General features: G+C 36.2%; 52 protein-coding genes, 1 pseudogene and 1 riboswitch (2 of these 54 running past the window's edge). Of the genes and pseudogenes, 15 read left to right on the forward strand and 38 right to left on the reverse strand.

Annotated elements, in window-relative coordinates; genetic code table 11:
• The 8 genes from JFT89_RS16990 to secA form a co-directional block, all read right to left on the reverse strand.
• On the reverse strand, positions 1 to 1,685 hold the 5' portion of the coding sequence (locus tag JFT89_RS16990; RefSeq protein ID WP_002068306.1) for an ABC transporter ATP-binding protein. 31 nt of this gene lie to the left of the window's left edge; 1,685 of the gene's 1,716 nt are visible here — the first part of the coding sequence; it begins with the start codon at positions 1,683 to 1,685; its stop codon lies off the left edge, out of view.
• 128 nt (positions 1,686 to 1,813) lie between these two features.
• Positions 1,814 to 2,998 (reverse strand): PDZ domain-containing protein, encoded by a 1,185-nt coding sequence (locus JFT89_RS16995; RefSeq protein WP_195743305.1) that lies wholly within the window; start codon positions 2,996 to 2,998, stop codon positions 1,814 to 1,816.
• A gap of 95 nt (positions 2,999 to 3,093) precedes the next feature.
• Positions 3,094 to 4,530, reverse strand: a complete 1,437-nt coding sequence (locus tag JFT89_RS17000; protein ID WP_012261984.1) for a S41 family peptidase — start codon at positions 4,528 to 4,530, stop codon at positions 3,094 to 3,096.
• 118 nt (positions 4,531 to 4,648) lie between these two features.
• Positions 4,649 to 5,542, reverse strand: coding sequence for a permease-like cell division protein FtsX (gene ftsX, locus JFT89_RS17005; protein WP_002089596.1), 894 nt, complete (start codon positions 5,540 to 5,542; stop codon positions 4,649 to 4,651).
• Positions 5,532 to 6,218 (reverse strand): cell division ATP-binding protein FtsE, encoded by a 687-nt coding sequence (ftsE, locus tag JFT89_RS17010; protein ID WP_002016128.1) that lies wholly within the window; start codon positions 6,216 to 6,218, stop codon positions 5,532 to 5,534. Before ftsE ends, ftsX begins: the two co-directional genes overlap by 11 nt.
• A 323-nt stretch (positions 6,219 to 6,541) precedes the next feature.
• The gene (gene cccB / locus JFT89_RS17015) at positions 6,542 to 6,865 is read right to left on the reverse strand and encodes a cytochrome c551 (RefSeq protein ID WP_002016129.1); all 324 of its coding nucleotides are present in this window, start codon (positions 6,863 to 6,865) and stop codon (positions 6,542 to 6,544) included.
• Between the two features lie 457 nt (positions 6,866 to 7,322).
• A protein-coding gene (gene prfB, locus JFT89_RS17020) for a peptide chain release factor 2 (protein WP_100248371.1) occupies positions 7,323 to 8,421 on the reverse strand; the annotation gives its coding sequence in 2 pieces (ribosomal slippage) (positions 7,323 to 8,348 and positions 8,350 to 8,421; 1,098 coding nt in all).
• A gap of 143 nt (positions 8,422 to 8,564) precedes the next feature.
• Positions 8,565 to 11,072 carry a preprotein translocase subunit SecA gene (secA, locus tag JFT89_RS17025; protein WP_016096542.1) on the reverse strand — a complete coding sequence of 836 codons (2,508 nt, stop codon included), beginning with the start codon at positions 11,070 to 11,072 and terminating at the stop codon, positions 8,565 to 8,567.
• Positions 11,073 to 11,440: 368 nt separating this feature from the next.
• On the opposite strand from secA, the pseudogene JFT89_RS30795 reads away from it, so the two are divergent.
• Positions 11,441 to 11,668: pseudogene (locus tag JFT89_RS30795) on the forward strand (hypothetical protein); the annotation flags it as partial.
• Positions 11,669 to 11,686: 18 nt separating this feature from the next.
• Here the strand turns inward: JFT89_RS30795 and JFT89_RS17030 are convergent.
• The 14 genes from JFT89_RS17030 to JFT89_RS17095 all read right to left on the reverse strand — a co-directional run bounded on the left by JFT89_RS17030 (position 11,687) and on the right by JFT89_RS17095 (position 22,981).
• Positions 11,687 to 12,214 carry a hypothetical protein gene (locus tag JFT89_RS17030; protein ID WP_201040452.1) on the reverse strand — a complete coding sequence of 176 codons (528 nt, stop codon included), beginning with the start codon at positions 12,212 to 12,214 and terminating at the stop codon, positions 11,687 to 11,689.
• 41 nt (positions 12,215 to 12,255) lie between these two features.
• A complete protein-coding gene (locus JFT89_RS17035; protein WP_201040383.1) occupies positions 12,256 to 12,894 on the reverse strand; it encodes an ATP-binding cassette domain-containing protein in 639 nt (212 codons plus the stop codon).
• Between the two features lie 3 nt (positions 12,895 to 12,897).
• The gene (locus JFT89_RS17040; RefSeq protein ID WP_201040453.1) at positions 12,898 to 13,662 is read right to left on the reverse strand and encodes a hypothetical protein; all 765 of its coding nucleotides are present in this window, start codon (positions 13,660 to 13,662) and stop codon (positions 12,898 to 12,900) included.
• A gap of 71 nt (positions 13,663 to 13,733) precedes the next feature.
• On the reverse strand, positions 13,734 to 14,429 hold the full coding sequence (locus JFT89_RS17045) for a hypothetical protein (protein WP_016096537.1): 696 nt from the start codon (positions 14,427 to 14,429) through the stop codon (positions 13,734 to 13,736).
• A complete protein-coding gene (locus JFT89_RS17050; RefSeq protein WP_016121052.1) occupies positions 14,416 to 15,204 on the reverse strand; it encodes a hypothetical protein in 789 nt (262 codons plus the stop codon). The genes JFT89_RS17045 and JFT89_RS17050 overlap by 14 nt, the downstream gene beginning before the upstream one ends.
• A gap of 31 nt (positions 15,205 to 15,235) precedes the next feature.
• Positions 15,236 to 15,820 carry a hypothetical protein gene (locus JFT89_RS17055; protein ID WP_201040384.1) on the reverse strand — a complete coding sequence of 195 codons (585 nt, stop codon included), beginning with the start codon at positions 15,818 to 15,820 and terminating at the stop codon, positions 15,236 to 15,238.
• A gap of 118 nt (positions 15,821 to 15,938) precedes the next feature.
• Complete coding sequence (locus JFT89_RS17060) at positions 15,939 to 16,433, reverse strand: hypothetical protein (protein ID WP_002184661.1); 495 nt, start codon at positions 16,431 to 16,433, stop codon at positions 15,939 to 15,941.
• Positions 16,434 to 16,724: 291 nt separating this feature from the next.
• The gene (gene hpf, locus JFT89_RS17065) at positions 16,725 to 17,267 is read right to left on the reverse strand and encodes a ribosome hibernation-promoting factor, HPF/YfiA family (RefSeq protein WP_002016135.1); all 543 of its coding nucleotides are present in this window, start codon (positions 17,265 to 17,267) and stop codon (positions 16,725 to 16,727) included.
• 321 nt (positions 17,268 to 17,588) lie between these two features.
• Positions 17,589 to 17,786, reverse strand: a complete 198-nt coding sequence (gene cspC / locus JFT89_RS17070; RefSeq protein WP_033718063.1) for a cold shock protein CspC — start codon at positions 17,784 to 17,786, stop codon at positions 17,589 to 17,591.
• Between the two features lie 126 nt (positions 17,787 to 17,912).
• Positions 17,913 to 18,617, reverse strand: a complete 705-nt coding sequence (locus tag JFT89_RS17075) for a ComFC family protein (protein ID WP_201040385.1) — start codon at positions 18,615 to 18,617, stop codon at positions 17,913 to 17,915.
• Entirely contained in the window at positions 18,617 to 19,966 is a 1,350-nt protein-coding gene (gene comFA, locus JFT89_RS17080) for an ATP-dependent helicase ComFA (protein ID WP_201040454.1), read from the reverse strand. Before comFA ends, JFT89_RS17075 begins: the two co-directional genes overlap by 1 nt.
• Positions 19,967 to 20,096: 130 nt before the next feature.
• The gene (locus tag JFT89_RS17085; RefSeq protein WP_201040386.1) at positions 20,097 to 21,428 is read right to left on the reverse strand and encodes a C40 family peptidase; all 1,332 of its coding nucleotides are present in this window, start codon (positions 21,426 to 21,428) and stop codon (positions 20,097 to 20,099) included.
• Between the two features lie 233 nt (positions 21,429 to 21,661).
• Positions 21,662 to 21,976, reverse strand: a complete 315-nt coding sequence (locus JFT89_RS17090) for a winged helix-turn-helix transcriptional regulator (RefSeq protein ID WP_002089608.1) — start codon at positions 21,974 to 21,976, stop codon at positions 21,662 to 21,664.
• A gap of 162 nt (positions 21,977 to 22,138) precedes the next feature.
• The gene (locus tag JFT89_RS17095; RefSeq protein WP_002016143.1) at positions 22,139 to 22,981 is read right to left on the reverse strand and encodes a DegV family protein; all 843 of its coding nucleotides are present in this window, start codon (positions 22,979 to 22,981) and stop codon (positions 22,139 to 22,141) included.
• A gap of 392 nt (positions 22,982 to 23,373) precedes the next feature.
• Here JFT89_RS17095 and JFT89_RS17100 point away from each other — a divergent pair, with 392 nt between their 5' ends.
• On the forward strand, positions 23,374 to 24,009 hold the full coding sequence (locus JFT89_RS17100) for a YigZ family protein (RefSeq protein WP_002034752.1): 636 nt from the start codon (positions 23,374 to 23,376) through the stop codon (positions 24,007 to 24,009).
• A gap of 74 nt (positions 24,010 to 24,083) precedes the next feature.
• Complete coding sequence (locus JFT89_RS17105; RefSeq protein ID WP_002068383.1) at positions 24,084 to 25,205, forward strand: LCP family protein; 1,122 nt, start codon at positions 24,084 to 24,086, stop codon at positions 25,203 to 25,205.
• Positions 25,206 to 25,307: 102 nt separating this feature from the next.
• Here JFT89_RS17105 and wecB read toward each other — a convergent pair whose 3' ends face one another.
• Together wecB and JFT89_RS17115 are read right to left on the reverse strand one after the other, a co-directional pair.
• Entirely contained in the window at positions 25,308 to 26,423 is a 1,116-nt protein-coding gene (gene wecB, locus JFT89_RS17110) for a non-hydrolyzing UDP-N-acetylglucosamine 2-epimerase (RefSeq protein WP_002068382.1), read from the reverse strand.
• Between the two features lie 75 nt (positions 26,424 to 26,498).
• Positions 26,499 to 27,869: a UDP-glucose dehydrogenase family protein gene (locus tag JFT89_RS17115; RefSeq protein ID WP_016096534.1), complete on the reverse strand. Its 1,371-nt coding sequence runs from the start codon at positions 27,867 to 27,869 to the stop codon at positions 26,499 to 26,501.
• A gap of 451 nt (positions 27,870 to 28,320) precedes the next feature.
• Here JFT89_RS17115 and JFT89_RS17120 point away from each other — a divergent pair, with 451 nt between their 5' ends.
• From JFT89_RS17120 to JFT89_RS17130, 3 genes are all read left to right on the forward strand, one after another.
• Entirely contained in the window at positions 28,321 to 29,394 is a 1,074-nt protein-coding gene (locus JFT89_RS17120) for a glycosyltransferase family 4 protein (protein ID WP_002068377.1), read from the forward strand.
• A gap of 208 nt (positions 29,395 to 29,602) precedes the next feature.
• Positions 29,603 to 30,340 (forward strand): polysaccharide deacetylase family protein, encoded by a 738-nt coding sequence (locus tag JFT89_RS17125; RefSeq protein WP_016096533.1) that lies wholly within the window; start codon positions 29,603 to 29,605, stop codon positions 30,338 to 30,340.
• Positions 30,341 to 30,444: 104 nt separating this feature from the next.
• Positions 30,445 to 33,123, forward strand: coding sequence for a sigma-54-dependent transcriptional regulator (locus JFT89_RS17130; protein WP_002034748.1), 2,679 nt, complete (start codon positions 30,445 to 30,447; stop codon positions 33,121 to 33,123).
• Positions 33,124 to 33,310: 187 nt separating this feature from the next.
• Here the strand turns inward: JFT89_RS17130 and exsM are convergent, their stop codons facing one another.
• Positions 33,311 to 33,724, reverse strand: coding sequence for an exosporium regulatory protein ExsM (gene exsM / locus JFT89_RS17135; protein ID WP_002068370.1), 414 nt, complete (start codon positions 33,722 to 33,724; stop codon positions 33,311 to 33,313).
• A 189-nt stretch (positions 33,725 to 33,913) separates the two neighbouring features.
• Here exsM and JFT89_RS17140 point away from each other — a divergent pair, with 189 nt between their 5' ends.
• Entirely contained in the window at positions 33,914 to 35,095 is a 1,182-nt protein-coding gene (locus JFT89_RS17140) for a chromate transporter (RefSeq protein WP_016096532.1), read from the forward strand.
• A gap of 41 nt (positions 35,096 to 35,136) precedes the next feature.
• Here the strand turns inward: JFT89_RS17140 and chbG are convergent, their stop codons facing one another.
• From chbG to JFT89_RS17180, 8 genes are all read right to left on the reverse strand, one after another.
• Positions 35,137 to 35,841, reverse strand: coding sequence for a chitin disaccharide deacetylase (gene chbG / locus JFT89_RS17145; protein ID WP_016096531.1), 705 nt, complete (start codon positions 35,839 to 35,841; stop codon positions 35,137 to 35,139).
• A 51-nt stretch (positions 35,842 to 35,892) separates the two neighbouring features.
• The gene (gene celF / locus JFT89_RS17150) at positions 35,893 to 37,218 is read right to left on the reverse strand and encodes a 6-phospho-beta-glucosidase (protein WP_201040387.1); all 1,326 of its coding nucleotides are present in this window, start codon (positions 37,216 to 37,218) and stop codon (positions 35,893 to 35,895) included.
• A gap of 3 nt (positions 37,219 to 37,221) precedes the next feature.
• Complete coding sequence (locus JFT89_RS17155; RefSeq protein WP_000989054.1) at positions 37,222 to 37,545, reverse strand: PTS lactose/cellobiose transporter subunit IIA; 324 nt, start codon at positions 37,543 to 37,545, stop codon at positions 37,222 to 37,224.
• A gap of 183 nt (positions 37,546 to 37,728) precedes the next feature.
• Positions 37,729 to 39,036, reverse strand: a complete 1,308-nt coding sequence (gene celB / locus JFT89_RS17160; protein WP_002159857.1) for a PTS cellobiose transporter subunit IIC — start codon at positions 39,034 to 39,036, stop codon at positions 37,729 to 37,731.
• A 16-nt stretch (positions 39,037 to 39,052) separates the two neighbouring features.
• Positions 39,053 to 39,355, reverse strand: a complete 303-nt coding sequence (locus JFT89_RS17165; RefSeq protein ID WP_001023565.1) for a PTS sugar transporter subunit IIB — start codon at positions 39,353 to 39,355, stop codon at positions 39,053 to 39,055.
• A gap of 350 nt (positions 39,356 to 39,705) precedes the next feature.
• Positions 39,706 to 40,023, reverse strand: a complete 318-nt coding sequence (locus JFT89_RS17170) for a PTS sugar transporter subunit IIA (protein ID WP_002068354.1) — start codon at positions 40,021 to 40,023, stop codon at positions 39,706 to 39,708.
• Positions 40,024 to 40,032: 9 nt separating this feature from the next.
• Positions 40,033 to 41,334 (reverse strand): PTS cellobiose transporter subunit IIC, encoded by a 1,302-nt coding sequence (gene celB / locus JFT89_RS17175; protein WP_201040388.1) that lies wholly within the window; start codon positions 41,332 to 41,334, stop codon positions 40,033 to 40,035.
• Between the two features lie 14 nt (positions 41,335 to 41,348).
• The gene (locus JFT89_RS17180; protein ID WP_033707682.1) at positions 41,349 to 41,651 is read right to left on the reverse strand and encodes a PTS sugar transporter subunit IIB; all 303 of its coding nucleotides are present in this window, start codon (positions 41,649 to 41,651) and stop codon (positions 41,349 to 41,351) included.
• Positions 41,652 to 41,874: 223 nt separating this feature from the next.
• Here JFT89_RS17180 and JFT89_RS17185 point away from each other — a divergent pair, with 223 nt between their 5' ends.
• From JFT89_RS17185 to JFT89_RS17195, 3 genes are all read left to right on the forward strand, one after another.
• Positions 41,875 to 43,092: a dicarboxylate/amino acid:cation symporter gene (locus JFT89_RS17185; protein WP_002068351.1), complete on the forward strand. Its 1,218-nt coding sequence runs from the start codon at positions 41,875 to 41,877 to the stop codon at positions 43,090 to 43,092.
• A 147-nt stretch (positions 43,093 to 43,239) separates the two neighbouring features.
• The gene (locus JFT89_RS17190) at positions 43,240 to 44,397 is read left to right on the forward strand and encodes an acyltransferase (protein ID WP_033707681.1); all 1,158 of its coding nucleotides are present in this window, start codon (positions 43,240 to 43,242) and stop codon (positions 44,395 to 44,397) included.
• Positions 44,398 to 44,439: 42 nt separating this feature from the next.
• The gene (locus JFT89_RS17195) at positions 44,440 to 44,820 is read left to right on the forward strand and encodes a VOC family protein (RefSeq protein WP_201040389.1); all 381 of its coding nucleotides are present in this window, start codon (positions 44,440 to 44,442) and stop codon (positions 44,818 to 44,820) included.
• Between the two features lie 53 nt (positions 44,821 to 44,873).
• On the opposite strand, the gene JFT89_RS17200 is transcribed toward JFT89_RS17195, so the two are convergent.
• Positions 44,874 to 46,874 (reverse strand): YhgE/Pip family protein, encoded by a 2,001-nt coding sequence (locus tag JFT89_RS17200; RefSeq protein WP_201040390.1) that lies wholly within the window; start codon positions 46,872 to 46,874, stop codon positions 44,874 to 44,876.
• A gap of 135 nt (positions 46,875 to 47,009) precedes the next feature.
• Here JFT89_RS17200 and JFT89_RS17205 point away from each other — a divergent pair, with 135 nt between their 5' ends.
• On the forward strand, positions 47,010 to 47,894 hold the full coding sequence (locus JFT89_RS17205; RefSeq protein WP_201040391.1) for a LysR family transcriptional regulator: 885 nt from the start codon (positions 47,010 to 47,012) through the stop codon (positions 47,892 to 47,894).
• Between the two features lie 67 nt (positions 47,895 to 47,961).
• On the opposite strand, the gene JFT89_RS17210 is transcribed toward JFT89_RS17205, so the two are convergent.
• On the reverse strand, positions 47,962 to 49,047 hold the full coding sequence (locus tag JFT89_RS17210; protein ID WP_033707293.1) for a hypothetical protein: 1,086 nt from the start codon (positions 49,045 to 49,047) through the stop codon (positions 47,962 to 47,964).
• 89 nt (positions 49,048 to 49,136) lie between these two features.
• Complete coding sequence (locus JFT89_RS17215; RefSeq protein ID WP_002016173.1) at positions 49,137 to 49,286, reverse strand: hypothetical protein; 150 nt, start codon at positions 49,284 to 49,286, stop codon at positions 49,137 to 49,139.
• 252 nt (positions 49,287 to 49,538) lie between these two features.
• On the opposite strand from JFT89_RS17215, the gene cydA reads away from it, so the two are divergent.
• The 3 genes from cydA to JFT89_RS17230 all read left to right on the forward strand — a co-directional run bounded on the left by cydA (position 49,539) and on the right by JFT89_RS17230 (position 53,490).
• A complete protein-coding gene (gene cydA, locus JFT89_RS17220; RefSeq protein WP_002068341.1) occupies positions 49,539 to 50,894 on the forward strand; it encodes a cytochrome ubiquinol oxidase subunit I in 1,356 nt (451 codons plus the stop codon).
• Positions 50,887 to 51,912 (forward strand): cytochrome d ubiquinol oxidase subunit II, encoded by a 1,026-nt coding sequence (locus JFT89_RS17225; RefSeq protein WP_002089640.1) that lies wholly within the window; start codon positions 50,887 to 50,889, stop codon positions 51,910 to 51,912. The genes cydA and JFT89_RS17225 overlap by 8 nt, the downstream gene beginning before the upstream one ends.
• 219 nt (positions 51,913 to 52,131) lie before the next feature.
• Positions 52,132 to 53,490, forward strand: coding sequence for an arsenic transporter (locus JFT89_RS17230; protein ID WP_002068340.1), 1,359 nt, complete (start codon positions 52,132 to 52,134; stop codon positions 53,488 to 53,490).
• Positions 53,491 to 53,588: 98 nt separating this feature from the next.
• On the opposite strand, the gene thiC is transcribed toward JFT89_RS17230, so the two are convergent.
• Both thiC and lldP read right to left on the reverse strand, forming a co-directional pair.
• Entirely contained in the window at positions 53,589 to 55,349 is a 1,761-nt protein-coding gene (thiC, locus tag JFT89_RS17235; RefSeq protein ID WP_002068339.1) for a phosphomethylpyrimidine synthase ThiC, read from the reverse strand.
• 113 nt (positions 55,350 to 55,462) lie between these two features.
• A riboswitch (TPP riboswitch) is annotated at positions 55,463 to 55,578 on the reverse strand.
• A 71-nt stretch (positions 55,579 to 55,649) separates the two neighbouring features.
• Positions 55,650 to 57,311, reverse strand: a complete 1,662-nt coding sequence (lldP, locus tag JFT89_RS17240) for an L-lactate permease (protein ID WP_002068338.1) — start codon at positions 57,309 to 57,311, stop codon at positions 55,650 to 55,652.
• 287 nt (positions 57,312 to 57,598) lie between these two features.
• Here lldP and JFT89_RS17245 point away from each other — a divergent pair, with 287 nt between their 5' ends.
• Positions 57,599 to 57,671, forward strand: partial view of a magnetosome magnetite crystal formation protein family gene (locus tag JFT89_RS17245; protein ID WP_002016181.1) — the beginning only. It continues 245 nt past the right edge of the window; only the first 73 of its 318 coding nucleotides appear in the window; it begins with the start codon at positions 57,599 to 57,601; its stop codon lies off the right edge, out of view.

Here is a 57,671-nt window from a genome sequence, read left to right on the forward strand (position 1 = left end):
CTGTAACCCTCGCCTCGTTCGATTAGTTCCTCATGTGAACCTTGTTCTGCAATACCGTCTTTATTTACAACGACGATGCGATCTGCATTTTTAATCGTTGCAAGCCTGTGAGCGATAACTAATGTTGTACGGCCGACAGATAGTTCTGCAAGTGATTTTTGGATAGCAAGTTCTGTCTCTGTATCTAGCGCAGAAGTTGCTTCATCTAAAATTAAAATTGGCGGGTTCTTCAAGAACATACGTGCAATCGCTAAGCGCTGCTTTTGTCCTCCTGAAAGTTTCACACCACGCTCACCGATAACTGTATCTAAACCGTCTGGTTGCGAGTAAATTAAGTCCTCTAGCTGAGCACGTTTTACCGCCTGCCAAATTTCAGATTCTGAAGCTTTTAAGTTTCCATAAGCGATATTTTCACGAATTGTTCCTGAGAATAAGAAAACATCTTGCTGTACAATTCCGATTTGCTTACGAAGTGACGATAACGTCATCTCTTTAGTGTCAATGCCATCAATTTGAATTGATCCAGATGAGTGTTCATAAAAACGAGGTAATAAACTACATAGTGTTGTTTTCCCTGCCCCTGATGGTCCAACGAAAGCAACTGTTTCACCTGCATGTATTTTCAAACTAATATCGTTTAAAATCGGCTCTTTATTTTCATATCCGAACGTGATGTTATTGTATTGAATATCGCCGTGTACATGTTTAACTTCTATCGCATCTTTAGAATCTACAATATCCGGCTCTGTTTCCAGAAGTTCTACATATCTTTTAAAACCAGCGATTCCTTTCGGATAACTTTCAATAACCGCATTAATTTTTTCAATTGGGCGGAAGAAAATATTCGTTAATAAAACGAATCCAATAAATCCACCGTACGTTAATTCACCTTGCAGAACAAACCATGTACCACATATTAATACAAAGAGTGTTACAAGACGCATCAGCATATAACTAATCGATGAATTTAACGCCATAATTTTATACGCCATTAATTTTGTTGTACGGAAACGAGCATTATTTACAGCAAATTGCTCTTGCTCAAACTTTTCATTTCCGAATGCTTGTACAACGCGGATACCACCTACATTGTTCTCGATACATGCATTGAAATCAGCAACGTCTGAGAATAAACGTCTAAACGTACCTGTCATTTTTTTATTGAAGTAAAGTGCCAACCATAATAAGAACGGGATTACGAAGAATGTTAGAAGTGCTAACTTCCAGTTAATCATCATCATAAATGAAAATGCTCCAACTAAAGTCATAATGGCAATGAATAAATCTTCTGGTCCATGGTGAGCAATTTCCCCAATTTCCATTAAATCGTTTGTAAGACGTGAAATTAAATGACCTGTTTTATTATTATCAAAAAATCTGAATGATAGCTTTTGAATGTGATCAAATAATTTCTGCCTCATATCTGTTTCAATGTTAACCCCAAGCATATGTCCCCAATATGTAACAACATATTGCAAACCTGCATTTAACACATAAACTACGAACAAGCCGAAACAAGCCCATAAAATAAGCGTCCAGTTTTGTCCTGGTAATAACTTATCAATAAATTGATTTACGATAAGCGGGAAACCAAGTTCGAGTAAACCTGCGATAACTGCACAGGAAAAATCGAGTACGAATAAACCTTTGTACGGTTTATAGTAAGAAAAAAATTTACGTAGCATATCTTTCCTCCCTTTTCCAAATTAAAAGACTCTCTAAATGATAACCATTATCAAATAATTATTCAAGTTATCCGTCTATGAAACTAAAAAAACCTTCATCTATATTTGATGAAGGTTTCCATTTTATTTTATATAGCTTCCGAATCCCACTCGTGCTCTTGCTGAACAAATACAACACCTAATTCATGATGTCCCCCGGCGTATAATGCCGTTTGAGCAAGACGAAGCTCACCATTTGTATCTACTACTTCTAATTTACAAAACGCTCCTGTCGTCTTCGTTTGAAGCGCGTCATAAAACTCTTCAGTACTTCTTGGAATGATTCCATTTACTTTCGTAATAACTTCTCCAGGCTTTAAATTCATCTCTGCCCCAATTGTATTAGGAATTGTATCTAACACAACAAGTCCATCATTACGTGCGGCAAAGTATGCTGGTCTTTTCTCGTCTGCAATTTTCTCTTGCATCGAGATTGTAAAGCGTCCAAGCATTGCGACTCCCATCGCGATAATTGCGAATACGTGCCACCAGTAACTTGCGATACCTAAAACGAGTACGAGCCCCGCTAAACCATAGACACGTCTTCCTGTAAATAATAAAGCTTCCGTCGGCTCATAACTTCTAATCTTTCTCATAAATCCAATTAAAAATGGAACGAGGAATAAAGAGTATGTAGTCGAACCTATTGAAACGACAGGCCACCAAGAGATAAATCCTGTCACCGCGTCTCCTGGTATAAGAATAAATACTGGTACAAGCCATAAACGATTGGATTCATGTAGTCCAATTCGTAGCCCACGCTTACCTTTGCTAATTTTCGGCGTAGAATAACGAACTGCATTTTTAGAGATTAATAAACCCTCTACAACGAGCATAACGCCTAGTAAAATAGCAAGGGATACAATCGTACCCTCTTCACCTTCTCCAAGCTGTAAGAAGGAAACTGGCATCTTAGACGATAACAACACGAGTGCAATCGCGATTCCGAAAGTATAAGCTACAGATAAATATCGATACATAGCAGTTAATCCGAATAATAACGTCCAAAGTAAAATTGCCCATAAACTCGCTTTTGAAACAACAAGCCCAAGCCCAATCGTAATAATAGATACGATTAATCCGTACCCAATACCTGCAAATAGAGTTGTTCGTAGTTCAAACCAAATATCATATACTTTAAAAGAAAAATCTTTTCGTTCTCGTAATATACGTAAGTATCCAACGAAGATACTACTAATTAAAAATACATAGACAGCAGGGTGTAAGAAAAAACGTCCAACTGCTCGTAGTATTTCAAAAAGCCATGCCTCCACGAATTCATTCACCACCATTTATATCATTCTTTCTTTTTATCTTATCATATTTAACACATAAAAAAATACAGGCATCAAAGTGCCTGTATTCTTTCTTATTTCGCTATTAATTTCAATGCCGTCTGTAATTGTAAATCATTTTCTCCAGAACGGATTTTTTCAATGATTTTAGTTTGAATCGCTTCAGCTGTCTTTTTATCGAGTTGTCCTGTTGCTTCCATCTCATTCGCATTTTGGAATGCTTTTAGTGCTGATTCTGTCTCTTTGCTAAAGTATCCATCTTCACGTCCTGGTACATATCCTAAGCTCTTAAGCATTTCTTGAGCGTGTTTTACTTGTACATCATTTGAATTGTATGAAAGTGTCTTTTCAATTTGAATTGGTGTCGCATGATAATAATCTGGTTGCTTCACTTCTACAGTTGGCGCGATTCCTTTTTTATGAATCCAATTGCCGTCTGGTGTTAACCATTTAAACATTGTTAATTTAATGTTGCTGCCATCTTTAAATGGAACAGCCTGTTGAACAGTACCTTTACCAAACGTTTTTTCACCAATTAAATCGTATCCTTCTCCTTCTTTTAGCGCACCAGCTAAAATCTCTGAAGCAGAAGCACTTCCGTTATCAATTAATACTGAAATTGGATATGACTTTCTCTCTTTCAGTTCCGTAGAGAATTTCTTCTTCTCACCATTTCGCTGTTCTACTTGTAGCATTGGCTTTTTATCTGTCATGATGTCTCCTAGTATATCTTCTACACTATTTAAATAACCGCCAGGATTACCACGCACGTCAATAACTAAGCCTTTTATGTTTTTCTTCTCTAGCTCTTTTAACTGATCCTTAAATTCTTTCGCAGTATTTTCAGCGAAAGAAGTAATTTGCATATAACCGATATCTTTTCCGCTATCTTGCTTTACGGAACTAAATACAGTGAAAATCGGAATCTTTTCACGCTTAATTTTAAATTCTATCGGATCAGCCACTCCTGCGCGCTTAATTTCAATTGCAACAGTCGTTCCTTTTTTACCACGAATTTTTAATACTGCTTCTTCACGTGATAAATCTTTCACACTATTTCCATCTACAGATAAAATTTGGTCATTAGGTTTAATTCCTATCTTTTCTGCTGGTGAACCTTTAATTGGCGATACGATAATAAGCTTACCGTCCGTCTTGTTCACTTCAGCTCCAATCCCTTCAAGTTCAGGATCCAGTGACTGACTAAACTGTTTTGCCGTTTCCTTATCCATATACGTGGAATAAGGGTCCTTCAGCGTAGACAACATTCCCTGTATCGCACCTTCGACTAATTTGTCGTCTTTCACGTCTTCCACATAACGTGAATCAATTAGTGCATACGCCTCATTAATCTTTACCAAATTCCCTTGCGCTGTGCCAGCATTACCATTCGATACTGTTTGCGTTACATACGCTGGGTTTATCCCAAACCAGTACATACCACCAAACATCCCGCCAGCACCAATTAAAAATGCAACAACCATTCCAATAATTGCAACTCTACGTTTCAATGCGGAATTCCCCTTTCCAGAACACACAGGTGGTGTAGCAAAAGGCATCACACGATGTGTGATGCCTTTACCTATTTCTACTATATGATAAGCTTGTACGAATTATGTTTGCAACTTTTTATACTTTTAAGAAGCGACGAATTGACATTACACTTCCCCACATACCGATTAATGCACCGATTAACATTAATAAACCAGCTAATTGGAATACGAATGGGTTGTATGGTAGAAGCTCGAAAATTGTTCCGCCAAGTTTTTCATTAAACACACCTTGCAACGAATTATACATAACTAAAATTAGGCCAATTGGAATAATTGATCCTAATACTCCTAGGAATAATCCCTCTAACAAGAACGGCCAACGAATAAACCAGTTTGTTGCACCAACAAGTTTCATAATTTCAATCTCAGTACTACGAGCATAAATTGTAATTTTAATTGTGTTAGAGATTAAGAACATCGCTGTGAATAGAAGACCCGCAATTAACGCAATCCCGATGTTACGACCAGTTTTTACAGTATCAAATAATTTTTCAACTTGACCTTTACCGTATTGAACATTACTTACAAACTGCATTTTCTCAATCTTTTTCGCAATTGTTGCCGTATCTGTTGGTTCTTTCGCCTTTACAACAAATACGTTTTTCAGTGGGTTATCTTGCTCAAATAACTCGAACGTTTTTCCACTATCGCCTAAGCTTTTAATTAAACGTTTCAACTCTTCTTCTTTAGAAGAATATTTAATAGAATCTACTTTCGCAATTTTACTCATATCTTCTTCTAATTTCTTTTGATCAGCTTCTTTTGCTGCTGGATCAACATGCACACGAATTTCTACATCTTGCTCTACTTTCGTCGCAAAATGGTTCATATTCATAATTGCTGTCAAAAAGACACCTACAAGTAATAACGTAACTGTTACTGCACTTACAGAAGCAAATGTCATCCATCCGTTACGGGATAGATTTTTCACACCTTCTCGCAAATGTCGACTAAGGGTTTTAGCCTTCATATCCGTATCCTCCCTCAATCTCGTCTCGAACAATTCTTCCGCCTTCAATTGCAATTACACGATGACGAATTGTATTTACGATATCTGCGTTATGTGTCGCCATAACAATCGTTGTACCACGCTCATTAATACGTTTAAAAATCTTCATAATATCAAGAGCTGTTTCAATATCTAAGTTACCTGTTGGCTCATCGGCAATTACAACCTTTGGCTTATTTACAATCGCTCTTGCAATCGCCACACGTTGTTGCTCTCCGCCCGAAAGCTCATTTGGAAGTGCATCGGCACGCTCTTCAAGACCAACAAGACCTAACACTTCTGTAACGCGCTCACGAATCGCTTCCTTCTCTTCTTCAATTACTTCTAAAGCAAACGCAACATTCTCATATACCGTTAATTTAGGTAGCAATTTAAAATCTTGGAAAATCACGCCTAATTGACGACGGAAATATGGAACATCTCTTTCTGCTAATGTTTCAATTACAAGTCCATTTACATTAATTGATCCTGTAGATGGCTTCTCTTCACGATACATCATTTTAATAAATGTAGATTTTCCGGCTCCACTCGGTCCAACTACGTATACGAATTCACCTTGTTTAATGTTAACTGTGAGACCAGCAATGGCTTTCATACCATTTGGGTACTCCTTATAAACATTCGTCATTTTTATCATTATTTATCACCCAATACTTAATGATTTTTTTCGAAATACTTTTCTGTACATTTGAAAATAAAAGAAAAACCTTTATTTTCGTTCGACCATTCTTGTTGAAGGTAGCTTCCATACATGCTTTTTATTAGCAATGCTACTCTATGTAATATATTTCATCAAAATTCTACAAACCCCATTGTAACATCAATCGGTTTCCAATTCGGATACAATTTTGTTACAGTTATGTTACATCCTAATAAAAGGTAAACGAGCTCATGTAATTACTTAACTCGAAGCACTTTTCGGTCAAGTTATACAATCAGCTCGTTTATTAATTACGTTTCTTATTTATGCTCAGCTAACCATTCAGCTACTTTTTTCGCATCTTCACCTTGAATAATTCCTGGTGACATTGAACCCCGGCCTTTTTCAATAATCTTTTCAATCTCTGCTGCGTCATATTTCTGTCCTACTTTTCGTAAATCTGGTCCAGTTGCTCCTGATAAATCTTTAGCGTGACAACCTATACAACTTTTTTGGTAAATTTGCTCTGCGCTATCTGTGCTTGCAGATTGTTTTGATGGTTTACTCTCTTCTTTATTTCCACATGCTCCTAAAGCAAAAACGACTGATGTCCCCAGCGTAATAGCCAACAATTTCTTTTTCACTTCTATCGCTCCCCATTGTTGATATTCTTTTCATTCATAACTAGGCAATAGTTTTCATAACACATTCAATATTCATTATAAGCATTATCTTTATATAGAAAAACTAAGGTGTATTTCATATTTTTCACAAATATAGTGAGAAGCCTAATAAAATAAGCTTTCATTAATTGTTTCAATTCTGTGAACACCTTAAAAAATTCTATAAAGAGCCTTTTTCTCCAAAGAAAAACTAAGAATCCCTATATAAAGCCCTACTCTATTACCGCTCTGTTTTACTATTCTCTACTTTTTACAAAACAATATACGGTATTGTATTCTACATATAATCTCATCAAAAAGAGAAGTTGTCGCCTCCAACTTCTCTTCCTCTTTATTTCATCAATATAAATAAGATAAGCCTCTTTATATCCTCTTGGACCTCAACATGTGCCAACAATTCTGTTGGCTTTTTCTCTTATTAAATACGAGAACGTAAATACGCATCAATAAACGGATTAATTTCTCCATCCATAACTGCTTGTACGTTACCAACTTCTGTATTTGTACGATGGTCTTTCACAAGAGAATACGGGTGGAATACGTAAGAACGGATTTGGCTTCCCCATCCAATTTCTTTTTGCTCTCCGCGAATCTCATCTAATTGTGCTTGTTGTTCTTCTAATTTCTTTTGATATAATTTCGCTTTTAGCATTTTCATCGCATGCTCACGGTTTTTAATTTGAGAACGCTCTGACTGACATGTTACAACCGTGTTTGTTGGTAGATGAGTTATACGAACTGCTGAATCTGTCGTATTAACGTGCTGTCCACCTGCACCACTTGCACGATACGTATCTATTTTCAAATCTTCTGTACGCACTTCAATTTCAACTTCATCATTGAATTCAGGTACAACTTCACAAGATACGAACGATGTATGACGACGACCTGAAGAATCGAACGGTGAAATACGTACAAGACGATGTACACCTTTCTCCGCTTTCAAGTAACCGTAAGCGTTATGACCTTTAATTAATAATGTAACACTCTTAATACCAGCTTCATCGCCCGGTAAGTAGTCAACCGTTTCTACTTTAAACCTACGTTTTTCAGCCCAGCGCGTGTACATACGTAATAACATAGAACCCCAGTCTTGTGACTCTGTTCCACCTGCACCTGGGTGTAATTCTAAAATAGCGTTATTTTTATCATAAGGATCGCTTAATAGTAACTGCAGCTCGTACTCATTCATTTCTTGAATTAAAGTTTTCACTTCTGATTCTAGTTCCTCATGTAAATCTTCATCATACTCTTCTTTAAGTAAGTCATGCGTCATTTCTAAGTTTTCGAACGTCTCATCTAACTGACGGAACCTTCCAACCATATCTTTCAGCGCATTCGCTTCATTAATCACAGCTTGTGCGCCTTGTTGGTCATCCCAAAATCCTGCGCCCATCATCGTTTCTTCTAATTCTGCAATTTGTTTTTCCTTAGTAGGAAGGTCAAAGAGACCCCCTAAAAGCCGCTAATCTCTTAGCCATTTTTTCTAATTCTTGCCTAATTTCTACTAATTCCATTTCCTTCACCTCTATGTAATTGCTGTTACTTTCATATGAAAACAAGGGAAACTCTCTCCGCTTATTACGGAGAGAGTTTAATCCTTTTCATTATACATTTTTGATGTAAAAATTTGCAAAGCAGTCTAAACTACAGTTTCTTATTACTGCCCAATGCCACAACAGTTTTTATATTTCTTGCCACTACCACATTTACATAAATCGTTGCGTCCCATTTGGTCACCTTTTACAACCGGTTTTTTCTTCGCGTCTTCGCCATCGCTTGATGGATGAACAGCTTCACCTTGAACAACTTCTTGACGCTCTAAGTTTTGCTCAATTTCAGCTTTCATAATGTAACGAGAGATTTCCTCTTCAATAGAAGCGATCATCGACTCGAACATTGCGAACCCTTCCATTTGGTATTCACGAAGTGGATCGATTTGTCCGTAAGCACGTAAATGAATACCTTCACGAAGGTGATCCATTGCATCGATATGATCTGTCCATTTCGTATCTACAACACGGAATACAACAACCTTTTCGAATTCACGCGTCTGCTCTTCAGGTAGAAGCTTCTCTCTTTCGTTATAACGCTCTACTAATTTCGCGATAATTGATTCGCTCATTTCTTCTGGAGCAAGGCGACGTAACTCTTCTTCTTTTACATCTCCTTCTTCAAGAAGGTTTGTATTTAAGTAATCGATAAGACCTTTAATGCTCCAATCTTCTTCGATTTCTTCTTGCGTATGAAGTGCAACAGCACGTTCTATCGTAGATTTCATCATACCTTCAATAATGCTGCGTAAGTTCTCTGAATCCATTACTTCTTGACGCTGTTTATAAATTACTTCACGTTGTTGACGAAGTACATCGTCGTATTGCAATAGCTGCTTACGTGCATCATAGTTATTTCCTTCCACACGTTTTTGTGCAGATTCTACCGCACGAGAAACCATTTTACTTTCGATTGGCTGTGAATCATCCATACCAAGACGATCCATCATCGCTTTCATATTGTCAGAACCGAAGCGGCGCATTAGTTCATCTTCCATTGATAAGTAGAACTGTGTTACACCAGGGTCCCCTTGACGACCAGAACGACCACGTAACTGATTATCAATACGACGGCTTTCGTGACGCTCTGTACCGATAACTGCTAGACCGACGTTTCTAATATCCTCGCCTAACTTAATATCCGTACCACGACCAGCCATATTCGTCGCAATTGTTACAGCGCCTTTCATACCAGCTTCTGCAATGATATCTGCTTCACGCGCATGGTTTTTTGCGTTTAAGATATTATGACGTACACCTTTACGTGTTAACATTTTTGAAATAAGCTCTGACGTTTCAATTGCAACTGTACCAACAAGAATAGGTTGCCCTTGCTTATGACGATTTACAATATCCTCAACAACTGCATTGAATTTACCTTCCATTGATTTGAAGATTAAATCAGCACGATCATCACGAATAATATCTTTATTCGTTGGAATTACGATAACATTCATATTGTAAATACTACGGAATTCTTCTTCTTCCGTTTTCGCTGTACCAGTCATACCAGATAATTTTTCGTACATACGGAAGTAGTTTTGGAACGTAATTGTTGCAAGCGTCATACTTTCATTTTGAATTTCTACGCCTTCTTTTGCTTCAATAGCTTGATGTAAACCTTCGCTATAACGACGACCTTTCATAAGACGACCAGTGAATTGGTCTACGATTACGATTTCGCCTTCTTGTACAACATAATCTGTATCAAGGTGCATAACAACGTGTGCACGAAGCGCCTGATTAATATGGTGAAGAAGTGCTACATGTTTTAAATCGAATAAGTTATCGATATGGAAAGCTTTCTCAGCTTTCGTAATACCATCTTCTGTTAACATTACATTTTTCGTTTTTACATCAAATGAATATTCTTTTTCATTTTCTAATGTACGAACGAATGCATTTGCAAACATGTATAGCTCTGCTGATTTTTGAGCTTGTCCCGAAATAATAAGCGGCGTACGTGCTTCATCGACTAAAATAGAATCGACTTCATCGATGATAGCAAAATTAAGTGGACGCTGAACGCACTGCTCTCTATATAACACCATGTTGTCACGTAGGTAATCGAACCCAAGCTCGTTATTTGTGCTATACGTAATATCAGCAGCATAAGCAGCTTGTTTCTCTTCACGTGACATACTATTTAAGTTAATCCCTACAGTTAGGCCAAGGAACTCATGAAGTTGTCCCATTTCGCTCGCATCACGTTGCGCTAAGTATTCATTGACTGTAACAACGTGAACACCTTTTCCTGTTAATGCGTTTAAATATACAGGTAAAGTAGATGTTAACGTTTTACCTTCACCTGTTTTCATCTCAGAGATATTTCCTTCATGTAAGGCGATACCACCCATTAGCTGTACGCCATATGGACGCATTCCAAGAACACGATTCGCTGCTTCACGAACAACCGCAAAAGCTTCAGGAAGTAGATCATCTACTGTCTCACCTTTTGTTAGACGTTCTTTAAATTCAATCGTCTTTCCTTTTAATTGTTCATCAGTTAGCGGCTTAATAGATGATTCTAATGCATCAATTTGCTCCACTGTCTTCTGCATACGTTTAATTTGGCGTTGGTTGACATCAAATACCTTTTTTAAAATACCGATCATAGGAAATACGCTCCTCTTTTATTAAAATAAAACTTCCGATTGCTTTCTTTTTCTCTTTACAATCAGTCGTTATAAAAATCAAATTTATGTTATGCCAATTTTTCTCCTAATTAAAAAACTAAAATGTATAAACCTAATGATAATTGTAACACTTGTCTTATAACTATGACAACAATCGTCCAAATGTCGAGCCGTAGATTCAGAAAAATTTTTTATTTTATTCATTTCAAAAAATTAATAATTCTTTTCCCTACCTCTCTATTTCAAATTCATATTCCAAATTTCATATTAATTCTAAATAACATTCTTTCCCGTTCCCTTTAAAGGGAGTAGCTAGAATGAACATATTAGTAAGATTTAAATCGACAATTACAAAAGCCAAAGATTTTGCCGGTGCAGCATCCATAGATACTCACACAATGCGCAAAACCTTCAGCTTTTGATTTCTATAAACAATATCTATCATTTATTGCAAGATATACTCAACCACAGCAACTCAAAAATAACCTTAAATTATATCGGTATCAAAAAAGAAAAAAGACAATATACTTAATATATTTTATATAGATCCTTTTTATAATTACACTTCAAATTAATTATACTAATGAATTGTATTAATTTATTGGTATTTCTAATTCATGATATTCCCCTTCCTTATCCTTCAAAAAAGAAATGAATTTCACCTTAGTTGATTCGTTAGAAAAATTTTTATAATGCTTACCAGGGTCATCTCCTACAAAGTAATTTGTCCCTATATATCCTCGTACTGTTTTACCAGCAGGTATTACAGGATCAAACTGATATTTTTCAGGTAATTCCATTGAATAAGGAACTAAATTATAAAACTCCCCTATTTTAGAATAAAACATTGTATTAGAAATCGACTTATTACTAAATAAGTTAATATCCCGATTTGTTGTATTTGTAATATTTAAAGGTAACACATACGTCACTACTTCACGGTCTTCATAAGGATCATAAACTTTTGTAGGATCAAGAGGCTCAAGTGCATGAAACTTCACTCCTTGTCCATCTTCAAAAGTTCTATTAGATAAAAACTCATCTTTTACCACTTTATAAGATTCATTATTTTGATTTAATGTTTTAAATCTAAACAAACTAGCAAATGTACATAGCAACACACACAATCCAATGATTATTAAGACATGTTTTCTTGTCACTATTAATCTACCAACTTTCCATTATTAACATATACAATACGATCTACTATTCCATTATCTAGAACATGCACATCATGACTAGCTACAATAATAGTCGTTCCCTTAGATTTTTCTACTTCCAAAATATCTAAAACATCTTTTATCCCATCACTATCTAAAGCATTAGTTGGTTCGTCTAATAACAATAATTTTGGTCGTTCCATTAAAGCTTGCGCTATCCCTAAACGTTGTTTCATACCTAAAGAGTATCTTTTATACTTTCTCTTATCTGCTTTATCAAGTCCAACCCTTTGAATAATATTATAAATTTCCTCATCAGAAATTTTATTGTTAATCGATGCTAAAAATTTCAAGTTCTGAAAACCAGTATACCCTGGAATAAAACTTGGATATTCAATCAATATTCCCATAGAATCAGGAAATTGCTTTTGTTTTCCAATCATTTCATTATCTACATAAATAAATCCAGAATTCAAACGCATTAACCCTGATATAGCTCGTAAAATCATCGTTTTACCAGAGCCATTATGCCCCTTCAAAACTAAAAGCTCGCCTTTTTTTATCGATAAACTAATATTATCTAACACAATATTTCCTTTTAATTTTTTCATCATACATTCACATTTAATATAATTGTCCATAAATTATTCACCTATTACATCTAGTTTTTTAAAACAAAAACTACCTAATAAAATCATTACAACAACAATTACTACTCCTATTAAAAGTAAATCATTACATTGAATAGATTGATTATTACCTAAAGTCAATTGAATTGAACTGTGATCAACAAAATACCAGCGATTTGGCATAACAAAAGAGCCTAAAAAATAAATACTATGAAAGAAAATAGACATAAATAGGTACATCAACATCATTACAAAAACAATAGTTATTGGTATATAAAACGTTAAAAACTCAAAAATTAAAGCTAATAAAAAGCTTATAATTATTTGAATTAGCATAGTACCTAATATTTTATAAGAAAATTGACTATATAAATTTAAAAAAGAATACTCGCCAAAAGAAAGCAAATAGTAAACAGTAAACCAAAGAAAATACATAACAATCCAAATACTAATTATATAAAAGAACAAAGATAGTATTTTCGTTAACCAAAGAAAATGCTTCTTCTTAACACGAGGAAATAAATAAACACCATTCTGTTGAATATCTGAAAAAGCAAAATTCCCTACAAGCAACAAAGGAGTGATTTGAAAAAAAATCCAATAAAAAGGGATAGAAAATCGCCCCTCCTTATAAAAGTGAGATAAATCAACAAAGTCTACTCCATGAAAAAATCGATAAAAGGTAACATCTACTAATACAGGTTCTTTACCATTAATAAGAGACTGATTGTATAAAAAAGTAAATACAATCATAGCGTAAATTAAGAATAAAAAAGCCATTATCTTGATGGAATCTCTAAACCTTACATGTAAATCTCTTTTTAACAAATGATATAAAATCATAATGTAAACTAGATCACCTCTGTTTCATCATTCATAGAAATATAACTTTTTTTAGATAAAATCCATACACTTATAAAAAAGATAGAAAAACATCCAAATAAACGTATAAATAAACCCGTAGCATCTTCAAACACATTTATATAAAAAACATTTGTAAATAAAAATCCATGTAATATAAATCTATCTAGTAAAACAGCAGTGATCATACATATTATTGCAAGTAAACTAGGTAAAAATAATTGCAACAAAGCACTTATCATACATATGAAAATATTCGCAAATAATTGAATGCAAAATAATAATGGATAATTCACAGAAATACTATTTACAGCCATCATATTTGACATCAAAAATAACTGTAAAATCATACTCCCCGCAAAAAAACAAACGAAAACTAATAATTTTAAATAATATATAGAAACTAATTTCAATGCATTATTCACTCTATAAACAACATAAATACTAAAAAAATTCGACATAGAATATACAGAAAAAACGATTGTTAAAGGAATAAATATAGTTGATAAATTATAAAACGACATAACCTTATACAAAGTTTCCAATTCATTCATTTTCTCTTTTACAATTCCGGGTTCAAAATAATTGAACAAACAACCAATGATACTGACATTAAGTAAAAAGAGAATATTTAACCAAACATATTTCATCCTTATAGTTTCTTTCATTACATTATAAAAGAACATGCTTCCTACTCCCCCGTAAATAAAGAACTACAGAGCAAAACCAAATACATAACAGTACACTAAGAAAAATTTGTAATTCAAAAAAGCCGAAATCTTTAATTAAATAATCCTTAGGATTGAGAATCCCTTTTCCAATACCAAGCCAAAAAATATGTAAAATAAATGGAACTAAATAAATAAAATAAACTCGTTTTATAAAAAACGAAATTGATAAAGCCAAACTTGAAAAAACCGCACCGTATAAACCATTTAAAAATACATACATTAGAAAATATAAAGTAGGGTACTCATAATAAACCGTATTAAATTGAGCTGTTGGCGAAACAGTAGCAGCCATATAATTTAATATTGGATGCGGAGCAACTGTTGGATAAGTCATTGCATATAAATAAAAATTAAAAAGTAAAGGGAAACTTATAATAAAAAAAGATACAATAAAATTAATAAAATAAAGTAGCTTAAAATAATAACCTGTTCCCATTTTAGAAATAACAGGATAAATAAACCCATAATTTTTATCTGTTCTATAAATTCCGGCTACAGCCATCGCTGAAAGCATAGGAAATATAAGTAGATAAAACTCACAATAAAACGATAATCTATTAAAATGTAAAATATTAGACAAATATGGGGATACCTTTATAATCCCATCATCGTTAAATCCTTTAGTTGTTACACACATAGCAATATATTGAGCAATAACAATTATTAACATAATAAATAAAGACAACCAAAACATCCTACCTTTTAAAATCCTTCCTAAAAAGTAACTCATCTATAGCTCCTCCATAAACCATTAATTAAATTTAAATCTTTTTTAATATGAATAATTGATCCGCAACACCATAACATTTATTTTTTTTATTTAACCAAATGTAACGAAAAGAAACATTTGCTCTCTCTCCTTCAAATTTAGGAAACTCAACTTCATACTGATAAACATCATACTGATAAACACCATTTGCATCTTTTCTTTGTACACTCTTAACTTCTTGTTTCCACTGAATTACTTTTCCATCAATTTGTTCAATCCGTCCCAAAAGATACGTTGGTTTTTTCTTATTCGTAACACCCGTTAAAAAAACATAATAATTTTCTGGTATAACTCCTGACTTTAAATTTTTATCTAAAAGCTTATCTTCTATTGCAATATCATTTCTATCTATTTGACCTTGAAAGAAATCATTACCATTTTCATTCCTAAAAAATACTTGTTCATAAATAGTATTTTTCTTAATTTCTTGCAACTGAATACTTTTTAAATTTCCTTTTTCCGTTAAAGTATCTTCAATATTTACAATAGGTTCATCTACTTTCTTTTGACAAGAAACTAAGAAACTAATACTCAATATAAAAAAACAAACTAAAATATATTTTGAAATAAGTTTCATTACAGCTCCCCCTATTTTTAAAAATTAAATAGCAGAAAAAGTCGTATAATCTAGATTAGGAACTATACGACTTTTTCTAGCGCTACAAAATAAATAATTTCAATTTATAATTTCTAAATCAATATTCGATGTAAGGTCCATTAGGTCGTACACTATCAGGGCTCCAAGCAGTAGGATAAGCATTATTTTCTCTAGAATAACCACCAAATCTAACAGGAACATTTTTCCCATAGTTTTCATATGCATAATTTTTGAAAAGATATGTTTTACCTGGTTGCACTTCTCCTTCATGCTTACCTGAATCACCTGAAACATTTACCCATTTTCTATTTTCTGCATTTTTATTTTTATCCGCTTCTGTCCAAACGTTGAAAGAACCACCGCCCTTCTCACTGCTCTTCACACGCATATACATAGAAGTATCATTCTCTTTAGGACGTGCATTAGTATAATCATATGCATTCCAAAGTCTAAAGGTAAATTCCACATGATCATCCCTTGTATTAGCCTTAGTATCAGCCTTAGCCGGTTCGGTTAAAGCAAAAGTACTAGCTAAAATACCTAAAGATAAAACAGATCCAAACATAAAACGACTTTTTTTCTTAATACTCACTAAAAACACCTCCGATAATTTGTAGCATTATATTGATTTTATTTTTTCACTGAAGGAATAAAATAAATCACTATAATACGATATTAGGATATCAAAACCGAAATGCACTATCAATTAATTTCAGAAAACTTAACAAAATTTTATTTACAATTATAAAATTTTGTTAAATTAAACAAAATTAGTATGCTCATGGCAAGGAAATACTTGTAGAGATAATCACACTCAAAATCTCAATACAACCACTAAAACATATAAAAAAAGCGCAGCCGAAATGGCTGCGCTTTCGAATTATTATTTTGTTTCGATTAAACCATATTTCCCGTCTTTACGGCCATATACAACATTAGTTTCATTTGTATCCGCATTTGTGAAGACGAAGAAACTATGTCCTAGCATATCCATTTGTAAGATCGCTTCTTCAACGTCCATCGGTTTTAAATCGAATCGTTTTGTACGTACAAGTTCTAATTCATCCTCTTCTACCGCATCCAGAACAGCTACTGCTTCTGGAAGGATAAAGTTAGTTTTAATAGAACCCTTTTCACGTAATTTACGGTTTACTTTTGTTTTATGTTTACGAATTTGTCGCTCAATTTTATCAACTACTAAATCAATCGCAGCGTACATATCGCTATTTGTTTCTTCTGCACGAAGTAATAAATCTGTAAATGGAATTGTTACCTCGATACGTTGCTTGTCAGAGTATACTTTTAAGTTAACCTTAATCTCTGGGAATGTATCAAAATAACGCTCTAATTTACTTAGTTTTTTCTCTACATATTCCTTTAATGCTGGAGTTACTTCAATATTTTCACCACGAATGTTGAATTTCATAGATGAATTCCTCCTTTCAAGCCTATGTACTATAATTTCGACATTGGCTTAAAAACTCCTTCTAATTTTTTTAAAAAAATTAGTGGAATTGCGATTTTTTTATCGTTTTTTGTTGAAATGAAAAGATGCATCGTTTCTATCTTTATTTTATCCTATTACCATCGTGAATAACGACTGTAACTGTGGACAATTAGTTACAGAAAAGAAACAACTTTTTGACAACTCCTCCAAAACAAAAAAGCCCTTGTTACGAGCAAGAGCTTTCGCCATCTATATAATGCTGCTAAAAATACAGCTCTATCTTTTCCAAAAACTTAATTTTTACAGTTTCACAACATTAGCCGCTTGTGATCCACGTGCTCCATCAACAATATCAAACTCCACTTGTTGACCTTCTTCTAACGACTTATACCCATCTTGTTGAATAGCAGAAAAATGAACAAACACATCGTCACCATCTTCACGCTCAATAAACCCAAATCCCTTTTCTGCATTGAACCATTTTACTCGTCCTTGCATGTTCATTCCATTCCCTTCACTCTTAAAATCAGGGCATTCGCCCCATATTCTGACTATAGCGAATGACAAGACTGTAAGTCAAAGAAGACCTGTCGTCTTTTTATTACTCCTTTCGACATTCACATATTAACCTCTACAAAGCGTCAAACAAGAAACATCTCTCGCTCCTCGATCATACAAAAGGCTTCCAATTTGCCTAACAGTAATTCCTGTCGTATACACATCATCCACGATTAAAACATGTTGCTCATGAAACATCTCTTCTCCCTGAAAATAAAAAGGATTAACTCCCGATATCCTTTCTTTACGCTTCTTCTTACTTTGTTTTTCTGTTTCTATTCTTCTTAATGATGTACAAAACATTTTGATAGGCAAACAAGAAGCTAGTAACTCCGCTTGATTAAAACCACGCTCGTATTCTCGCTCTTCACTAAGAGGAACCGGAATGGCAACTGAAACATTCGCAAAATATTTTTGAAAAAGACTTCGAAAAGGCTGATGAAAAATATGCACTAATTCAGCATCTCCTCGAAATTTAAACTGTGCTAATATTTCTTTCATCCCTTCATCATATACATACAACGAACGATTTATGAGAGACGGAAACCCCTGCTCGTTCGTCCACCTTATGCAGTCCATACAAATATCCCCGTTTTTATATTCAGCTGGTACAAGTTCTAAAGGCCGACCACACTCCTTGCAAATATCTCCTATAATATAGGAAAGTTTTTGTTCACATCTATCACATATATACTTTTTATGAAGCTTAACAAAAAAAGTGTACCAACTAATCGCATATGAAATATACTCATCACAAAGTAGACAATGCATCAATCTATCAATCCTTGTTCTTTAGCATTCTTATTCATACTTTGAATATGTTTTTTCGCATGCACCATCGCCTCTGTCTTTCCATAATGAAAATAGATAACATCTCCATGCGGTTCATCAGAGCTTCTGCCAGCACGCCCTGCAATTTGAACGAGAGCACTTTCTAAAAATATTTCTTCCTCAGCTCCTAAAACTGCAACTTGTAAATTTTTAACAGTTACTCCTCGTTCCAAAATCGTCGTTGTAACTAATAAAGGGATTTCTCCTTTTCTAAAAGCTGCTACCTTCTCTTTTCTCGCCGGATCTTCTGCATGCACACCGTCAATTTGATTGTTTAATGATTTTAATAACTGGCTAATTTCTTCTACATATCGCACATGAGGAACAAATAGAAAAATGGGGTATCGTTTCGATAAGTACAGATTTAACCATTGTAATAAAGCACGAGGAATTTTTTTACGTATAACACCCTTTTTCCAATTTCCGCACCACCGAAATATCGGAACTGGCAATGGATGACGATGGTATCGCCCTGAAATAATAACCCCTTTTTGCTTACCACTTCGCAACTTACGCTTCCACTTTTCATCTGGAGTTGCAGTTAAATAAATACGTGCTGCCTTCTCTTTCATCGCTTCGTTTACTGCATACTGCAACATCTTATCTGCATGATACGGAAAAGCATCTATCTCATCTACAATCATGACATGGAACGCCCTATAATAACGTAACAATTGATGTGTAGTTGCAACGATTAACGCCGCATCTTTTTCTCGGTCTAAACTCCCTCCGTATAAAGCAGCTACATTTATATTTGGAAACACTTCTTGTAATCTTGGTGCTAATTCAAGTACAACGTCCGTTCTCGGCGTTGCAATACAAACTCTTTCTCCCTTTTGTAGTGCCTCTGCAATTCCGTGAAACAACATTTCTGTTTTTCCAGCCCCGCACACCGCCCAAATAAAAAATGATTCTTTCTGCTTAACAGCGTCAACGACACTTTGCGCAGCTAACTCCTGACCGTCAGACAAAATGCCTTCCCACTGTAACGGATTCAAATAACTTTCTCCGCTTATTTCAGCAATCCCGCGTACAAGTACAGTACATTCACTTACCCTGCCCATCGTTATACATTTCCGGCAATACGTACATACTTCATTGCACCTTTTACATAGCAGTGATGCAAATAGTCGCTGCTCTATATTTCCGCAGCGCTGACACATATATTTTGAAGACTTCTTAATTACCCCTTGTACACAAACGACGTCTCGATTCCTTTTCAGATGATCCAATTTATCCTGCAAATCTGAAGAGAGTTCTTCTAACAGTAACTGTCTACCAGCTAACATCATCAATAGCCACCTCCAGCACTACTATAAATCCTTCTCTTTATCTCGTAAAAACTCAAAAAAGCCGATAACCTACTTATAAAATAGTAAGCTATCGACTTTATACACTTGTTTTATTCAATTATAAATCCTAGAATCTACCGTATCCTAAGAAATGTTTCTGGTTGTAAGCATTGTTAATATCGCCGTAAGCAATCCCTTTATCACCAGCATGAATCATTTGTCCATTCCCAACATAAATACCGATGTGAGATGGACCTGCTTTATAAGTACCTTGGAAGAATACTAAATCTCCAGGTTGTGGGCTACTTACTTTAGAAACTGAGTTCCAGTAACCTGCAACGTCTTGACGACCTACACCAAAGATGTAAGAAATGAATCCACTACAGTCAAAACCACCGTTTGATGGAGATGCACTACCCCAAACATATGGCTTACCTAAGTATTGTTGCGCTTTACCAATTACGCCACCCGCATTTGGTGCTGGTGCTGGTGCTGGTGCTGGTGTCGGTGCTGGTGCCGGCTTTTCTTTTTTAGGCTCTTCTTTTTGAGCTTGTCCAGCATTGTTTGCTGGAGCAGCTTGTTCTGCAGGCGCTTGCGCTGGTGCAGCTTGTTGAGCTTGTGCTTCTTTAGCAGCTTCTTGTGCTTGTTTTTGAGCAGCAGCTTCTTGTGCCGCTTTTGCTTGCGCTTCTTTTTCAGCGATTTGTTGTAATTTTAATGCCTGTTGTTCAAGCTCTTTCAATTGACCTTCCGTACTTGTCATTGTAGTTACAACTGTATCCATTTTACCACTTAAATCGTTTACTGCTGTTGCTTTTTTCTCTTTTTCAACGTCAAGTTCTTTCTTAGCAGTTTCAATTTGAGCTTGTGCTTCTTTTAATTCTTTTTGTTTTTCTTTTACTGTCTCAACATCTTTTTTCACGTTCGTTTGATCTTCTTGTTGTGTTTTCATGATATCTTCGTCAGATTCCATAATTTTAGACACAGAAGCTAAACGATCAACTAAATCTGCAACGTTTTTAGAGTTTACAAGAACTTCTGTTACAATGTTCGTATTTGGCTGTTCTTGTAGTGCAACTAAACGTTTTCTTAATAACTCTTCACGTTTTGCAATCTTTGTTTGTAGTTCTGCAATATCTTTATTTTTATTTTCGATTAATTGCTCAGTATCAGAAACTTTTTTTGTTGTTTCATCAAGTTTTGAAGCGTTCTCTTGAACAGACTTATCCAAACCTTGGATTGTTTTGTTTAAGTCATTCATTTGTTTTTGTAATTCATCACGTTCTTGTTGTTGTTTATGTAAAGTATCATTTTGTGTGTTAATTTGTGATTTCACGTCAGAAATTTTATCTTCTGCAAATACATTTGGTGTTAGCCCAGAAAACATTAACCCTGCAACTAATGCGCAAGATGCCATTTTTAGCTTTTTCATTTTATTTTTTACACCGCTTTCTTTTTTCATTTTCCGTATATAACCTATTAAAATTTATACCATAATTCGGGAGTTTTTTTGCTAATGTTACGGTTTTGTAAAATAAATGTAATATTACATTTATCTCTATAGCAAAGTATATCTAAATTTGTATATATATGTAGAATTTTAAGAGCCTTACACCGTTTTTTATAGGATTGAAAAAAAACGTAAGGGAACCCCTTACGTTTTGAAAATACTCCAATATGAATGAAATAGAAACGTTACTTCATCCATTTCTCAGCCCAATTTTGGACCTCATCCATAACACTTTCCAACGCTTTCCCTTTATCAGTTACACCGTACTCGATTCTAACTGGTACTTCTGGATAAACATTACGAACTACAATACCTTCGCCTTCTAATTCCTTTAAACGTTCTGACAACATACGATCGCTCATATTCGGTATAATATCTGCGATTTCTCTGAAACGTTTCGGCTCTTCGAGCAAAGATTTAATAATTAAGCCAGTCCATTTCTTACTAAGCATTGTAAAAGCTGACTCAAACTTTGGACATAAACAAGAATTATGCTCCATATGTTTCACCTCTCTTCTATTATAATATAGTTTCTTGTAAAAAGTAAGTAATAAAACTTTCCTCATTATTTAATTTTACATACATTTTACCATTTCCAAATATTAACTTGTCAAATCCCCGTAAAAAAACCCTCTTCAAGTAAGAGAGCTTTTATATCTTTATCACTTCGTATACCAACCTAAACCAAGCGCACCTTCACCTAAATGCGTCCCAATTACAGCTCCGAAATAACTCGTACGAATTGTAACATGAGGGTATATCTCTTCTAATTCTTGTTTCCATTCATTAGCTTCCTCTTCACGATTCGCATGAATAATAACAGCTTCCATAGGCACACCTTTATTTGCCTGCTCATCAAAGATTTCAACGATACGCTTTAACGCTTTTTTACGCGTACGAATTTTTTCGAATGGAATAATTACTTTATCTCTAAAGTATAATACTGGTTTTACTTGTAACAAACTACCGATGAAAGCTTGTGCACTATTTAATCTTCCACCACGTTGTAAATGATGTAAATCATCCACTACAAAATAAGCATCCATCGTTTGCTTCATTTCATCAAAGCGAGCGATAATCTCTTCTGGGGCTTTCCCTTCACTTACTAATTTCGCCCCTTCACGCACGTAAAACCCTTGTACTTCACAACTAATTTCAGAGTCGTACGTATATACATCAATACCATCTACCATCTGTCCAGCTGCCGTTGCTGTTTGATATGTACCACTAATTCCACTGGAAAGGTGAATGCTAATAACTGCATCATATTCTTTAGATAACTCTTCATATAACTCTAAAAACTTTCCAATTGCTGGTTGCGAAGTTTTCGGAAGTTCTTCTTGTTCACGTACTTTTATATAAAAATCATTTGCTGAAACTTCAGCCTCTTCTTGATAAGATTCCGTTCCAAACACAACGTTTAATGGAATCATATATATATTGAGTTCGTCACGAATATGCTTCGGTATATATGCTGTACTATCGGTAACAATAGCTGTTTTCATTTTCGTACCTGCCTTATAAAAAATTTTTATCCCCTAATTTTACACGAAAACTAGAAAAGGTGCATCCATACATAAAAATACCGGCTAGAAACTACAATCACTCGCTCGACAAATTACAACAAAAAGATAAAGTGAAACTTTAATCAGTGGGGGTTTTGTTCATCCCCCACTGATTATTAGCCTTCACCAATCGGGCTTTTACGGGCAGCAGGGCTCCCACCTAACTTCTTTGCTCCAGCTGAATTTTGAGGTGGGAGTCTTACTGCCCACAAATAGCGGGATAAAATACTCACCAAAAATTTCAACATATTTGTAAAAAATGTTTGAATATAAAAACGCTCGCTTTTAAAATGTAAAGTACTAGTTATTTTGAAAGATAGGGGCGTATACCATTGTTATTACAATATTTAACAATCAAAGGCTATGGAGAGCACGAAATCGTGATTCAAAAATCAAGATTCATTTGCTATGTGAATCGCGCCACAACGGAAGAGGAAGCTCAAGCATTTATACAAAAAATAAAAAAACAGCATTGGAATGCAACACATAATTGTTCCGCATATTTAATCGGTGAACAAGATCAAATTCAAAAGGCAAACGATGACGGCGAACCGAGCGGCACAGCTGGTGTACCTATGTTAGAAGTATTAAAAAAGCGAGGTCTAAAGGATACTGTCGTTGTCGTCACGCGCTATTTTGGTGGCATTAAACTTGGTGCTGGTGGATTAATTCGCGCATATGGAAAATGTACAAGTGAAGGACTTAATCACGTAGGCGTTGTTGAGCGAAAACTAATGCGCGTTATGGAAACAGAAATTGATTACACATTGCTTGGCAAAGTTGAAAATGAATTACGTAATTCAGAATATAACATTAAAGATATACATTATCTAGAAAACGTCACATTCGATACGTATGTAGAAGAAAATCGAAAACAAACATTTACAGATTGGATGATTGAATTAACAAACGGGAAGTGTACAATTAAAGAAGGAGATATGTTGTACTTAGAACAAGGCGTTATCTAAGAATAGCTAACGTCTCACCTTTAAAGATTAATGTAGTGAATTAATTCCCTACAAATGAACTAAGGAGATTATATATGGAAGAACGTTATAATCATCTCCAAAATAGCAGAATAAAAAAGAAACGTAGAAGAAAGTTTTTCTTCTTTCTTATTTTCGCATTTTTATTTGGTAGCGTAGGACTTTATGTGTTAAATTCCTACACTTCTCTCATGGGGATGTACAGTGGATTTAACCGTGAAAAATCAGATTTAAGAACCGCAGATGTAGAAATTACAAAGGAACCTTTTACAATCCTCATTATGGGTATAGAGGATTATGCAACAGACGGTCAAAATGGTCGTACAGACTCATTAATGTTTGCGACAGTCAATCCGAAAGCCCAAAAGGTTTCGCTTATGAGTATTCCCCGTGATAGTCGCGTTCCAATTGTTGGAAAGGGCAAAGAAGACAAAATTAACGCTGCCCATGCTTACGGTGGAGAAAAAATGGCAATCAAAACTGTCGAAGGTTTTCTAAAGGTTCCTGTAGATCATTATATTAAAATTGATTTCCAAGGCTTTAAAGGTATCGTTGATGCTGTTGGCGGTGTTACCGTTGATGTCCCCTTCGATTTTTGGGAACGTTCTGACGTGGATTACTACAAAAAAATCCAATTTAAACAAGGAAAACAAGATTTAAACGGCGAAGAAGCACTTGCTTACGTCCGTATGCGAAAGCAGGATCCAAACGGCGATTATGGTCGGGCCGCTAGACAAAGACAATTACTAGCCGCTGTTGCTCAAAAACTAAATTCCGCCTCTACTGTATTTAAAATTAAAGATTTAACGACTGTCGTTGGAAAATATATAAAAACCGACATTCCTATTTCAGACGGACTTGCTCTTTACAATAAACTCTCTGGATTTGATCCTTCGACAATACAAACGTTAAAACTTGAAGGAGAAGACAGAAAAATAGGCGGTATTTATTACTTCCTTCCAGATCCAATCAGTGTAGAGACGGTACGTAACGAAATTGAAAAGGAAATAGGGGAAAAAGAAAAAACTCCAACAGCGACTAAGAAAAATGAGAGTACAAATACAAATTCTAACTCCAGCGCAAAAGCAAAGAAGGAACCGAGCGAGAACAAAACACCACCGCCTCCTCCCCCTTCTACAAATGCTCATGCAGAGTGGATTATGAGGAATCATGAATAAAAAAAGAGCCAAATCGTATACGATTTGGCTCTTTTTATTTCCCGCAACAATTGCGGGAAATAATAAATGGAAGATGAAAACCCCATGTATTAAAGTTTCACTCTACTTGTTGAAGTGTTGTAAAATCGCTTCTACAATACGCTCTGATGCATGACCATCGCCGTAAGGGTTAGATGCTTTCGTCATCTTATCATGAGCTTCTTTATCAGATAACAACTCATCAGCAAGACCAAAGATTGTCTCTTCATCTGTTCCTGCTAATTTCAACGTACCTGCTTCGATACCTTCGGGGCGTTCCGTCGTATCACGAAGGACAAGGACTGGCACACCTAGTGATGGTGCTTCCTCTTGTACACCACCAGAATCAGTTAACATTAAGTATGAACGAGCTGCAACGTTATGGAAATCAATTACATCTAACGGCTCAATTAAATGAATACGGCTATGCTCGCCTAAAATATCATTCGCTATTTCGCGAACAACAGGATTCATATGAACAGGGTATACAACTTGTACATCTTCGTGCTTATCAACAAGACGCTTAATTGCACGGAACATATTGCGCATTGGTTCTCCTAAATTTTCACGACGGTGTGCTGTCATAAGTACAAGACGATCATTTCCAAGTTTCTCTAACACCGAATGGCTATAAGTTTCTTTTACAGTTGTCTTCAGTGCATCGATTGCTGTATTTCCTGTTACGAAAATGCGTGACTCATCTTTATTTTCTTTTTGTAAGTTCGTTGCTGATTTTGTTGTAGGTGAGAAATGAAGATCCGCCATTACACCTGTTAGTTGGCGATTCATCTCTTCTGGATATGGAGAATACTTATCCCATGTACGAAGTCCTGCTTCAACATGTCCTACTGGAATTTGATTATAGAAAGCAGCTAAGCTTGCAATAAATGTCGTCGTTGTATCACCATGCACAAGTACGATATCAGGCTTCGCTTCTTTCATTACTTTATCTAAACCTTCTAAACCACGTGTTGTAATATCGATTAACGTTTGACGATCTTTCATGATATTCAAATCGAAATCTGGCGTAATTCCAAAGATATTTAATACTTGATCTAACATTTGACGGTGTTGTGCTGTTACAGTCACAATTGATTCAATCTTTTCTGGGTGCTTTTGCAACTCTAATACAAGAGGTGCCATTTTAATTGCTTCTGGTCGTGTCCCGAAAATTGTCATTACTTTTAAACGTTCAGTCATTTCATTGCCTCTTTTCTTTCACTAGTTAAAACTTTTATTATCGCATATAAAAATATGCATGTGAAAATACATTTTTTAACGTGCCTGAGAAACATTACTATTACAGACGTCTTTTCGCCCAACTGAGTAATAATCTAATCCATGCTTCTCGGCATCCTCATTAGTATAACAATTTCTCCCATCAAATAGAATAGGTTCCCTCATAAGCTGTGCATACCTTTCTAGCGGATAATTTCGAATTGATTCCCATTCTGTTACGATAAAAACTGCATGTGCCTCTCTAATCGATTCATCTATACACTCAGCGTACCGTATCGTATTTCCAAATAAACTTCTTACATTTTGAATAGCTTGCGGGTCATATAAAACCACATCCGCACCCATATTAATTAATTCTTCTATTATAATAATAGATGGCGCTTCCCTAATATCGTCAGTATTCGGTTTGAATGCTGCACCAAGAACCGCAATTCGCTTCTTCTTCATATCTATAATTTTCTTCGCTTTTTCAACTAACAACAACTGTTGTTTATTATTCACTTCAATGACTGCTTTCAACAAGCGAAAATCATGAGAAACATTCCCTGCAATTTGCACAAGTGCTTTCGTATCTTTTGGAAAACAAGATCCTCCATATCCGATGCCTGCATTTAAAAAAGATGCACCAATTCTCTTATCCATCCCCATCCCTGTAGCTACATCTACTATATCTGCACCCACTTGCTCACATATATTAGAAATTTCATTAATAAAACTAATCTTCGTAGCTAAAAAAGCATTAGATGCATATTTAATCATCTCAGCACTTCGAATATCTGTAATATACGTTTGTAAGCTTAATTTACTGTACAAATTCTCTACTTTCCTTGCTGCTTCTTCACTACATGCTCCAATTACGATACGATCACCCTGAAAAAAATCATAAATACCAGAACCTTCTCTTAAAAACTCTGGATTCGATACAATATATAATTCATGTCTACCTTGTAGTTTATCCTCAATCCATTCTCTCATTACATCATTTGTCCCTACAGGAACCGTACTTTTCGTAACAACAATAATATCGTTATTCACATATGTTCCAATATCATCACAAGCGCTACGAATATACGTTAAATCTGCTGTTCCATCTAATAAAGATGGCGTTCCAACTGCAATAAATATAAACTCTACATCATTAAATGCCGCTGATTTACTTGCTGTAAAAGTTAAATGATTATTCTCGTATGCTTCATTTATTAATTCATTTAATCCACATTCATAAATAGGTAACTCGCCTTGTTTAATCCGTTCAATTTTCCCACTGTTTATATCGAAACATGTGACTGAATGTCCCAATCTCGCCAATCCTACTCCTGTAATCAATCCAACATATCCGGTACCTACTATCGTAATTTTCATTTTCCTTTCGCACAGGAATATACATAAGAAAATATACGAATACACAGAATTCTCCCTGTGCTTCCCCCTCTCACACTAAAAATGAGAAAACTCTTTCACTTCTTTATTATATGAATTGTTTTTTTATTCTTTTTTAAGATTTTGTAAAGTTAAATGATGCAATATATACAAAATGTAAATTCCCACAATTTAACACGGAACTTACTCAATTTTACGTGCAACACTTATAATACTGAAACAAAAGTCATCGCTATATGAGAGGGGAGTACAATGTCATATTACAAGCCACAATATGAGATCAACCTTCTCAAAGGACACAACATTCCATATCCAATTGTCATATATTCTATTCACTCCCCTTTACAGCCAAAAGAAAAAAAGATTGAATTCTAATCTTTTTGTGATACCATATGTTATGAGCCTGTAAATAAACATCATAATTTTCAGATAAATACGATTGAAAAAATTACGTTAAACTATAAAGGGTGGGGTATTAATGGACTCACAAGTGATTTATGCCATTTTGGCATCTTTCATCACTGTACTCGTCGTTACTCCTTTAGTTATTAAATTAGCTTTCAAAATAGGAGCAACAGACAAGCCAAATGCGCGTAAAGTACACCAAAAAATTATGCCTCGTCTTGGCGGGTTAGCAATTTTCATCGGTGTAGCCGTAGGATTTGTTGTCGGTGGATTGTACGAACAAAGAATGTTATCGATAACTTTAGGTGCTATCATCATTGTTATCATCGGGATTTTAGATGATATGTACGAACTATCTGCGAGGGTAAAATTCGGTGGACAACTATTAGTTGCCATCATGATTGTAAAAAGTGGATTATTAGTGCAAGTATTATATATTCCAATTCTTGGAGATACTGAACTCGGATGGCTTGCTTATCCAATTACTGTATTTTGGATTGTAGGTATTACAAATGCCATCAACTTAATTGATGGATTAGATGGATTATCCGCAGGGATTTCATCTATCGTACTTGCAACGCTAGCATATATGGCCTTCACTAGCCCATGGGGTACTGGAGCAGCTATTATATTACCTCTAGCACTGATTACATTAGCAAGTACAATTGGATTTTTATTCTACAACTTCCATCCAGCAAAAATTTTCATGGGAGATACAGGGGCACTATTTTTAGGATACTGTATTTCTGTTATATCGTTACTTGGATTATACAAAAGCGTAACGTTATTCAGTTTTATCGTTCCAATCATTATTTTAGGTGTACCTATATTTGATACGACGTTTGCAATTATCCGCCGTATCGTAAATAAAAAGCCTATTTCAGCACCTGATAAATCTCATTTACATCACCGTTTGCTTGCAATGGGATTCTCTCATCGTAAAACGGTACTAATTATTTACGCATTGGGTATTTTCTTTAGTGTAAATGCAATTATTTTCAGTAGTGCAACATTATGGTTATCCATTATTCTTCTTTTCATTTTAATCTTCTTTACAGAAATCATTGCTGAAGTAATCGGTCTTGTACACGAACGTTACAAACCAATTATTTCCTTCTATAAAAAAGTGAAAAAACGCGAAGACTAATTGTAGTATAGCCTTTACTATTATGAAATATTCAAATAGCATCCTCTTTTCATAAGAGGATGCTATTTTTTATTTTTTAATCCTTATTCCCCATTTCCAAAATATAGATTGTTTGAGAGTGCCTCTATTGGAGAAAGATATACGTATAGCGAAAAAAGTATCAAATTTTCATTTTTACATCTTGATTGTCAAACTGAGGGTGAATGTTATGATCAAGCGATTACTTCAATGTATAATTTTATTTTTAACTATTACTATGTACGCATCATCGAATACAAAAGCAACTACAGACATTCAAGCAGAAGATCACCAAAGCACTCAAACTACCTCTCCTACAAAAAAAATTGCGTACTTAACATTTGATGACGGACCAAATAAATACACACCACAAATTTTAAATATTTTAAAAGAGAAGAACGGAAAAGCAACTTTCTTCGTTATTGGTGGAAAAGTGCCACAATATAAAAAAACGATGGAGCGATTGATTAAAGATGGACATTATATCGGTCTCCATAGTATGTCACATGATGTAAAACGTCTTTATACTGGCGATCCATCTGTTTTAATCGCAGAAATGGAGCAAACCCAAAACATCGTCCAGCAAGTTACACATTTAAATACACATCTCGTTCGTGTCCCATACGGTAGCATGCCTTACTTAAAAAAGAATTACCGTGATGCACTCGTATCGGCCCAGTATAAAATGTGGGATTGGACAATTGATACATATGACTGGAAAAGCTATGATAATCCTTCCGCAATACTAGAAAGAGTACGAAATCAAAGCGATGAACAAGTAGAGGTTATTTTAATGCATGATTCTAGTGTCACAGTGCAAATACTCCCCAAAGTAATTGATTATTTACACTCACAAGGATATAAACTACTTCCCTACAATCCATCTTCCCATCTCGAAGTGAATTTTTGGAAAGACACAAGATTGTAACAGCTTTAGTGCCTATGTACTAAAGCTGTTTTATTTTTCTCTTCCCACACTTCTCATTTTTGTGTAAAATTTTAAATAGTGATGAAGTTTCGAGGTGAATAGAAATGAAACGAATAGATCTCATTTTTAACGCAATACAAAAAGGGAATTATACAGAAGGTATAACAGCATCAGAACTCGCTACACTTCTACAGTTAGACCGTGCAAATGTTAGTAGCGATTTAAACAAGCTTGTGAAAGATAATCGTTTATTAAAAACGAGTACACGCCCTGTCCGTTTTTATATAGAAACGAACACTTCATTGGAAACGCATTCAACAAAGGGCACTTCATTAGATACATTTGCTATTGAAAATACAAGCCTAAAAATTGCAATTGAAAAGGCAAAAGCTTCTATTCTCTATCCTCCAAACGGTATGCATACTTTACTACTTGGAGAAACAGGTGTCGGAAAATCGATGTTCGCTTCTTTAATGCACGAATACGCAATTGAAGTGGAACAACTTCCAAAAGATGCACCTTTTATCGTCTTTAACTGTGCTGATTATGCAAACAATCCACAACTACTACTTGGACAGTTATTTGGGATAAAAAAAGGAGCTTACACAGGTGCCAGTGATCAAAAAGGGTTAATTGAAAAAGCACATGAAGGAATCCTCTTCTTAGATGAAGTACATCGCCTTCCTCCAGAAGGACAAGAGATGCTCTTCACATTTATTGATCGCGGAGTATACCGCCGCCTTGGAGAAACGGAAAATGAACGTAAGGCACGAGTGTTGATTATTACTGCAACAACCGAAGAACCAAATTCATTTTTATTAAAAACATTTACAAGACGTATTCCGATGACCGTTACGCTTCCACCACTTCGTGAGCGAACACATAAAGAACGGTTTGCTTTACTACAACTATTTTTCACAAATGAAGCAATTCGTCTAAGGAAAGAGATTCATGTTAGTCCAAATACAATGCGTGCTTTCGTCTTTTACAATTGTCCAAATAACATCGGTCAATTGAAAACGGACGTACAAATTGCCTGTGCGAAAGCTTATTCTGATTTCGTAACAAAAAAACGTGATTCTGTCTGTGTTTCAAGTACAGATTTACCTTGGTATATGAAAGAAGGATTATTTATTGAAAGAAAGAGCCGTCATCTATATCAAATACCAAATGAAACATTTGTATTTACAGGTGATGAGGGTTGGAGTAAACATACAATAAAACCCGAAGGAAGTCGCTCTTCTATTTACGATTATATTGATTATAAATATGAAGAACTTCAAGCACGCGGCATTGAAGAGGAAGAATTAGAATTACTAATAGAAAATGATATTCAAAGCTTTTTCGTCCAATACTTTAACCAAATATCTAAAAAAACAAGTCATGAAAATGTTTTTAAAATTGTGGATCGTAATATCGTTTCTGTATGTGAAAAAATTGCGGAACTAGCTGAAAAATATTTATCTAAAACTTTCGATGAAAAAGTATTTCTCGCTTTAAGTTTACATGTACAGACAACTCTACAACGTTTACAGGGCGGGAAACAAATTCACCACCCACAATTAAATCAAATTCGTACGAAATATAAAGAAGCTTTTTCCGTAGCTATGCAATGTATTCAGCTATTAGAAGAAGAATTACAAATAACAATACCTATTGATGAAGCTGGCTTTTTAACAATGTTCTTCGTTGTTGATCCAATTCCTGCCTCACAAACAGAAGTAAAAGTATTAATATTAGCACACGGTAATGGCATCGCAACAGAAATGGCAAACGTTGCAAACGAACTTCTCGGTATTGATGAAGTAACTGGTATCGATATGCCCTTGCATGAATCACCAAAAGACTTCTTAGAGCGTGTTAAAGTGTATATGAAAACACTTCAAAATGTAAACGGGCTTCTCTTACTTGTTGATATGGGATCTCTCGCTTATATTGGTGATATATTAGAAACTGAATTCAAAATACCTGTACGTGTTCTTTCCATGACGAGTACACCACACGCACTAGAAGCAGCTCGAAAAGCTCAACTTGGCTATTCATTAGATGCACTATACGAAACAGTGAAGAACTTAACGCCGTTCTATTTAAACGTACAGGAAGAAAAGAAAAAGCCACTATCGCCAATGAAATCCGTGATTTTAACAGCTTGTTTAACCGGCGAAGGAAGTGCTTTAGCAATTCAAAAAATGTTAGAGAACTATTTACGCTTTGATAAAGACTTAATTGAAATTATTCCGATTAGCATCGTTCATGAAAAAGATTTAACGAAAATGATCGAGAACATAAAAAAAGAGCGTAATATCATTTGTATCGTCACGAATTTCGATATGCAAATACCTTGCTTAACATATCATTTCCAAGATATTGTGAACTACACAGCTATTCAACCAATTCAAGAATTGATTACGTATGAAGAAACATATGCAAAAATGGCTGATATTCTTGAACAACAAATGCAGCGTAACGATGGAGCATTACTTATTAAAACAATTCGTTATGCATTAAATACAATTCAAGAATTGATTTCTTTACAGCTAACTCCCGACAGTTTAATGGGTGTGATTTTGCATATGAGCTGCATGGTTGACCGTCTTCAAAAAGGCGAAAGTCTCCTCCCTCATCCTGATAAAGAGAAACGAAGACAAGATGAGTACTGGATGTATATGAAAGTGAAAAAAGCATTGCAACCTATTGAAAATACATTTGAAATACAAATCCCAGATGACGAAGTATTTTATATAATGGACTTCTTCATTAAAAATCAGCCTGTAAAAAATTAAACTAGGCAGTTTTTTAAATATATCGACCGTAACGCGAATTATATCAGCGATTTTTCAAATATATCGGCGTAACCCGGATTATATCAGCGATTTTCAAAATATATCGATTTACTGACAATAATCGCTAAAATTTGCACCTTATAGCAGAAAAGGCTGTTCCAAAATGTTTTTTGGACAGCCTTTTCGCTTACTTCTTTACTTCCCTTATTCTCCCCCTTATTTCTCCCTTTTTATTAGATTTCGTATTAACATTTACATATACATTTGCTTGCATTATCTCTTGAAACAAGCTGTCAAATGCTCTCCCCTGTAAAGGCCCTTCAAAATCCTCTACTCTAGCTACACCAGTAACGACTCCTTCATTCACACTAATTCCTTGCTCTAACGGACCAAACAAACTTAAAATAACTGGACCAATTTGATTCGCTTTTCCTAAATGAATTTGGCATGACATGATTTTTTTTATATTTTTTAATATGACCCGATATTGCAACTTCTTTAAATCTTCACTAAAAATGAGCTCTGTTACACCGTAAGCTTCTGTATTTACAGGAGGTACTTCCCTCTTCCCTGTTAACCTAGCAAAGAAATGTGTTGTCATACGGGCATTCTCCTCATATAAATTTCCCAGCACTACTTCTACTACTTTATGGTTTAGACATAATCATTTATGACTTTTTCAATTTTTAATTACAACTAAAAGATTCACAAAATCTTTACATAGAAATCATTTCATTCATTTTACCGCCTCTTGTATAATGCACATAGAAAAACATTCTAGGAGGCTATTTTGAAGATTAACAACTACTCTTTTCGATTATTAATGGAGATTTTTCTCGTATCATTTAAATTAGGACTTACTTCGTTTGGAGGCCCTGTCGCCCATCTTGGTTATTTCCACCACGAATACGTGCAAAAAAGAAAATGGATGGATGAACGAAGTTACGGAGACTTAGTAGCGCTATGTCAATTCCTTCCTGGCCCTGCCAGCAGCCAAGTCGGTATGGGGATTGGGTTATTGCGCGGCGGATTATTAGGAGCCATTATTTCATGGATTGGATTCACTCTCCCGTCTGTGCTCGTTTTAGTCTTTTTCGCTTCCTTCCTGAACCAGTTCGAACTTGGAAGTACAGGCTGGATTCATGGACTGAAACTTGTAGCGGTCGCAATTGTCGCTCATGCAATATGGGGAATGGCGCAAAAATTAACGCCAGACCGAAATCGTGCGACGATTGCTATTGTAACTGCCGCAATTGCCTTATTATGGCCAAGTAGCTGGACACAGGTAATTCTCATTATAGTATCTGGTTTCATCGGTTGGTTTTTATATCGTGGCCAGCCAGTTAGCCAAGCTCATAAAATAAACGTACCTATTTCAAAAATGGTAGCCATATCTTGTCTCGTCTTATTCTTCGGACTATTAATACTGTTACCGATGTTACGACCATACTCTTATTTCATCTCTTTATTTGACAGCTTCTATCGCTCTGGTGCACTTGTATTTGGCGGAGGGCACGTCGTACTTCCTCTTCTTGAAAGTGAGTTTGTACAAAACGGGATGATGACAAAAGAACAATTTCTAGCTGGATACGGATTAACACAAGCAGTGCCAGGGCCACTATTTACATTCGCTTCTTATATAGGAGCAGTGCTAAATGAAACCGCTGGAGCAGTTGTTGCAACGATCGCTATCTTTCTTCCTGCCTTCCTGCTCGTTGTTGGCGTTTTACCATTTTGGGACAGTGTAAGGAGAGTATCTTACATACAAGGTGCACTACTTGGAGTAAACGCAGCCGTTGTCGGCATTTTACTTGCAGCTTTTTATGATCCAATTTGGACGAGTACAATTATGAATTATGTAGATTTCGTTTTTGCTTCTCTTCTATTTTGCTTACTCGCCTTTTGGAAAACACCACCTTGGGTTATCGTTATAATCGGGGCCTTCGGTGGATATGTTCTATCCATTTTGTAAGCACAAAAAACGACGGCCCCATTTAGCCGTCGTTTTTTCTATTAAAACTTCACAAGCTCCATTCCCTCAGGCAACTCGCTCTCCGTTAAAATACGCAACTCTTTCACGCGATCCATTACGTAAGAAGAACGCTTCACAAGCTCTGGGTCAATATAAGCTGGATGCACCATAATTTCTACCGTTTGTTTATCCTGTACTCTTTCCTTTAACTGCACAAAGTAATCTTCCGTCACACCGTCAGCGTAAAAGTCACTGTAAAATACATCTGAAAATGGGCGCACCGCTCGCTCTTCTTCACAACGACGAATTGGAACATTGTATTTACTTGCTAATCTCTCAAGAACGTCGTGTAAAAGCGGTAATCCATGCACGTGATGATGACTATCTAAATGAGTTGGTGTTAAACCGTAAGACAAAAACTTCTCAATTTGAGCAGTCCATTCTTTTTCTACCTCTTCTGGATTTATATTTCCTTCCCATACAACACTTTGTTTATGAAACAATCCATCGCTACTTACAAGTGATGGAACGTCTTTAAGAAGCGGTTCTCCTGCCGTTAATACGAGATGAACTCCTATCCCTAACGTTTTATACTCTTTCGCTAAGCGTACGGCATGCTCTGTCCCTGGCATATTCATCATCATCGTCGTTGAATTTACAATCCCGTTTTTATGTCCATCAATAATTCCGTAATTTGTACCTTCCGTAAGACCGAAATCATCTGCATTTACAATTAGTTTAATCATCGCAATACCTCCTACTAGAATTAAAAAAAGCGGGCTAAACAGCGCCGCTTTTTATTTCTCTATCTTCTTAAAGAATTGTGGAAGATGTTCTTTATGTGCTTCCAACATTTCATCTAAAATTTGTTTTGCAACTTTATCTGATGGTACAAGTGGGTTAATTGTCATAGCAAGCAGCGCTTTATGATAATCCCCTGTAACAGCAGCTTCAATTGTTGTGCGCTCAAATGATTTAATTTGCTGTACTAAACCGCGAACTGGTACTGGAAGATCTCCGACCGCAATTGGTTTTGGACCTTCTTTCGTAATAATACAGTTCACTTCAACAGCCGAATCATGTGGCAAGCTTGCAATTGTTCCGTTGTTTCGTGTATTAACAGGCTGGATATCACCTTTATTATTGTAAATAGACGTAATTAAGCTACATGCTGCGTCACTATAATAAGCTCCGCCGCGCTTTTCTAATTGTGGTGGCTTAATATCTAAATTCGGGTCTTTATATAGCTCGAATAAATCATCTTCTAATTGTTTTACTACTTCTGCACGTGTACCTTTTTCAATCGAAGCTGCTTTCTCTTCTTCCAACATTTCACGTGTTTTATAGTAGTAACGATGATATGGACACGGAATTGCACGAAGACCGCGAATAAAGTCTGGCTCCCAATTAAGCGCAGCAATGTTTTCCATCGTAATTTGCTTTTCTGGATCTGTTACAAGTTCTAATACACGATCCATTACGCTTACGCCATCCAAGTATACATCTAATCCGTATACCATATGATTTAAACCAGCGAAATCAACGTGTACCCGGCTTGCATCTACTTCAAGTAATCTTGCAAGACCCATACGAATTCCGATTGGAACGTTACATAGACCAACTACTCGTTGAATGTTCGTGTAGCGAAGTACAGCTTCTGTTACCATACCTGCTGGGTTTGCGAAGTTAATAAGCCATGCATTTGGACATAATTCCTCCATGTCCTTACAAATATCTAAAATAACAGGAATCGTTCTCAGTGCTTTGAACAAACCACCAGGACCATTCGTTTCCTGACCAATTACATCATATTTTAATGGAATTGCTTCATCTTTTGCACGTGCTTCTAACAAACCAACGCGAAGCTGCGTTGTTACGAAGTCAGCATCTTTTAATGCCTCACGGCGATCAAGTGTTAAATGAATATCAATTGGTAAACCTGATTTTTTCACCATACGTTTCGCTAAGTCACCAACGATTTCTAACTTCTCTTTTCCTGCCTCAATATCTACTAACCAAATTTCACGAACAGGAAGCTCGTCATAACGTTTAATAAATCCTTCAATTAACTCTGGTGTATAACTAGAGCCACCGCCGATTGTAGCAATTTTAATTCCATTCATGCTTTATTCCCCTTTCGCTTCTAGCTTTTTATAAAGATCAATAAATTCTGCTGCTAATTCTTTTACTGTAATAGAATTCATTAAATGATCTTGTGCATGAATTAAAAGAACACTAATCTCTGTTTTTTCTCCTCTTGCTTCTGATTGTATGAGCTCTGTTTGGAAATGATGCGCTTCATTAATCGCTTCTTTCGCCTTTACCATCGCTTCATCAGCTTCTGCCATTTTCCCCTGTTTGGCAAATTGAAGTGCCTCCATTGCAAAGCTTCGTGCATTACCACTATTTAAAATTAATTGGAATGGAATTTGTTCTGCTGTAGTCATCATAATTACCGCCCTCTCTATTATGGTTCAACCGATTTAAATACCCCTTCAGTTTGAACATGTCTATTAAATTATTATTTTATTAATGATAGTTTGGTGTTCTTGTAGATGGGTCTCATCTTTCTGAACATGATATAAAGGTGATTGTTCTCACAGACAATATTGTCTGTGAGAACAATCTTTATGTTACATAGGTACAGAGTTGTTATTTCCTTGCGCTGCTGCTTTTTCAGTACGAACAACTGAACGGTCACATAACACAACGAATGGATAATAGATTACCATTGCAATTACAAAGTTAAATAACTGTAGAATCGTACCAGAAATATGTCCACCTGTTACAAGATAACCACTAATAATTGGTGGTGTTGCCCATGGAATCATCACAACTGTTTTTGGTACCCAACCAATAGATATAGCTGTATAAGAAGTAATTACTAATACAATTGGTGTTAGGATAAACGGTAAGAATAAAATTGGATTTAAAATAATTGGTGTACCAAAGATTACTGGTTCGTTAATGTTGAATGCACCTGGACCAATTGATAGACGCGATACACCACGTAGTTGTGCACTTTTTGCTACAAGTAATACCACTACCAAGAATGCTAATGTTGCACCAGAACCACCAAGATATACAAAAGTATCAAAGAATGGTTTTGTAATAATGTTTGGAACATCAAATGCAGATGTACCACCTTGGAATAACTTCATGTTTTTCTCTAATGCCGGTAAGTATAATGGCTCAATGATACCACCAACGATATTTGGACCATGTAAACCGAAGAACCAAAGAAGATGAACAAGGAGTACAATGACAATTGCACTTGGTAATGTCCCTGCTAAACTTTGCAGTGGTGATTGAATCGTATTAAAGATAAATTCATGAACACTTGTACCAGCTAATTTCACTGCTAATTGAATACCTGCAACCACTGTTAAGATAACAAATGCTGGAACTATAGCTGCGAAAGATCTTAAAACTGCTGGTGGTACTCCATCAGGCATTTTAAAAGTAATGTTTCTTTGTACAAAGAAACGGAATACTTCAGTAACAAGGAGTGCCACAATAATTGCTACGAATAACCCTTGTGCACCTGTCCAAGCTAAGTTCAATCCGCCTTCTTTCGGTGTTGTTGGCGTAAGAATAATTAACGCACCAAATGAAATAATACCTGCTGACAAACCATCAACGCCGTAAGATTTTGCTAAATTATAACTTGTTGTAAATGCTATGATTAGTGCTAGAATTGCGAAAGAACCGGTCCACATTCCACCGCCAACTTGTTTCCACGTTTCACCAAACAAACCTTTCATGAACTCTTGGAAAGCTTCAGACGGAAAACCATTAATTAGTGATGCCAGTGCACCAACTAAAATAAGTGGCATAACTGCAATAAATCCGTCACGAATCGCAGCTAAGTGACGTTGCGATCCGATTTTACCAGCGACAGGAACAATATATTTCTCCATGAATGCAATAAATTTTTGCATTTCGCTTCCCCCCTAATTATTTTTTAAGTGTTAGTGCGTGATCTAAAACTGCTTCTCCATTCATCATGCCGTAGTGCATTGGATTAATAACATCCACTCCAACGTTTTTCTCATCGGCAAGCGTTTTCATTGTAGAAAGCATGTAACGAACTTGTGGTCCTAATAATAGTACATCTGCTTGATCGATATTATTTTTTACTGCATCCCCAGATACAGCCCAAATCTTACCTTCTAGACCGCGAGCTTTTGCAGCCGCTTCCATTTTTGTAACTAGTAAACTTGTAGACATTCCTGCTGAGCAACATAATAAAATATTCATTTGAAAATCCCCCTTGTGTAGTATAAAAAGTTTATGTTTATTTATTTTTCTTTACGCTATTTATTAATGCAATTAGCGTGCCAACTTTTTAAAACCACTAAAACCAGCGCTTTTTCGAGTATTCTCTTTGTGTGTTAACGCTTTCAATCAGTGTGTCCCCAAAAAAACACACAGTGTGTTATAAAACAACACGCTTTTAACACATAACTGTATGAAAATAGATTAGTGTTTGGTTGTCTAGTTGTGTTTAAAACAAAAAAACGCTAAAAAAACTTTTTTCAGTAAAAAATAATTTATTATTTTAACCCACTATTATTTAATAAAATAAAAAAACCTTGCATACGCAAGGTTCATTCAGTCACTGACATCTTCCTATATAATTCTACAAACTCACTCGCTAATTCCTTTACCGTAATTGCATTCATTAAATGATCTTGCGCATGCACCATCAGAAGGGTAACTTCTGTCTTTTCCCCGCCAGCTTCTTTCTGTATAAGCTCCGTTTGTAAGCGGTGCGCCTCTTTTAATTCATCTAGCGCTTCTTGTAATTTAGCCTCTGCTTCTGTAAACTCCCCGCGCTTTGCGCAATCAATTGCCTCCATTGAACAACTTCTCGCATTTCCCCCATGCAAAATTAAATGAAAAGCCTTCGTTTCTATCGTATCCATTTTAGTTCTTTACTCCCCCTTTTCTTCTGCCAACTTTTGTTTATCCCATATTTTTAAGAACGGTAAGTAAATAAAGAATGCTAATGCAAAGTTAACAAGTTGCAAAATAACACCTGAAATTTTACCACCCGATCCTAAATATCCACTAAATAGAATTGGTGTAGTCCATGTTACAGCAGCACCACTTGGTCGAGCCACCCATCCCCATTCCATTGCGAAATAAGAAACAATTGTTAACACAACTGGAACCAATATAAATGGAATAAGTAAAAGCGGATTCATTACAATCGGCATACCGAAAGTCACCATTTCATTAATATTAAAAATACCAGGTGCAATCGACAACCGTCCTAAACTTTTTAATTGCTGGCTTCGTGCAAATAGTAGCATTCCTACAACTAAAGCTAGAGTCGCACCTGAACCACCCATATAAATCCATAAGTCAAAGAACTGTGCCGTAATTGTATGCGGTACATCTTGACCAGCTTGAAAAGCAATTCGATTCTGATCCATTAATGATAACCAAATTGGACTCATAACACCGCCTACAATTGTAGCTCCATGAATCCCGCACGCCCAAAGGACATGAACGAGAATAACGGCTATAACTGCTCCCCAAAGACTAGCACCAAGTACACTAAGTGGTTCTTGCAACAGCTTCCCTACAACATTATGAATACTTCCGAAAGTTGTTTGTTCAAAAATTAATCTAATGATCCAAACAACTGTCACAACAATAAATCCTGGAATAAGTGCTGCAAATGAACGCGTTACTGCTGGTGGAACTGTCTCAGGCATCTTTATAATCATCTTTTTCTGCACAAGAAATCGGTATATTTCAGTAGATATAATTGCAATAATCATCGCTACAAATAAACCTTGGCTTCCCATTAATGCCGCTGGAATTACTCCATCTACCAGTATACTTTCTTTCGTACCTGGAACAATATATGCAACTTGAAATGGAGTTGCGAGTAAAAAGGTTACAAGCGATAATGCACCAGATGCTAAAGCATCCACTTTATAATACTCACCCAACCTGTAAGCGATTCCAAAAACAGCTATTAAAGCCATTATATTAAAAGTTGCACTAACTGGATACCCTAATGCTATGTTCCAATTTTCCCCGAACAAACTCGCCATAAATTCATGATACCCTGGAATTGGTAATGTACTAATAATAAGAAAAATTGATCCGATAATTAAGAACGGCATCGTCAAGACAAGTCCATCACGGATTGCTAGCAAATGCCTCTGCTCTGCAACCTTCCCTGCCACTGGCATCACATATTTCTCTAAAAGCCGTATCATCTATCTCACTCTCCTCATGGTTTCATTGACAATGCTGCCTGCAAGATAGCTTCTCCATTACAAAGTCCGTAATGGACGGATTGAATGACATCAACAGGTATCCCCTTCTCCTTACATAATTCTTTCATCTTCGGTAATAAATAACGTACTTGTGGGCCAAGTAAAAGTACATCTGCATTATCAATATGATTTCGCACTTCTGAACCTGATACAGCCCAAATTTTCACCTCTATCCCCATTCCCTGTGCCGCTTTCTCCATTTTTGTAACAATCAAGCTGGAAGACATTCCCGCTGCACAGCAAAGCAAAATATTCATCCTGTTTCCCTCCCCTTTTTCTAAACCTAAGTTATGGCCCATCCCTTACCACCACTAGGTTACAAATATATATGTCTAGATTTCTTGCTGTATGCCGAGCTTAAACACAAAAATTTCTCGGTTTTCACGCTATTCCATCTATCCGTATTTTCCTAGTAAAGAAGTCTCTAACTCGCTATAATGATTCAGTATGATTTTTTATAATCGATAGGAGGGTATATTTATGAAGGCATATCGCTTTCCGCTTATTTTATTATCTTCTATCCTAATTGGTGGTTTCATTGGTTATTTCATGGGTGCCGATGCAGTTGCTTTAAAGCCGCTTGGTGACATTTTCTTAAACTTAATGTTTACGATTGTTGTACCGTTAGTGTTCTTTAGCATCGCATCATCTATTGCTAATATGGATGGATTAAAACGTTTCGGTAAAATTATGTCTAGTATGGCTGGAACTTTCTTATTTACAAGTATTTTAGCTGCTATTTTTATGATTATTATCGTGAAAGTATTCCCGCCAGCACAAGGTGTTGTATTAGAACTAACGCAGCCTGATAAAGCTGAAAAAGCAGTTAGCGTTGCTGATCAAATTGTTGGTATCATAACAGTATCAGACTTTTCAAAGTTACTATCTCGTGAGAACATGTTAGCTCTTATTTTCTTCTCTATCTTAATGGGGGTTGCAACTTCAGCAGTTGGTGAAAAAGGGAAACCATTCGCTACATTCCTACAAGCTGGTGCAGAAATTTCAATGAAAGTTGTATCTTTCATTATGTACTACGCTCCAATCGGACTAGCTGCCTACTTCGCAGCATTAGTTGGTGAATTCGGACCACAACTTCTTGGAACTTACTTCCGAGCAGCAATGGTATACTATCCAGCTTCTCTTATTTACTTCTTTGTATTCTTTACATTCTATGCGTACCTTGCAGGTCGCAAACAAGGTGTACAAATATTTTGGAAGAACATGGTCTCTCCTACAGTTACATCACTTGCAACTTGTAGTAGTGCCGCAAGTATTCCAGCAAACTTAGACGCAACAAAGAAAATGGGTATTTCTTCTGACGTTCGTGAAACAGTTGTCCTTCTTGGATCTACACTTCATAAAGACGGATCTGTTTTAGGCGGGGTATTAAAAATTGCTTTCTTATTCGGTATTTTCAACATGGAATTCGAAGGACCGAAAACATTAGCAATTGCACTTGTTGTTTCTCTATTAGTAGGAACAGTAATGGGTGCTATTCCGGGCGGCGGTATGATTGGTGAAATGTTAATCGTTTCTCTATACGGATTCCCACCAGAAGCATTGCCAATTATCGCAGCAATTAGTACAATCATCGATCCTCCTGCAACGGTGTTAAACGTAACAGGAGATAACGCTTGTGCCGTAATGACAGCTCGTCTTGTAGAAGGTAAAAACTGGATCAAAAATAAATTTGCTTAATATATAGAAAGAGGATGCTCGTTTAGAGCATCCTCTTTCTATATATTAATCACTACTGCCACAAATTTGTTAAAATCTTCACAAATATTCCACACCTCTTATCCTTACTCCGTACTATAATCATGTATGGAGAAGGGAATGGACACGATGACACAAAGCGCACCAGAATTTAAAGTTTTGCAAAGCATTGCATTTCTTGCTGTCGTTTTGCAAAGTTCCTTATTATATACAATGAATCAAGGAAATGTCTTACTTGAGCAATCCCTCATTATGGGCATGCTATTTAATCTTGCAAAATTTTCAGCACCTGCATTCATATTTATCGTTGGATTTCACTTAATTCGTCACTATACAAAGCAATTGGTATATAAAGAATATATTTCTGAAAAAGCGACACACTTACTCATTCCTTATTTCTTTTGGTCTATTCTTTACTTATTAACAACAAACGATCTTATTACATTACAAAGCGGAATAAAAAGCTTATTACTCGGAACAGCTGCTCCTCACCTTTGGTATGTTATTATGATGTTCCAAATTCACTTATTGTTCCCTTTACTATGCACACTTTTTTATTGGTTTCAAAAGCGTACAGAAAATAAAAAAGACATATATAAATATATGACCTTTTTCGCCTGCCTATATTTCCTATTAATGTGGTTCTCTTCTCACTATATTTTTAATGGAGAAAAATTAACAAGTTCAACAATTTTACATTATACAGATCGATCATTTCTATTCTACTCATTCTATTTCGTTATGGGAGGCATTGCCGCTGTAGCACTAAAAACTTGGCGTCTATTCGTCATCAAACATATCCCGCTTATAACAATATTATTTTTTATCTTATTTTTATTCATCAATTATGAGTTATTTAGTTTTTACGGAGCAAACTCTATTCATTTAACTGTTTCTACCTATTTAAAACCATCTATGTTTTTATATATCGTATGCGAAATTATGATACTGTATGTGTTATCTATTACAATAGTACAGCGTCGTGGTTTCTTATATAAAACGTTACGTTTCATTGGAAATTACACGTATGGTGCTTATTTAGCTCATTTATTCTTCTTGCAACTATGCACAAAACTTCTTTCCTTATTCACGCTGCAAGAAAATACTATATTATATAGCCTTTTACTATTTGTGTTAACGGCCATAATCTCTATTTCAACAATGGTCATTTGTAGCACACTACCATTTCATACTTGGATTACAGGTCCTTCTCCTACAACAAATATGAAATGGGCGAAGATTGCACTTCAAAAAAATCATGCAAAACTATTCAAACCATATCTTTGATATAATGATATTTCATATAAGAAAAGAAAGCAGGAGACATCTATGATTAATCAAGTTGGACAAATTATGTTATATGTAAATAACCAAGACGAATCAGTACAGTTTTGGACAGAAACAGTAGGATTCCAAATCATTGCGGAAGAAAATAACGGACAAGGATTTCGCTGGATTGAAGTTGCGCCGGCAAAAGATGCTGGAACAAGCATTGTCCTTCACGATAAAGCGTTAATTGCGAAGATGCAACCTGAACTAAATCTTAATACACCTTCACTTATGTTCTTCTCAAATGACTTAGACCATCTATATAAAGATCTTTCTGAGAAAAGTGTTACAGTTGGACAAGTTGTAGATTTACCTACTGGTAGAGCATTCAACTTTGCTGATAATGAAAATAACTACTTTGCAGTTATGGAAAAGAAATAAGAAAAAGCTATCCGAAAAGGTCATAATAAAACCTTTTCGGATAGCTTCTTTTATTAAGAAACTTGCTCTGCATTCGTTTCCTTATGCTGTATATGACTCGTAACCCATGTGATTCCACCAGCGACAACGAGATAGCATAATAAAATTAAAATTTGCATTCGTAATTGCGACCAATCTCCTAAAGAGATAACATCTTGTAACCCTCTAAGAGAATGAGACATTGGGAGAAACTGTCCAATTTTGCTAAGAACAGCTATATTTAACTCTCCTGGGAAAGTCCCCCCGCTCGTCGCTAATTGAAGAACGAGAAGTGTTACCGCTGCGAACTTTCCAACAAGACCAAATACCGTTACTAACATAAGAATAAATGTCATGAACGTAAAGGAAATAACAATACTTGATAAAACAAAGAGTGGCACACTTGAAACTTCTAATTTCATAACTCCTAGCACAACCACATCCACAAGTAATGCTTGAATAAGTCCAATTAAATATACCAATCCTAGTTTATTAATAAAATGTACTGTTCCGCTTACCTTCATATTTTGTCTACGGCCAAGAGGTAAAATATTCGATGCCATAATTCCGCCAACATAAAATGCCAGTGATAAAAAGTATGGTGCAATACCTGAACCGTAGTTAGGCACATCAGAAACTGTCGACTTCACTAATTGAACCGGCTCTGAGAACATCGTATTGCGTGCATCATCATTGCGAACATCCGCTATCTTCTCTGCGCCCTCTCCCAATTTCGTAGAAAGTTCTTTCGCACCATCGTCAAGTTTAACAAGTCCGTTCGTTAACTTATCAGCACCCTGATTCAGCTCTGTTCCGCCACTCGCAAGGCGATTTACACCTTCTTGTAATGATGTAAATCCATTTCCCCACTTCGTAAATCCATCAGCTAAATTCGAAGTACCATCTGCTATCTTTTTCGTTCCAGCGGTAGCTTCGTTTAACTTAACTCCGAATGTATTCATGCTTTCCTCAATCTTATGCTGACCATCAGTAAGCTTCCGCGCACCTTGTGTCAATTGTTGTTGGCTATTACTTAAAGTGTTTGTTGCTTTAGCTAATCCGTTAGAAGTAGCAATGATCTTTTGAAAAGCAGGATCTTGCTGCACTTCTGGATGACTTTTCACGTACTCTTCTAATTGTTGTTTTACACTATTTGCTGCATTGTCCGCTTTCACTTGCCCTTCAGCAAGTTTCTCACTTCCGTTCACCCATTCATTTGTACCAGCACTTAATTCACTAACTCCTGATTGTAAAGACTTCTCACCCTGTGCTAGCAGCTCCATACCATTATGAAGTGATGTCGCTCCCTGACTAAGCTCATTTGCTCCCCCAGTTAAGGCCGATTGACTAGAGGCAAGCTTATCACTTCCTTCTTTTAACTTCACTGTTCCATCATTTAAACGATGAATACCCTCTGCAAGCTGATTCGCCCCATTTTTTGCATCCGTCGTTCCTTCGTGCAACTTCTCAGCGCCATTTCTTGCATCACTCAACCCTTGTGCCAAATCTTGAAACTTTGAAAAGACACCTTCTGTATAAGATTTCGTAATACTATTTGAAATTTTTGTTTTCATATTTTCAACAGCTGTCGTTCCAATTTGAGCTGCTACAAAGTTTTTCCCTGGATTTACTTTGTACTGCAGCCTCGCCGGCTCTGGTTTCTCATCCATTAGTGTACTTACCTTTTTAGAGAACTCCTCCGGAATCGTAACCACCATATAATACTTATCTTCTTTTAGCCCTTCATCAGCATCTTTTTCTGATACGAAATGAAACGCCAATTCCTTATTCTCTTTTAAATTTTCAACAAAATCGTCTCCAGCATGGATTGTTTTTTCATCCATCACAGCACCCTTATCTAAATTAACAACCGCAACAGGTAATTTATCTAATTTCCCGTACGGATCCCAATATCCAGCTAAGAAGAATCCTGAATAAATTAAAGGAACGATTAATAAAAAAATTAAAGCGATACGTCCATGTTTATGGTTCCACATCGCCTTCCAATCTTTAAATATAAGTTGAATTCCCTTCATGAAACATACTCCTTCTCCTAATTTAACACCCTTCGAATGGTTTAACAGATTTACTATACACGTCACTTTCCATACTGTATAATACATCTTTAATTATCAATTCATTCCTTTTGGTCTATAGAAAGGAGATTCGAAGTGGAACTTCTTCAATTAAAATACTTTCAGACAGTCGCACGACTAGAACATATGACAAAAGCAGCTGAAGAATTGCATATCGCGCAGCCTTCACTCAGTAAAACAATCGCTAGACTAGAAAAGGACTTAGGCGTCCCCTTATTTGATCGCCAAGGTCGACAGATTACATTAAACTCTTTCGGCAAAGTATTTTTAAAACGAGTAGAACGCATTTTTCATGAATTAAGTGAAGGGGAACGCGAAATTAAAGATTTAGCTGAATTACAACAAAGCTCTATTACACTTGCAGTTTCTATTCCAAGAATATTACCCGAGTTACTCGGTTCTTTTTTACTAGAACATCCTAACGTTCGATTCCAACAATTTCTCGCATCTACTCCTTCTATGAAGCGGCAACTAGATAATATGGAAATTGATTTTTGTATCTCCTCTGTACCAATTGAAGGCGAGGAAATGGTTTGGGAACCACTTATCACAGAAGAAATTTTCTTAGCTGTTCCTTCAGGACATCGGTTATCAAACCGCGAAAGTATCTATTTGCATGAAGTAAAAGACGAATCGTTTATTAGTATGAACACTGGTTACGGATTTCGGTACTTAACAGATGAATTTTGTAAAAAAGCTGGTTTCACTCCACATATCGCTTTTGAAGTAGATGAACCAACCGTGATTAGCGATCTCATTAAGCAAGGTCTTGGCATCGCCTTTGTCCCAAGTTTAACTTTATTAAAAAACTCTACTTTAGCATCAAATAAGTTACGTATTATTGAACCTAATTGCGAACGAACTATCGGCTTAAGTTGGTCGAAGAAGCGCTATTTATCAAACACCGCCCAGCAATTTCGTGAATTCGTGATTGATTACTTCTCCAATATTAGGGCGTAAAATTATATCGCTTTACAAACAAGTAACGACACAAATAAAAGGTACCATCCCCATAGGGTGGCACCTTCTATTTTTTACTCTTATCCAATTCCATTTCCGCTAAAAGCGGCAATACGTTATCGAAAATATGTGTATTATTATTCTCACCTGTTACATATCCACCATAATATCTACTAAATACATTATCATTTCGGAATGTAGTCATCCGCTCATACAATTCCTTCGCAAACTTTGTATCACCTGTTTGTAGTACGTACAAAATTGTTAATCCGTAAGATGCTGGTGATTCATAGTTCACAGCTTGTTTTCCCGTTTCTAAGTTATAACGACCATATAACTTTTCGTCTTCGCGAAATTTCTTCTTTATAAATTCCAAATAAGCATCTGATGAAAGACCGCCTAAACTACGATGATAAGCAACGTATGATTGATCAATAAGATTCACTTCTTTATCGTACGTAAATGTCCCATCATCTTTATACTCTTTCGGGAATGCCCAGCCCTGCCTTGGATAATCCGCTAAAAACTGAACAACTTCCTGATACTGCTGTGCAGAAATTCTTCCATACTTTTTCATATAAGAGAATGCATGCGGATTTATGTAAGATGTTGTTGCAAAGTTATTTTGTTTTCCTGTATCTGCATCGTAATAATCAGCGTAATAATTACCTTTTTTATTATAACGAAGTACAGAATCACTCAATTGATCTGCAAGGTTTTTATAGCGATCTTCCTTATACATTTCATAAGCACGATATAATTGTTCTATAATACGAAGATCATCGATAAGTGCATTAGTAGCTGACTGCATTTCTCCCTTTTCAGAGATTTTCCATATAACGATGCGATCCTTGTGTACAAAGTTATTTTGAATAACCTTCACTTGTTCATCAAATAAAGCTTGATCATCTTTATCAAGTGTATATTGTAGCCATAACCCTGCAGATTCTGATAAAGCTTCACGGCCCTTCGCTTCACCCTTACCTGCCTTTGTATCCTCTAAGCGATACGTTGCAAGTGTTCCATTTTCATTCACCATATGTCGTAAAATAAAATACTCGGTACGATTTCCTTGTAAAGCTGACCAAAATACAACTCCACCTAAAGCGATTAAGAGAATAACCCCAATCCCTATATATAAACGTTTTCGCAAGCTTTTCACCTCCTTTTAAGGCTGACCTTAATTTTACCAGAACATACGCAAATATAAAAAAGACAATCCTTTAGATTGTCTCTCCCACCTTATCCTTCGCAAGCCTCTTTAGAAGGTCTATATAGCGATTCCACAAGTCGATCATATTCACGACGCGTAATTTCTTTATTATACAACTTTAATAATAAATCTCTATGCTCTCTTGAAAATGCCATCTTTTTAATGACTTCAGGATACATAAAACACCCTCTCCATTTCACATAAACTTCTTCATCCCGGAAACGGAACTTACGTTCGCATAAAAAATTATAAAAGATTCAGCCCTAAAAAACAAATAAAATATTACTAAATATCATTTTCTTTCTTTTCGGAATATTTAAACGCTATATTACCGTACTCATTTTTTAAATACATATATGTTTTTGGAAGTTTTTTGAATAAATTTTCCAATTCAATCAGAAAATAATGGCAAAAAGAAGAGGAGTATACATATGGATACCGTAACATTAGCAAGGGCATTTTTTGGTTCTTCATTAGCATTCCACATTATCTTTGCAACGCTTGGAGTCGGGCTTTCTTTAATGATTTTTATAAGTGAAATACTCTATCACTGGAAGAAAGATTCCGACTATGCCATTATGGCAAAAAGATGGACAAAGGCTTTTGCTATCCTTCTCGGCGTAGCAATTCCTACTGGAACAATTGTTGGTGTACAAATTTCACTTCTTTGGCCTGGTTTCGCCAAAATTGTTGGGCAAGTTATTTCCGTTCCATTTCAAATTGAGATTTTCGCCTTCTTTTTAGAGGCTTTATTCATGTCTATTTACGTATATGCGGCTGATAAACTGCCTCCAGTTATGAGATTAATCTCACTATTTTTCGTTATGATTGGCGCCACTGCATCTGCCGTGCTTATTACATCGGCAAACACATGGATGAATACACCTGCGGGCTTTTCAATGAATCCAGATGGCTCAGTTTTCAACGTTGATCCATGGAAAGCTTTCTTTAATCCGAGCTTTGGCACAAGTGCATTCCACGTCGTTATTACGGCCTATACAACTGGAGCAGCTGTTATCGCTTCTATCGCTGGATTTAAATTATTAAAGAAAAATTTAAGCACTCGTGAAATTGCTTACCATAAAAAAGGATTACTATTAGGGCTTGTCGTTACATTTATCACAGGTGCTACGATGTGGCTTTCAGGACACGAATCTGCTATTGCCTTACATAAACATTCACCTGAAAAACTAGCATCTGCTGAAGCTTTGTTTGAAACGACATCACACGCACCTTTATCGATTGGCGGGGTTGTGGACCCTAACACACTTGAACTAAACTATGCCCTTGAAATTCCGAACATGCTTAGCTTATTAGTGGGACTAGACCCTAACACCGTTGTAAAAGGTCTAAAGGAATTCCCGCAAGAAACATGGCCACCATTTTACACACATACACTGTTCAATTTAATGGTCGGCACCGCTGCCTTTACCTTTGCAGTTGCAGCTATTGCCCTCTTATATTGGTACTTTGTTTACCGAAAAAAAGGAGTAGAGTTACCGAAGTGGCTTCTTTGGGGAGCTGCCGCCTGTGGACCCGTTATGTTGCTCGGTATTGAATTCGGATGGATTTTTAGTTGTAGTGGTCGTCAGCCATGGACAATTTATGGCATGCAACGCACGGTAGATGCTTCTACGCGCGCTGATTTCGTCGGTCCTTTATTTGTTTTATTCATCATTTTATATATCGGACTCGGTATTTTAACAGTCTTTGTACTACGGACATTCTTTAAGAAACATCCGTTAAAGAATGATTTACATCACGAAGGAGGCGATTCTCGTGCATGAGGAAAGCATTGCAATCATCATCTTATGGGCTCTTATTTTCGTATATAGCATACTAGGGTCTATTGATTTTGGAGCTGGTTTTTGGGGCATGGTATACGCTAAACACCCGACGCTTGCTGCCAAGCTTGCTAATCGGTACTTATCACCAACTTGGGAAGTAACAAATACGTTTCTTGTCTTTGTCGTCGTTGCTTTTCTCGGTTTCTTCCCAAAAGCGGCCTTTACCCTTGCAACCGTTATGTTTGTACCAGTTATGTTAATTTTAGTACTCGTTGCGATTCGTAGTACATTTATGGTATTTGCTTACTCCCTGCCAAAATACCAACACCTTCTTCGGATTATTTCAGGTATTACCGGGCTCTTAATCCCAGCTCTATTAATTACCGTTCTGCCAGTTACAGAAGGTGCCTATATTACGATGTCTGAAGGAAAAGAAGTGCTCCTTTACGGAAAGCTTCTTTCTAGTCCCGTTATTTATTGTTATATGCTCTTCGGACTAACTTCGGAACTATTTCTATCATCTCTCTTTCTTGCTGACTTTGCTAGGGAACAAGGTTCTGAAGATACGTACCGAATTTATAGAAGAAATGCCATCATACTTGGTCCTGCAACGCTCGTGACTGCTATTATCGCTCTCGTTGTAATGGACCCTGAAACACACTGGCTTATGCAAGGACTAATAAAGCAATTCCCATGGTTTACAGTCTCTATCATTTTATTTGTTATCGGATACTCTTCCCTTTGGTGGACAAATAAGAAATATGGCACACTAGGCTTTCCTCGCATTGCAGTTTTAGCTGTCGTCGCTCAATATGCATTTGCAAGCTACGCTTACGGCGTCGCCCATTTACCTTATATCATTTACCCGGACGTAACTGTATTTACAAGCTTTACGACGGTCGAAACATTCTATGCACTTCTTATTCTTTACGCAATCGGGATTGCAATTTTACTACCAGGATTTATTTTCTTCTGGAATTTATTCTTAAAAGATCGAACATTTTTAAAGGAAAAATAGTAAATTAGGGGCATTCACACATAGAATGCCCCTAATTTATTAGACTCCTCTCCTAATAGTTATTACACTACTCCTTATACTTGCCTTATTGCTCAAAATACACATATTCACTAGATTAAGGTAGATGCCTAGTTCTTCTTATTTTCTTTTGAATATAATGCTATATAAACTTGAGACAAGCTACATTTGTTCAAGGGAAAATAGAAAGGTAGGTTAAATATGAGCATTGAAATATGGATTACTATTATTGTATTCTTCTTAACGATGATTGTTATCTTTTGGCGACCTCGCGGTTTAAATGAGGCGTGGCCGGCAGCAATCGGTGCTAGCATTATCCTCATTACTGGACTTGTATCAAAACCAGACGTCATGGACATTATAAGTAAAATCGGCGGTGCCTCTATAACGATATTAGCGACCATCGTTATGGCGGTTATATTAGAAAGCTTCGGCTTCTTCCACTGGTCCGCAGCAAAACTCGCAAATTTAGCGAAAGGTTCCGGACGACGCCTATACTGGTACATTCAATTACTTTGTTTTCTTATGACTCTTTTATTTAATAATGACGGTAGTATTTTAATTACAACACCGATTTTAATTTTACTTCTGAAAAACCTTCAATTAAAACCTCATCAACAAATCCCTTATTTATTAAGCGGTGCTTTAATCGCCACTGCATCTAGTGCACCAATCGGTGTAAGTAATATTGTAAACTTAATTGCATTAAATATCGTCCACATGACTCTTTATATGCATACAGCTATGATGTTTGTACCTGCAACACTAGGACTACTGTTTATGTCATGGCTCATGTATACAGTTTTAAAGAAAAAACTTCCAGAAAGATTACCTGTTTCTTCATATGATATTGAAGAAATTTTCTTCACGAAAAACTTCCATCCGTTAAAAGGACAAAATTCTGTTAATACGAAACAAAAACGTACGAAATTCATGTTAAAAGTATTAGGCTTCGTCTTCCTTATGCGCTGTCTTCTATTCGTTGCATCCTTCTTATCGATTCCAATCGAAATCGTTGCCGTACTCGGTTCACTCGTTCTTCTCATCTGGAGATGGTACTACTTACGAACAAACCCAGTCGATATTTTAAAAAAGACACCGTGGCACATTTTAATTTTCGCTTTCTCTATGTATGTAATTATTTACGGGCTTCATAACGCAGGGTTAACAGCGGCACTTGTAAGTTGGCTCGAACCAGTTGTAAGTCAGCATCTACTCTATGCCAGCTTTGCAATGGGCGGACTCGTTTCCCTCCTCTCTAACGTCTTCAATAACCACCCTGCACTTATGATTGGTACAATCACATTAACAGAAATGGGACTAGATCCAGTCACATTAAAAACTATCTATCTCGCAAATATCATCGGTAGTGACATCGGTTCACTATTATTACCAATCGGTACACTAGCTTCCCTCATTTGGATGTATATCTTAAGACAAAACAAAATTAAAGTGAAATGGAAAGATTATTTAAGCGTATCTCTCATCGTAATCCCACTCACAACAGTCGTCACATTATTCCTCTTATACTACTGGGTACAATTATTCTTCACCTTATAGACGACAGAAGCCCCCTTTGCTACCGTCTTAGCAAAGGGGGCTTCTTCTATATTTAAGTTAGGTACAGTGTGATCAATCAAGTAAAGAGGTGTAACGTGTTATTGATATAAGTGACTACCAGTTTCTTTGAATTCTACCGCTTTCTCTTTCATTCCTTTTTCAATTGCTTCTGTCGTTTCTAAGTCATTTTCTTTCGCATATTCACGAATATCATGTGAAATTCTCATACTACAAAACTTTGGGCCACACATTGAACAGAAATGCGCTGTTTTCGCCCCTTCTGCTGGCAACGTTTCATCATGGTACTCCATCGCGCGTTCAGGATCTAAAGATAAATTAAATTGGTCGCGCCAACGGAATTCAAATCGTGCTTTTGAAAGTGCATCATCACGCTGATGAGCCGTTTTATGCCCTTTCGCAAGATCGGCTGCATGCGCAGCGATTTTGTACGTAATAACCCCTTCGCGAACATCATCTTTGTTCGGTAAACCTAAATGTTCTTTCGGGGTTACATAGCAAAGCATCGCCGTTCCAAACCAGCCGATCATCGCAGCACCAATCGCTGAAGTAATATGATCATAACCTGGTGCAATATCTGTCGTTAACGGCCCAAGTGTATAGAACGGCGCACCCTGACAAATATCAAGTTCTTTCTCCATATTTTCTTTAATTAAATGCATCGGTACATGCCCAGGTCCTTCAATCATAACTTGCACATCATGTTTCCAAGCGATTTTTGTTAATTCACCAAGTGTCTCAAGCTCAGAAAACTGCGCTTCGTCATTTGCATCTGCAATAGAACCTGGACGTAATCCATCTCCAAGAGAAAACGAAACATCGTACTGCTTCATAATTTCACAAATCTCTTCAAAGTGAGTATATAGGAAGTTTTCTTTATGATGGAATAAACACCACTGCGCCATAATCGAACCACCGCGCGAAACAATACCTGTCATACGCTTTGCAGTAATTGGAATGTAACGAAGTAATACACCAGCGTGAATCGTGAAGTAATCAACGCCTTGCTCCGCCTGCTCAATTAACGTATCACGATATACTTCCCACGTTAAATCTTCTGCAATTCCGTTTACTTTTTCAAGCGCTTGATAAATTGGCACAGTTCCAACTGGTACCGGAGCATTACGAATAATCCACTCACGTGTTGTATGAATGTTTTTACCTGTAGATAAATCCATAATCGTATCTGCACCCCAGCGAGTCGCCCACGTCATCTTCTCTACTTCTTCTGCAATAGAAGACGATACAGCAGAGTTTCCGATATTTGCATTTACCTTCACGTGAAAATTACGTCCAATTATCATCGGTTCCGCTTCAGGATGGTTAATGTTCGCCGGCAAAATCGCACGACCTTCTGCAATCTCCTTACGAACAAATTCAGGCTCTACCCCTTCACGAATCGCAACATATTCCATCTCAGACGTAATAATGCCATTACGCGCATAATGCATTTGCGAAACATTTGCACCTTGCTTCGCTCTAAGCGGCTTACGATCCATTTGCGGGAAAACAGGTGTATGTTTTGAAGCCACTTTCACACCGTCATCCTCAGGTTTAATTTCGCGTCCTTCATAAGCTTCCACATCACCACGCCCCAAGGTCCAAGAGTGGCGCGGCGCCTGCAACCCTTTTTCCAGCTCCACTTTATACTCTGGATCTGTATAAGGTCCACTCGTATCATACACACGGATTGGCGGATTTTGAACACCGTTCGTATCGCTTTGTTCAATCTCGCGCATTGGTACTTTCATACCTTCACGTGTTCCATCCACATACACTTTCTTACTTCCTGGTAAACTCGATTTCAATTCAATTTGCTCAGCTGAAACAGACTGTTTCATAACCTTTGTTGCCCCCCCTGTTCGTGACAAGGACGAGATATGGCCAGCGCATGCCAAAATAAAAAGAGCCAGGTCCATAAAAGAATAAGGACCTGGCTCATAAAGACATCATTATGTAAAGCCGTTAACTTCCCTACGCTGGTACGAGCCAGATCAGGTCCAAAGGGTTAAGAAGTTCACACGCTTCTCTCTCAGCCTACGCATACGTTAGGCACCCCTAGTTTATCACTGATTTAATTTTCAATACTTTCCAAGTATACACGTTAATCTGAAAAATGCAAAGGTTATTTCTTTTGTTGTTTACGGAATCATCCAAGTTAAATAATAAGCCTGCACATACGTCATAATCCCAACAATAGTAACGAAGAATAAACTATGCTTCAATGTAAAGCGGAACAAATCTGACTCTTTCCCAGCAAGTCCAACTGCCGCACAAGCAATCGCAATTGATTGCGGAGAAATCATTTTACCTGTTACACCGCCCGTTGTATTTGCTGCAACAAGAAGCACTTCAGATACACCGACTTGCTGCGCTGTAATTGCTTGTAAATTCGAGAACAGTGCGTTCGCTGACGTATCTGATCCTGTTAAGAATACGCCAATCCATCCTAAGAATGGTGAGAAGAACGGGAATAATCCGCCAGTTCCTGCAAGTGCTAACGCTAATGTAGAAGATAGACCAGAATAGTTTGCGATAAATGCGAATCCTAATACGAATCCAATAGATAGAATTGGCATTTTTAGTTCATTTAACGTTTCTTTAAATGTTGCTACTGCATCTTTTGCACTCATTTTTAAAATAAAGATAGAAATGATACAAGCAATTAAAATTGCTGTTCCAGTCGCTGATAAAATATCTAATTTCAAGATTGCTTCATAAGGTGTTGGTTTATTTACAATAGGCTCTGCTTTCATTACTAAATTGTGCAAGCTTGGAACTTCAAATTTAAATACGAGACTTTCTAAAGCGCCGCCCGGAGCGAATAATGCTTTAAAGAAACTTTGGCTCCAAATGACTACCATCACAGTTAAAATAATGAACGGAGACCATGCTTTTACTACTTTTCCTACCGTTAATTTCGGCATAGATGTCGCCGTCGTCGTTGCTGCTACTTCACTATTCGCTTCTTTAGACTGATAAATTTCTTTCGGCTGCCAAACTTTTAAGAATAACGATAAACTTACTAAACTTACAAGTGCTGACGTAATATCAGGAAGTTCTGGCCCTAAAAACGTCGCTGTAATAAACTGTGTAATTGCAAATGAACTACCCGCTACAAATAAAGCAGGCCACGTTTGTTTTACTCCTTTAAAGCCATCCATTAAAAATACGATAAAGAACGGAACAAATAAAGATAAAAACGGTAATTGATGCCCAGCCATTTGTCCAATTTTATGCGGATCAATGCCTGTTACTTGTCCAGCAACTGTAATCGGAATCCCCATCGCTCCGAACGCTACTGGTGCAGTATTTGCGATTAAACAAAGACCTGCTGCATATAAAGGATTTAGCCCAAGGCCTGCCAGAAGCGCTGCCGTAATGGCTACTGGTGCACCAAATCCTGCTGCCCCTTCCAAAAATGCTCCAAATGAAAACCCGATTAAAATAACGAGTAAACGATGGTCATTCGTAATTGATAATACAGATGCACGAATGACATCAAATTGACCTGTTTTCACAGAAATTTTATATAAAAATACTGACATAATGATAATCCACGCAATCGGCCATAACCCGTATAAGAAACCGTATCCGGTCGCTGCCATTGCCATTGTGAATGGCATTTTATACGCAAATAGCGCCACCAAAATCGTTAATACAACTGTAATAAATCCTGCCACATACCCCTTCATGCGGAAAACTGCTAATGCTAAGAAAAAAAAGATGATTGGAATAAGTGCAACTGCTGCCGAAATCCAAATGTTACCGAACGGATCGTAAACTTGTGTCCATGTGTTCATTGTTCTCTCCCCCTAAAGAATCCCCTTTTAAATAAAAATAACCTTATCAATAGACTATCGGGTCATCATACCTTTAAGTCTAAAAAATATAAAACGTTTAAGAAAACGTTTTCAATAATTTTATCACAACAATTTTCATTTAAAAAGATTTTTTTGAAAATTTCATCATTTAAAACAGAAAATCTTACAAAAACGTCACGTTCTTGTAATGTTAATCGATAGGAAGCTCACCAAATCTACTGCATACTAAAGGTATAACAACGAACATTACTTATGAGGTGATATATATGAACGGAAACAAAATATTAGCAGCTTTATCATACTTTAGTGTATTATTTGCGCCTATCTTATTCCCTATTA

The organism is Bacillus sp. TH25, from assembly GCF_016650935.1.
Lineage (GTDB): Bacteria > Bacillota > Bacilli > Bacillales > Bacillaceae_G > Bacillus_A > Bacillus_A mycoides.

Bases quoted from the DNA above. Each gene is read 5' to 3' on its own strand.
- ftsX (WP_002089596.1), bottom strand. From the start codon at position 5,542: ATGAAGGCTAAAACCCTTAGTCGACATTTGCGAGAAGGTGTGAAAAAT.
- ftsE (WP_002016128.1), bottom strand. From the start codon at position 6,218: ATGATAAAAATGACGAATGTTTATAAGGAGTACCCAAATGGTATGAAA.
- secA (WP_016096542.1), bottom strand. From the start codon at position 11,072: ATGATCGGTATTTTAAAAAAGGTATTTGATGTCAACCAACGCCAAATT.
- JFT89_RS17035 (WP_201040383.1), bottom strand. From the start codon at position 12,894: ATGGACAATTATATTAAATGTGAATGTATGATGAAAAAATTAAAAGGA.
- JFT89_RS17040 (WP_201040453.1), bottom strand. From the start codon at position 13,662: ATGGCTTTTTTATTCTTAATTTACGCTATGATTGTATTTACTTTTTTA.
- JFT89_RS17045 (WP_016096537.1), bottom strand. From the start codon at position 14,429: ATGTTCTTTTATAATGTAATGAAAGAAACTATAAGGATGAAATATGTT.
- JFT89_RS17050 (WP_016121052.1), bottom strand. From the start codon at position 15,204: ATGAGTTACTTTTTAGGAAGGATTTTAAAAGGTAGGATGTTTTGGTTG.
- JFT89_RS17055 (WP_201040384.1), bottom strand. From the start codon at position 15,820: ATGAAACTTATTTCAAAATATATTTTAGTTTGTTTTTTTATATTGAGT.
- hpf (WP_002016135.1), bottom strand. From the start codon at position 17,267: ATGAAATTCAACATTCGTGGTGAAAATATTGAAGTAACTCCAGCATTA.
- cspC (WP_033718063.1), bottom strand. From the start codon at position 17,786: ATGCAAGGACGAGTAAAATGGTTCAATGCAGAAAAGGGATTTGGGTTT.
- JFT89_RS17075 (WP_201040385.1), bottom strand. From the start codon at position 18,617: ATGCATTGTCTACTTTGTGATGAGTATATTTCATATGCGATTAGTTGG.
- comFA (WP_201040454.1), bottom strand. From the start codon at position 19,966: ATGTTAGCTGGTAGACAGTTACTGTTAGAAGAACTCTCTTCAGATTTG.
- JFT89_RS17085 (WP_201040386.1), bottom strand. From the start codon at position 21,428: ATGAAAAAAGAAAGCGGTGTAAAAAATAAAATGAAAAAGCTAAAAATG.
- JFT89_RS17090 (WP_002089608.1), bottom strand. From the start codon at position 21,976: ATGGAGCATAATTCTTGTTTATGTCCAAAGTTTGAGTCAGCTTTTACA.
- JFT89_RS17095 (WP_002016143.1), bottom strand. From the start codon at position 22,981: ATGAAAACAGCTATTGTTACCGATAGTACAGCATATATACCGAAGCAT.
- JFT89_RS17105 (WP_002068383.1), top strand. From the start codon at position 24,084: ATGGAAGAACGTTATAATCATCTCCAAAATAGCAGAATAAAAAAGAAA.
- wecB (WP_002068382.1), bottom strand. From the start codon at position 26,423: ATGACTGAACGTTTAAAAGTAATGACAATTTTCGGGACACGACCAGAA.
- JFT89_RS17120 (WP_002068377.1), top strand. From the start codon at position 28,321: ATGGACTCACAAGTGATTTATGCCATTTTGGCATCTTTCATCACTGTA.
- JFT89_RS17125 (WP_016096533.1), top strand. From the start codon at position 29,603: ATGATCAAGCGATTACTTCAATGTATAATTTTATTTTTAACTATTACT.
- JFT89_RS17130 (WP_002034748.1), top strand. From the start codon at position 30,445: ATGAAACGAATAGATCTCATTTTTAACGCAATACAAAAAGGGAATTAT.
- exsM (WP_002068370.1), bottom strand. From the start codon at position 33,724: ATGACAACACATTTCTTTGCTAGGTTAACAGGGAAGAGGGAAGTACCT.
- chbG (WP_016096531.1), bottom strand. From the start codon at position 35,841: ATGATTAAACTAATTGTAAATGCAGATGATTTCGGTCTTACGGAAGGT.
- celF (WP_201040387.1), bottom strand. From the start codon at position 37,218: ATGAATGGAATTAAAATTGCTACAATCGGCGGTGGCTCTAGTTATACA.
- JFT89_RS17155 (WP_000989054.1), bottom strand. From the start codon at position 37,545: ATGATGACTACAGCAGAACAAATTCCATTCCAATTAATTTTAAATAGT.
- celB (WP_002159857.1), bottom strand. From the start codon at position 39,036: ATGCAAAAATTTATTGCATTCATGGAGAAATATATTGTTCCTGTCGCT.
- JFT89_RS17165 (WP_001023565.1), bottom strand. From the start codon at position 39,355: ATGAATATTTTATTATGTTGCTCAGCAGGAATGTCTACAAGTTTACTA.
- JFT89_RS17170 (WP_002068354.1), bottom strand. From the start codon at position 40,023: ATGGATACGATAGAAACGAAGGCTTTTCATTTAATTTTGCATGGGGGA.
- celB (WP_201040388.1), bottom strand. From the start codon at position 41,334: ATGATACGGCTTTTAGAGAAATATGTGATGCCAGTGGCAGGGAAGGTT.
- JFT89_RS17180 (WP_033707682.1), bottom strand. From the start codon at position 41,651: ATGAATATTTTGCTTTGCTGTGCAGCGGGAATGTCTTCCAGCTTGATT.
- JFT89_RS17185 (WP_002068351.1), top strand. From the start codon at position 41,875: ATGAAGGCATATCGCTTTCCGCTTATTTTATTATCTTCTATCCTAATT.
- JFT89_RS17190 (WP_033707681.1), top strand. From the start codon at position 43,240: ATGACACAAAGCGCACCAGAATTTAAAGTTTTGCAAAGCATTGCATTT.
- JFT89_RS17195 (WP_201040389.1), top strand. From the start codon at position 44,440: ATGATTAATCAAGTTGGACAAATTATGTTATATGTAAATAACCAAGAC.
- JFT89_RS17200 (WP_201040390.1), bottom strand. From the start codon at position 46,874: ATGAAGGGAATTCAACTTATATTTAAAGATTGGAAGGCGATGTGGAAC.
- JFT89_RS17215 (WP_002016173.1), bottom strand. From the start codon at position 49,286: ATGTATCCTGAAGTCATTAAAAAGATGGCATTTTCAAGAGAGCATAGA.
- cydA (WP_002068341.1), top strand. From the start codon at position 49,539: ATGGATACCGTAACATTAGCAAGGGCATTTTTTGGTTCTTCATTAGCA.
- JFT89_RS17230 (WP_002068340.1), top strand. From the start codon at position 52,132: ATGAGCATTGAAATATGGATTACTATTATTGTATTCTTCTTAACGATG.
- thiC (WP_002068339.1), bottom strand. From the start codon at position 55,349: ATGAAACAGTCTGTTTCAGCTGAGCAAATTGAATTGAAATCGAGTTTA.
- lldP (WP_002068338.1), bottom strand. From the start codon at position 57,311: ATGAACACATGGACACAAGTTTACGATCCGTTCGGTAACATTTGGATT.